Below are 57,671 nucleotides of genomic sequence, written 5' to 3'. Positions count from 1 at the left end.
CAAATCCGCCGTATCGTTCGTTCTGATCACGATTTCGTATTGGCTTGCCTATCGCTTCGCCAACTACAGAATTTTCTAGAAAGGGGCAACCGGCATGCATATTATTTCGCCGTCCCGCAGGGTTTTTCAACTGTTTAACTATCTGTTCCTGATCGCCCTCGGCCTGCTGTGCCTGATGCCTTTCGTCAATATCATCGCGGTCTCGTTCAGCGAGAGCTCCGCCGTCGTAGCGGGCAAAGTCACGTTCTGGCCGGTCGGGTTCACGCTGAAGTCCTATCAATACATTCTTAACAATGCGGTGTTCCTCCGCACGTTCGGCAACACGCTGGTGCGGGTGATCGGCGGCACGCTCCTCAATATGCTGCTCACGATCATGGTCGCGTATCCGTTGTCCAAGGACGTGGCGAAGCTGCGCGCGCGAACGGTGTACGTCTGGATCTTCGTGTTCACGATCCTGTTCAACGGCGGTCTGATTACATGGTACATGACCATCAAAATGTTCGGTCTCATCGACAGCCCGCTCGCGTTGATCCTGCCCGGCGCCGTCCCGGTGTTTAACGTGATTCTGCTGCTCAATTTCTTCCGTAATTTGCCCAAGGAGCTCGAAGAATCGTCCTTCATCGACGGTGCCGGCCATTGGACGACGATGTGGCGCATCTACGTGCCGATCTCGATGCCCGCGCTCGCGACGGTGCTGCTGTTCACGATGGTGACGCATTGGAACTCGTGGTTCGACGGCATGCTTCTGATGAACCGGGTGGAGCACTATCCGCTCTCGAGTTATTTGCAGACTGTCGTCATTCAGATGGACTTCTCGCACGTGAAGCAGGAGGACGTGCAGATGATGGGCGAAATCTCGAACCGGACGAGCAAGGCGGCCCAGATCGTGGTCGGCGCGCTGCCGATCCTGCTCGTATATCCGTTCCTGCAGCGTTTCTTCGTGAAGGGCATCGTGCTCGGAAGCGTCAAGGAATAACGCAGACGAATCGTTTCGCGGAAGGCGCCGGCTCCGGCCGGTCCAGGGAACGGCTCGCAAGCATACCCATTCGAGGAGAGTGAAACAAGATGACAAACAAGCGAATTCGCCATAGCGCCGACGGGCTGGAGCTGATCGTCGAGATTACGGAAGCGGGAGAAGTCAAGTTGCTTTACTTTGGCGTTCCCGAATATGCAGGGCAAGAACTCGACGCCAAGTCGTACGCGAACAGGCGGCTTGTCGAAGTGCAATGCACCGGTGAAGATACATTCATCCATCACGGGCTGAAGCATGCCGGCACGATGCCCGGCGGCCGCCTCGTCTACCGGTCTCACCGGACGGAGGAATCGGCGGGCGGTTCCTCGCTGGCGATCGAACAGCATGACCCGGTCACAGGCCTGACCGCCGTCAGCCATTTTCAATTCTACGGCGGACTGCCGCTGGCCCGCGTGCGGACGGAGCTGCGTAACGACGGCGGCAGGGAGCTGCCGCTGGAGTATGTCTCTACGTTCGCATACGGCGGCGCGGCAGGCGAAGGCGAACGTCTGTGGGATGACAAAATGCGAATTCATATCGCGCACAATACATGGTGCGGCGAAGTCCAGTGGAAGGAGAACTCGCTGCCGGACCTCGGGCTGTTCCGGGCGTTCCACCATTCCGTCAACCGATTGAACGTTTGCTCCATCGGCACATGGTCGTCCGCCGAGAAATTACCGATTGCCGTGTTGGAAAATACCGAAACGAATACGAGTTTGTTCTGGCAGATCGAGCATAACGGCTCATGGCAGTGGGAAGTCGGCGATGCGGAGGTGCATCAGCTCTGCGTCCGGCTCAGCGGCCCGACCGATGCCGAGACGCAGTGGTTCAAGCGGCTGCAGCCCGGAGAGACGTTCGTCTCCGTGCCTGCCGCGGTCGGTGCCGTGCGCGGCGGCTTGACCGAAGCGGCGAACAGCCTGACGGCTTATCTTCGGACCGTACGCCGCCGGAATGAGGATAACCGGAAGCTGCCGGTTATCTTCAATGATTTCATGCATTGCCTGTGGGGCGACCCGACCACGGAGAAGCTGAAGCCGGTCGTAGATGCGGCCGCCGAAGCGGGCTGCGAAATCTTCTGCATCGATGCCGGCTGGTACGAGGACAGCCTCGGCGAATGGCTGCCGTCGACGAGCCGTTTCGAAGAGGGTCTTGGCGCCATGATCGGATATATTCGCTCCAGAGGCATGGTGCCCGGTTTATGGCTCGAGCTGGAGTCCGTGGACAAGGCAAGCCCGCTCGTAGGCAAAGTGCCGCAGGAATGGTTCTTCAGCCGCCGCGGCCGGCCGGTTCTGGACATGGGGCGATATCAGCTGGACTTCCGCCATCCGGACGTCGTCAAGCACGCCGACGAGACGGTCGACCGGCTGATTCGCGATTTCGGCATCGGGTATTTCAAGTTCGATTACAATCAGAACTCGGGCATCGGCACCGACCGCGGCGCAGACAGCTTCGGCGACGGTCTGCTCGAACACAACCGCGCCTACCTGCGCTGGGTCGACCGGTTGTTCGCGCGGCATCCGGAGCTGGTCGTGGAATCGTGCGCGAGCGGCGGCATGCGCATGGACTACGCGACTTTGTCGAGGTTCAGCGTACAGTCCGTCAGCGACCAGATGGATTACCGGCTGATGGGGCTTATCGCCGCGGCGAGCCCGTCCGTCGTCCCTCCGGAGCAAGCGGGCATCTGGTCGTATCCGCTTGCCGGCTCGGACGACGAGGCCGTCATCTTCAATATGGTGAACGTCATTCCGTTCCGCGTCTTCCTGGGCGGACAGCTGCCTCAGGTGAGCGGCCGCGGCCGTGAGCTCGTCCGCGAAGCGATCGCGTTCTACAAGTCGATTCGCGAAGAGCTGCCCGGCGCGGTCGCTTCCTGGCCGCTGGGTCTGCCGACGTTCGCCAGCCGCTATACTTGCCTGCTGCTGGAGACGGACAACCGCTATCTGCTTGCGGTATGGCGCCTGGACGACGAGCGGAGCCGGATCGATATTCCGCTGTCGCTGCCGGACGCGGCGGATTATGACAAGCACGATTTCAGCTGTGCTTATCCCGCTGCGGATACGGACGCAGTAACGGATTGGGACGCTGTATCGGGCACGCTGTGCGTCTCGCTGCCGCAGCGCGATTCGGCGCGGTTAATCATGCTTCGGAAGCGGCCGCAGCAGTCCTCGGACGCGATCTGAACGTGAATAACACGCGGGTAGAGCGAGCAGAGAGCGAACTGAGAGCGAACAGAGTGTAGAGTGTGCTCAGAGAGCGAATAGAAAGTAGGATGCGAAGTACACGCCAATCGAGCACGAATCAATGGCGACGATCCGCGATTCGTTTGCGAATAGACCTTAACGAACAAGCCCTTGCGACGCAGGGGCTTATTCGTTGTCGCCATTTGATCGGGATCCCTCTTTCATCTCGGCTCCAGGCAAGGTAAACTGGAAATGCAAGCGCTAATTTCGAGAGTCGCAAGAGCGCTGGGTTCAACGACGAGGGGGGCGAGTAGGGATGGAAGTTATGTTGGCACAGGCCGGGCGGCCGTCGGTCCGCGTGGCCACGAGCAAGGATTACATGACGATTCTGTTCGGCATCTGGCTCATCGGGGGCATATTCATCGACGGCTTCGCGCATAATCACGGCGTCGTGGAGACGTTCTTCACCCCATGGCATGCCATCTTGTATTCAGGGTATCTTGCGTCGGCGGCTTGGATGGGCTGGCTGCTGTTCCAGTCGAAGAAGGCTACCGGGCTGTCCTGGACGAAGGCGGCACCGGTCGGATATGGCCTTGGACTTATCGGCGTCGTTATTTTCCTCATCGGCGGACTCGGCGACATGTACTGGCACACGGTATTCGGCATCGAGAAAGATATTGCGGCCCTTCTCAGTCCGACGCATCTGATCCTGCTGCTCGGCGGGCTGCTGATCCTGTCAAGCCCGTTCCGCGCCGGCTGGTATAACGAGAAGCTCGCGAAGCCGGATTGGCGCGCGTTCACGCCGGCATTCCTGTCGCTCGTCGTGACGACGGGCGCCGTCAGCTTCTTCCTGATGTACGCCTGGATCTTCCGCTACAACCTGCCGGCCAAGTCGACGATGCTCTGGTACGATTACCAGTTCGGCGGAGGCGGCTTGCTGGATGAAATGAACAAAACGCGCGGCCTGGTCTTTATTCTGATCGACACGCTCGTGTACATGTTCCCCGTGTTCCTGCTCATGAAGCGCTGGACGCTTCCGGCAGGTACGATGACGGCGCTGTTTACGCTCGTCTCGGTCATGATGAACGTGCTGGACGGCTTCCAGAACTACCCGTCGATCTTCGTCGCGCTCGGGGCCGGCCTGGTGGGCGATATTCTATATCGGGCGCTGCGGGCGGGGGAAGGTCGCGTCATGGCCGAACGGGTCATTGCGGCCGCGGTGCCGATCGCGCTTTGGAGTTTCTACTTCGCGTGGATGGCGATCTCCGACGGCATCGGCTGGGAGCAGGAGTTTTGGGCCGGTTCGATCGTCGAAGCGACGCTGTTATCGATGGGGCTGCATCTGCTTGCCTCGCAGAAGCAGCCGGCAAGGGGCTGAGGCGGCCATGGGTTTCGTGGCAAGCTCCCGCCGAAGCGCGGCCGGACTGCTGGCGCTGCTGGCATTGTCGGTCCTGCCGGCACTGCTGACCGGCTGCGGAAGCGGCACGATGAGCAGCGTGGAAGCGAACCCGCCGACCAGGGGCCTGCTGCATTATTTGCAGCAGGCCGGCCAGATGGGCAACGTCACCGATCGGGGATACGTTGTATCGGTGGAGGCTGAAGGCGGCCAACCGGCGGCAGGCAGCGAAACGTCGTTAACGCTGCAGGTGCTTGATCCGTCCGGCCGGCCGGTCGGCGACTTCGCGGACGACATGACGAAGCGGCTGCATTTCATCGTCGTCAGCAAAGACTTGTCCGCGTTCCAGCATCTGCATCCCGAGTATGAGGGGCAGGGGAAGTTCCGGGTGAAGCTGACGTTTCCGCAGGGCGGACCGTTCCTGCTCGTCTCGGAATTCATGCCGGACGGCAAAGGCTTGACCGTGCACCGGCAATGGATGGACGTAAGCGGACCGGAGCAGGCGGCGCAAGCCCTTGTGGCGGTGAATGTCCCGCAGGGCGGCTCACGGGAAGGCTCCAAGGAGAGCGCCAAAGAAGGCACGCCGAACGACATGCTGAACGGTTCGCCGAACGGCACGTCGAGCGAATTGCCGAAAGAATCGCCGTACGTAACCGTGAACGGCCTTGAGATCCGGCTGACGGCCATGCCGCAGCTGAATGAGCTGAAAGCGGGCGAGATGGCGATGCTGGCGTTCACGCTGCGGAAGGCGGGGACGGGCGAGCGGATCGCGCTGGAGCCGTACTTGGGCACGTCCGGCCATTGCGTGGTGCTGGACGAGAAGGCGGAGCAGTACGTGCACGTGCATGCGGCCGAGGAGATGAGCACCGCTTCCAGCGTCATGTTTCACGCGGAATTCCCGAAGGCTGGCCTATATAAGCTGTGGGCGCAGTTCCAATACGAAGGCCAGGTCGTCACGGCGCCGTTCGTGCTCCGGGTCGCTTGATGCGGAGTGCGTACTTGGTGCTTGGTGCTGTTGAGTCATATGTGCGGCAAGAGGTGTGCGCGGTACCAACTCATAGCTCGAAATCTGCCGATTCCGCGTCAAGAGGTGTACGTGGTACGACTCTATACTCGAATGCGGCCGATTCCGCCGCAAGAAGTGTACGAGGTACAACTCTACACTTCGCTCCGTGCTCCGGATTTTCTTGGCGCCGGCTGCACGGAGCACAGCATCCCATCCTAGATGCACAACAAAGAACTCCCTTCTAAATTATCGAAGGGAGTTCAGGCTGCCCGTGAAAGTTCGACGCCGCATATGTCGCATGCTGCATACGCATATGCCGCATGTATGGAAAGGAAAGAATCCCTCCCTCTATGACTAAGCGGACAGAGCTTCCGTTATTTTGGCGAAATCGGGCCATTGGGGCAGCGCACGGACACAGGATACGTTAATGTCCCCGAATGACACCGAAAACAGGCTAATCAGCCGCTTTAACGGATCTCCTGTCCGCGAGCACACGAAAAAACGCGATAAAGAGGCAGATAACGGATCTCCTGTCCGCTTCCTTGCATCGACCGACGGACGCACCGTGAACCAGCCGTCATGAGGCCGGCTGGTTCGAAGCGGTACCAGCAGTTCGTACTACGCCGGCGAAGCGCCAACAGGATCCGTTCGTGCTCCGGGGCGCGGTCTGCCGCGAGCCTGCTCGAAGCAGCGTATATTGCACATTAACTCATTAATTTGAAGGGTACTACATGACGTAGCACCACCATCCTCGGGCTGTCGAGAAAATCTCGACAGCCGTTTCGTTGTCCGATTAATTTAATACGACACCGCGTTAATATGGGTACAAAGAACTCCCTTCGAACAATCGAAGGGAGCTCTTTGTTTCATCGTTTCGGCAGCGCCGCCAAACGACGGCTCAGCCGAGGGCAAGCCGCGACTGCCAGTCAACACTGCTCCGTTAAGGCGTTACGCTGCGGAGCACGGTCATGCTGCCGCTCAGCTCGTAGCCGCCGAGATTGGCCGGAAGCAGGAAGCATTCGCCGGCTTTCACGTCCTGCTTGCCGCCATCCCAAGCGAGCGAGCCGGCGCCTTCGGCAATGACGAGAATGACGAACGATTCGGACGTCGTGGACAGCTTCCACGGCGCGCGCACGAGGCCTTTCTCGACGACGAAGTACGGCGATTCCGCGATGACGAGCCATTCGTTGCCGCCGATGCCGTCCGTCTTCATGCGGCTCGCGCCGGCGCCTTCGTAGGCGGTGACGTTGAGGGAATCCTCGACGTGCAGCTCGCGCAGCTTGCCGTCCAGGCCCGGACGGTTATAGTCGAATACCCGGTACGTCGTGTCGGAGTTCTGTTGGATTTCGGCAACGACAACGCCGGCGCACAGCGCGTGAACGGTACCGGCCGGAATATAGAACGCATCGCCGGCTTCGACGGGCACTTCCTGCAGGCAGTCCATGACGCGGCCTTCCTCGATCGCGGCCGCAAGCGCCGGACGGTCGACGCCGTCTTTCAGGCCGTAGATGATTTTCGCGCCCGGCTTAGCGGCCAGTATGTACCACATTTCGGTTTTGCCCAGCTCGCCTTTCGGCAGGCGCTCGTACGAATCCGTCGGATGGACTTGGATGGACAGGTCGTCGTTGCAATCGAGCAGCTTGATCAGCAGCGGGAAACGGCCGTTCTCGACATAGCCCTTCGTGCCGAAGAACTCGCGTCCGAAGCGCTCGCGGATCTCGTCGAGGCCGAGGCCGGCCAGCTCGCCGTTCATGACCTTCGTCGTGCCGTTCGGATGATCGCCGATCATCCAGCCTTCGCCGATGGCTCCTTCCGGCAGCTCCAGGCCGAATTGCTCCAACGCGCGGCCGCCCCAAATGCGTTCCTTCATCTCGGGTTTGAATTGCAGCGGATATGCTTGTGTCACAGTGGTTCTCTCCTTGTATCGAAATGGATTCTCTCTCTTGAACAATATGGCTTGCGCAGCCAAAGGGGATTACTGCTTCTTGCCGGGCTGGAACATCTCCAAGAACTCGCCGTCCGGGCCTTCGAAGAAGAAATAGCGGGCGCCATTCGGCAGCGTCGTAATTTCGGTATCGCGCATCTTCACGTTCGGAAGGGCGGACAAGCGCGCGAATTCCTCTTCGATATCGTCCACGGTGAAAGCCGTGTGATGCGTTCTGCCTTCGACCGCGAGCTCCCCCGGGTAATTCTGGATCAGCTCGATCTCGGTCTCTTCGCCGTCGGACCCTGTCAGGAAGGCCATGAGGATGAAGCCGTTCGAGTGGGGCAGCGTGTACAGATGCTTCAATCCCACTACCTCGGTATAGAATGCGATCGACTTCTCGATGTCGCTGACCATAATGCCTACGTGCTCCAATTTACGAACTGCCATGAATGATTCCTCCTCAAATTAGTGGTTTGGCCGCGGCCGATTTCTTCTCGATTGCAATCAAATAAGGCGCTTCCGGTTTCTGAACCAGGCGATAGAGCATCGCTTGTCCTTCGACCTGCGGAAGGGCGGATGCCCAGGCCGCGACCGCTTCCGCTTCTTCAAGCCCGCCGGGGTGGCCGGGATAGAGAACGGCGGTAACGATGCCGCCGGGCCGCAGCAGCGTCATGGCAAGCTTCAGCGCGGCGATCGTGGAAGCGGGCTCCGTGATGACGGCCTGGTCCCTATTCGCGCCCGGCAAGTAGCCGAGGTTGAACATGACGGCGTCGATCATGCCCCGATGGGCATCGGACACATGCTTGTCCATCTCCGCGTGGCTGGCATGGACAAGCCGAAGCGGCCCGCCGTTTGCTGCTTCCCGGCCGCCGCGCTGCGGCGCTCGGCCAACTTCCGAAGCCGCTGCCCCGGGCTCGGCCGCATTCCGCGTTTCGCCGACGCCCGGAGCCTCGCCGTCCGTCAGGCTGGCATTCCGACGCCATCCGGCACCGCCAAGCTCCAGCGCGGCAAGACGCGCCCGCGTCCGCTCCAGCGCAGCCTCCTGAATGTCGAACGCGTACACCGCGCCGCGCGGGCCGACAAGCCCGGCCAGAAACTGCGTGTCCACGCCGTTGCCGCAGGTGGCGTCGATGACGGCTCCGCCGGGCGCGGCCCGTTCTTTCACGAGCCGCTGCGCCATGCCAAGCACGCTGAGAAAGCCCATTTACCGTCCCTCCCAGAGGCGGCCTTGCCACGTATTGCGGCTGGTCAGCTCATGGTCGATGGCATTAAGCACTTCCCATTTCTTCAGGCTCCACATCGGCCCGATCAGCAAATTCCGGGGCGCGTCGCCGGTCAGCCGGTGAACGATCATGTCCGGCGGCAGCAGCTCCAGCGTGTCGACGATGAGCTTCACGTATTCGTCCTGATCGAGGAAGCGCAGCAGGCCGGCTTCATATTGCTTGACCATCGGCGTCTTGCGCATGAGATGCAGCAGATGGATCTTGATGCCCTGCACGTCCATCGCGGCGACGGCCCGGCCGGTAGCCATCATCATCTCGTGCGTTTCTTGCGGAAGGCCGTAAATAATATGAGCGCAGACGCGAATGCCGCGTGCCCGCAGCCGCTTGACGGCATCCTCGTAGCATGCCGTGTCGTGCGCCCGGTTAATGAGGACGGAAGTCGATTCGTGAATCGTCTGCAGTCCCATCTCCACCCACAGGTAAGTGCGCTCGTTCAGCTCCGCCAAATAATCGACGACATCGTCCGGCAAGCAGTCGGGCCGCGTGGCGATCGACAAGCCGACGACGCCGGGCTGCGCGAGAATCGCTTCATAATATTCGCGAAGCTCTTCAACCGGCGCATACGTGTTCGTATAGGCCTGGAAATAGCCGATGTACTGCGCTTCGGGCCATTTCTGATGCTGAAGGTCGCGGATCGTATTGAACTGGGTAATCAGATCGTCCCGCCGGCTGCCGGCAAAATCGCCGGAGCCCCGCGCGCTGCAGAACGTGCAGCCGCCGGCCGCGATGGACCCGTCCCGGTTCGGACAGGTAAAGCCCGCATCGAGCATTACCTTGAAAACTTTGCCTCCGAATTGCTCGCGCATTTCGTAATTCCAGGTGTGAAATCGTTTGTCGTTCCACAGAATAGGAGTAAGGGAGGCGGCGTCGGACTTACTTTGAACATGCATTGCAGCTGCAGCTCCTCAAGGATGCATGGGCGGACAGTACCCTTGGATGCGATAGTGAAATCCCATCGGGCACGGCCAGCCTTGCTTCGATAATTCCATTGTCGGTCATCGCGATCATGCCGCGGTCGCCGCGCAAGAATAAGTGAAGTAACGATTGTTCCGGCACGGACGAAGTCCGCCGTTTCTTCAAGATCCTGCGGACACTTACAATCATAACGAAATTTCGCGCAAAACGCTATGAGGCCGCAGCTTGAAGTTCGATCGGAACGCACGGGAATTGTCGTACAAGCACGGAAAAGAGATGGTAAATGAAAGCGATTTATTTTAAATTAGGGCTTGCTAAACCTAACATGAGCTGTTATATTGAAAGAGCGACATATCAACGAATACACCACTTTTACCACCTTCCAACTACTTCTCATGCCAGGTTGATTTATTGGAAATCCGCGTGACTATTTCAGTGAGGTGATGGAGAATGGATAAGCAATTGAAAATTCCGCAAGGCGACGAGAAAGTGACGGTTGAATTAACGAGAAAAGAATTGATGTCCCTGGCTGGCATCCGTTTCCACGATAACCATAAAATCGAAGTTTCCGCGCGCAAGAAGCTGCATGAAATTCTGGAATCGCAGGAGAGCACGCCGAGTCAGCTGCTGAACTAAGCGTTTCTCCGCCTATACCGAAGCCGACGGCCTGCTCGCCGCCGGCTTTTTATTTGCCCCTCCGCTTTACAACGGGTGCGAAATTCGGGCACAATAAGGACTAGCTTACGAGACGTGGAGGAATGAACGCACTATGCGCCTTAGAGGAAGAAAAGGAATTTTGGAAAGCATCGAGGCCCAGCCGGAGCTGGTCGTGTTGGATGCGGCGCCGCACAAGGGACGCTGGCGCGAGTTTTTCGGCAACGACAATCCGATCTACATCGAGCTGGGCATGGGGAAAGGCAAATTCATCAGCGACATGAGCGTGCGGAACCCGCATATCAACTTTATCGGGGTGGACATGTACGATGAGTTGATCCGCCGCGCGAGCGAGAAGGCCCGCCAGGCCTGGGAGACGGCGCACGGCACGTCGCAGCCGCCGAATCTGGCGCTGCTGCGCGCCAATATCGAAGGCATCGAGAATATGTTCGCGCCGAACGAGGTGCAGCGGATTCATTTGAATTTCAGCGATCCGTGGCCGAAGGCCAAGCATGCGCGCCGCCGCCTGACCCATTCGCGGTTCGTGGAGAAATATATCGAAATTCTGAATGATCTGGGCGAAATTCATTTCAAGACGGACTCGCAGTCGCTGTTCGAATTCTCGCTCAACAGCTTCGCCGATATGGAGCTGATGATGCGCAATATCTCGCTTCATCTGCATAAGGACGAGCTTCGCGACGATCTCGTGCTGACGGAGTACGAAAGCAAATTCGTCGAGCGCGGCAACAATATCCACCGCGTTGAAGTCGTCATCGGCGAACGGGCGGTCGCTGCCCACCGGGCCGCGAAAATGGCCGCTCAGAAGAAAGACCAGGCCGAGGAGACGAGCACCGAAGTCAGCGAGCCAAGCGCGGCGCCGACCATGACGTCGGAAGGATAGTGCAAGCCGAGGTACATGCGCGACCAAGCGACCGAACCGCCGATTAGCAGCGCGACGGGGGCTAGCATCGGCAGCAATGCCGGATCGGCAAGCAGCCAAGGGATAAGCCAAGCGAATACAGCCGTTGTGTGACCGGATGGAAACGACGAGTCGCACAGCGGTTTTTTGCACGTATGCACCGCTTCGAGCGCTTGATAGGGGCGCAGCCGGCGAAATTTGCGCTTGACGACGGCGACCGGAAGATGGCTGACGGCGACGGCGGCGAGCGCCTGCCAGCCGGCCGTGCTCCACGCGCCGGATGCGGCAAGCGCGGAGAATAAAGAAGAGAGCAGCGTAAACGACGCGCCTCCCATATGGGTAATCGTACCTAACCAGCGGCTGAGCCACCGGTTCAAGCCTTGATGCGACGGTCTGCGGTTCGCCCAGAAGAATACCCGCTGTTCCTGCGTTAACGCCCAGAAAACCATGTTAACCATAGCGATCCCCTCCGGTAAGCGATTGTTCTCCTTCCCCAGCATAAGCCGCGAATGTTACCGCGGCATCAACGGCCTGCAAAGCCAGTATGAATTCTTCATCATCCCTTCACGATGCCTTGATATAACGGTAATACGCTTCCTTTACACTATCGTCAAATACCGGTCCGCGCGCCATATAATCGGGTATCGTTCACAAGCGCTGCAAAGGCCGAAATGACGGAGGCGATTTCATATGCGGCTTGCTTTGTTCACGGATACGTTTGCACCGGATGTCAACGGGGTTGCGCGCACCTTGGAACGATGGACGGACTATTTGCGTGCCCAAGATATCCCCTGCCTTGTGTTTGCCCCCGATCCGGCGGTCTCGCTGTCCCGTGAAGCTTCGCCGTTCATCGAGCGTTTCGCCAGCCTTCCCTTCTTCTTATACCCGGAGTGCCGTCTGGCGCTGCCGAATCCGATTCACGTGCGCCGTGCGCTGGACGCGTTCAAGCCGACGATGATCCATGTGGCCACGCCGTTTAATATGGGATTATTCGGCATTCATTACGCCAAAAAGCATCGCATTCCGCTGGTCGCTTCCTATCACACGCATTTTGATCGCTACTTGGCGTTTTACAATATCCAATGGATGGTTAAGATGTTATGGAGGTATATCAACTGGTTCCATGCGGATTGCCGGTCTATATTCGTACCCTCCAAATCGACGCTTCTGGAGCTGAAGGAACGGGGGTGGGACGAGAGGCGGCTTGACGTCTGGACGCGCGGCGTCGACACGAAGAGCTACCATCCGAACGTTGACAGGAAGCAGCTGCTGGCCAAGCGCGGCCTGGACCGCAGCCGTTACATCGTGTTTTACGCGGGCAGGCTTGCCCCTGAGAAGAACGCGGACATCGCGATATCGGCGTTTGCAAAGTTTCGGCGCGATGTCTGTCAGGAAGCATCGCTCGTCATTGCGGGCGACGGTCCATCCATGGAGGGACTCAAGCAGCAGGCGCTTAAAGAAGGCATCGACGCGCATTTCCTTGGCTTCACCGGCCTGCCCGAATTGCAGCAGTGGTACGCCGCGGCCGACGTATTCCTGTTTCCTTCGCCGACCGAGACGTTCGGCAACGTCGTGCTGGAAGCGATGGCTTGCGGCACGCCCGTTATTTGCGCGGACACCGGCGGCGTCGTGGATACCGTTCGGCATGAATGGAGCGGCCTCCGCTGCGAGCCCGGCAACGCCGATGCGTTCGCGGACGCGCTGGCGCGGCTGTACCGCGACGAAGGCATGCGGAACAGGTTCATGGCACGCGGCCTCGCGCACGGCATGCGGCAGTCCTGGGATGCGATTTTCGACGAGCTGCTGGCAAAGTTCCAAGCGGCGTCCAGCCCGAAAATAAGTTCATCAATTCGCCACATAAGGGGTTGAACCGCTGAAACTTAACGGTTTGCAGGTACGTTATTGTAAATGAAACATGTTTTAAACGTAAATGGTTGAAAATAAGGGCGAAACGGAAGAAATCGACGCATCGGTTCCCTGCGTCTCCAATGCAAGCGCTTTTCTTCGCTTTCTTAAGCGCATAGCGCCGATTTCCACTTTTGACAAAAGGTCGTCCGGTATGGAAAATCAGTAAGGCCGCGGTTCACACACATACAGACGCCGCGCCGCAAAACAAAAACTAGAGAAAATATAACAAAATTGGGGTCTCAAGGGGGCAGTAAAAAGTAATGATCAACACCATCATCATTATGTTTCAAATCTTTTTGGCTTTCATCGGGGTGTATCAATTCGTCATTTCCTTGTTCGGTATCGCAAGGAAGCGCAGATCCGCCCAGCATAAGCCGCAAAAGTCGTTTGCCGTCCTGGTCGCCGCTCACAATGAGGCGCAAGTGGTTGGAGCGCTCGTCGAGAACCTGAAGAACCTGGATTATCCGAAAGAACTTTACGATATTTTCGTCATTTGCGATAACTGCACGGACAACACGGCCGACATCGCGCGCGGTTACGGCGTTCATGCGTGCGAGCGCAAGAACCCGCATCTTCGCGGGAAGGGCCACGCCATCGAGTGGATGCTGAAGGAACTGTGGGCGATGCCGCGCCAGTACGACGCCATCGTCATGTTCGACGCCGACAACCTTGTGGGCAACGACTTCCTGCTCCATATGAACAACGATCTGTGCGAAGGCCACAAAGTCATTCAAGGCTACCTGGATACGAAGAATCCGACGGATTCCTGGGTTACGGCTTCCTATGCGATCACGTACTGGTACTGCAACCGGTTGTGGCAGCTGTCCCGCCGCAACCTGAACATGGCCAACTACCTTGGCGGCACGGGCATGTGCTTCGACACCGAACTGATGAAGGAAATGGGCTGGGGCGCGACAAGCCTCGTCGAAGACCTGGAGTTCTCCATGCGCTGCGTGAAGCGCGGCATTCATCCGGTGCTGAACTACGACGCGAAGGTATACGACGAGAAGCCGCTCACGTTCAAGGCGTCGGCCCGCCAGCGCCTGCGCTGGATGCAGGGCCACTTCACCGTCGCGCGCAGCTATTTCTTCCCGCTGCTGTGGCAGAGCATCAAGGAGCGCAGCTTCGTGAAGTTCGACGCCGCGCTGTACTCGATCTCGGTGTACAACACGTTCCTCGGATTCCTGGTGACGGCGCTGCTGTACGTGGATAACCTGATTCCGGCCGACAACGTGTTCGCGTCGATTTACTACTACCTGCCGTGGTGGGCGGCAGCCGTGGCCATTACGGCGACGGTCGTCATGTTCCCGCTCGTCATGGCGCTCGAAGGCATCAAGTCGTGGAAGATGTACGCGCATTTGCTCTCGATGGTGTTCTTCCAGCTCTCGTGGCTGCCGATCACGTTCTACGCGTTCTTCACGCAGAACAACAAGCAATGGAGCCACACGCAGCATACGCGCGTCCTGCGGCTTGAAGAGGTGCAGAGCAAGCAGGTTTAGCTTGCGGCTGCTGGGTTGTCCGAATAGGCGTTGACATCGCTGGTTCGGATATGCTATATTATTTCGGTAACGTGTATTGAACATTGTGAACGTCAGGTTTACGCACAAGCAGAGGCGCCCGCTTCTCACCTATCGGCTGAGGCTGAATGGTTTGCGAACGATGATTAAGAACAGGCTGGCAGTTAGCGCTGCATGCGAAGCCTTTTATCTTGGTTATTGGTATGCGGGTCCCGAGCGGACCCGCATTTTTGCTTTTGCTGGGAAGATCAGATCAGGGATAAGCGCAGCATTCGTTCTTTCTGATCTTTTTGAAAATATAAGCGTTTATAAGCTTTCGGTTTATAAACTAAACTTATATTTCTCCGGAATGAAACGCGCCGCGCCGCCATAAGACGGCGACAGCCGGTTTCACCTTGGAGAAGGCGACTTCTCGATTCATAAACTTTGGAGGTGGCAGGTTATTAGCAGGGAACATCAAATCAACGATGAGATTCGTGCCAGGGAAGTACGTTTGGTAGGCGCCGAAGGCGAACAGATCGGCATTAAGCCTTTCCGCGAAGCGCTCCAGATGGCTATCGATTTGAACATGGACCTCGTCAACGTTGCACCGACTGCGAAACCGCCGGTGTGCCGGATCATGGACTATGGCAAATTCCGTTATGAGCAGCAGAAGAAAGAGAAGGAAGCCCGCAAGAACCAGAAAATCGTCGACACGAAGGAAGTTTGGTTCCGTGCGAACATCGATGAGAACGACTACCAGACGAAATACCGCAATGTCGTGAAGTTTCTGGGCGAAGGCGATAAAGTGAAATGCTCCGTCCGTTTCCGCGGACGCGAAATCACGCATGCTTCCGTCGGCCAGAAGATTCTGGACCGGCTTGCAAACGAAGTAGCCGACTTGTGCGTCATGGAGCGCGTGCCGAAGCTTGAAGGCCGCAGCATGATCATGATCTTGGCTCCTAAACCATCTTAAACCCAACATTCTTCGAGGAGGAACACCAAATGCCGAAAATGAAAACGCACAGCAGCTTGAAAGACCGCTTCAAAATTACGGGTACAGGTAAAGTAATGCGTTATAAAGCATACAAAAACCACTTGCTGTCGGGCAAATCCGCTCGTCAGAAGCGCGTTCTGGCTACGAACCCGGTTATGGCCGCAGGCGACGTCAAGCGTCTGGCTCAAGGTCTCGCAAACATCAAAGGTTAATTAATATTCTGAACTAATTACTCGGGAGGTTCTACTCATGGCAAGAGTTAAAGGCGGATTCGTCCGCGCACGTCGTCGTAAGAGAATTCTAAAACTGGCGAAAGGCTACTTCGGTTCCAAACACCGCCTGTTTAAAACAGCTAAAGAGCAAGTGATGAAATCCTTGCTGTACGCATACCGCGACCGTCGCCAACACAAGCGCGACATCCGCAAACTGTGGATCGTTCGTATCAATGCGGCAGCTCGTCAAAACGGCCTGTCCTACAGCAAATTCATGTTCGGCCTGAAGCAAGCCGGCGTTGAAGTCAACCGCAAAGTGCTGGCTGACCTCGCCGTGAACGACATCAACTCGTTCAACGCGATCGCGAGCCTGGCAAAACAAAAAATCAACGCGTAAGCAGCGCTTGATTGCTTATATAGATGAGAGAAGCGTCCTCCCGTGCGGGAGGGCGCTTCTTTTCTGCGCGCTGGCGCGTACCCTGCCGGCGGGTCCCCGCTGCCGCTGGATACTTTCGGTTTGGAATCGTACAATAGAATGAAAGCACCGATATGTTTGGATGTTTATGAATGGATCGCTGGGAAAGGTGGTTTTCTACAATGAATGTCCGCATCAATCAAATGCATGCTTACATGGACGACAACGGTGTCGACGCGGTATTGGTCACCGAGCCGAAGCATGTGTATTACTTGACGGGGTTCGCATCGAATCCGCATGAACGGTTTCTCGGCTTGCTGCTGCCTCGCGGAGACGAGGCGATCCTGCTCGTGCCCGCGCTCGATCTCGAGGCGGCGCAAGCGGCGGCCGGCGCGTCGGTTGCGAAGATCCATACCCACTCGGACACGGACGACGCCTATGCGGTGCTGCGCAGCCTCATGCCGGCCGGCGTCCGGGTGCTCGGGATCGAGAAGGAGCAGCTCAGCGTTCGCCGGTTCGAGGCGCTGAGCGAGGCGGTCGGCGCCGAATCCTATGTCGACATCGGCTTGCCGCTTCGCGACATGCGCGTGGTCAAATCGCCCGAGGAAGCGGAGCTCATGCGGAACGCGGTCCGCATCGTCGAAGACGTGCTGCGCGCAGGCATCGCCTTGGTGAAGCCGGGCGTCACGGAGATCGAGCTCGTCGCGGAGCTGGAATACCGGATGAGAAAGCTGGGCGCGCAAGGCCCGTCGTTCGATACGCTCGTGCTGGCCGGAGCGAATTCCGCGCTGCCCCATGGCATGCCGGGACGAACGGCCGTACGAGAGGGCGAATTGCTGCTCTTCGACCTGGGCGTATTCGCCGGAGGGTACGCGTCCGACATCACGCGGACGTTCGCCGTCGGCGACGTTACGGACGAGATGAAACGCATGTACGCCGCCGTGCTGGACGGCAACCTGCGGGCGATCGAAGCCGTCCGGCCGGGCGCCGCGCTCGCCAGCCTGGACCGCGCGGCGCGCGATTCGATTACGGCGGCCGGTTACGGCCCGCAGTTCAATCACCGGCTCGGGCACGGGCTCGGCCTCGATATTCACGAGTATCCGTCGGTACACGGGAATAACGCGGAGCTGCTCCGGGAGGGCATGACGTTCACGATCGAGCCGGGCGTCTACGTTCCGGGCGTGGGCGGCGTGCGCATCGAGGACGATGTGCTCGTGACCGCGAACGGCGTCGAGGTGCTGACGCGGTTCCCGAAAGAGCTGACCGTGATCGGCTAGCGGTCCGGGAGCGGCTGTGGGCGAATGCGACACGGGCAAGCGATTCGGATCGGGCATGCGCGCGAATAGGAATGACGACAACCCATGCCGGGCGGCATGGGTTTTTGGAATTGGTGTATTGTCTCATGGACATCGGTACAATCATATTCTTTTGCTAGCGAATAGAGTATAGGACAATGCCGTTTTACCTTTCGAGGCAAATGTCAGGCACATGCGTTTGCTATACAAGGCGAACGAAGCAATGAGTTCAACCCACAAGGAGGAAATCCTATGCCACGCGTTACAAAAGAACAAGCGCAGAAGCTGGTCGGCAAAACCATCTATGCGGTGCGCAAGGACGGTTCGGTCGTGACGGGCAAGCTCGTTCGGATGCACCACAATCAATTGCAGCTGGTCCCTGTCGTGAAAGGCAAAGAAGTCCAGACGAGAGCGATCATTCCGCTCGTCCTGTTCGACTTGCTGGCGATCGGCTTGTTCGCCAGCCCCGGCTTCGGGTTCGGCGGCTTCGGCCCCGGCTTCGGCCCTGGTTTCGGTCCCGGCTTCGGTCCTGGCTTCGGCCCCGGTGTCGGTCCCGGCTTCGGCCCGGGCTTCGACGGCGGCTGCTGCCAGCCCGGCCCGGGCGCCGGCTTCGCCAACACGCCGTTCTTCTAAGTCCTACACGAGCGGTTTCAGCATTTCGTAGCAGCGCAGATCCGAATAATAGCGGACGGTCTGAAAGCCCAGCCTGGCATAGAGCCGCTGGGCTCTCGGATTTCCGTGGTCGACGAACAGCCTGGCGACCTTAACGCCCTTCTCCCTGCCTTGCTTCTCGGCATGGCTCATGAGCGTCGTGCCGATCTGCTTGCCGCGGTGATCGGGGTGGACGACCAGCAGATCGTAGAGGAGCGTATCGTCGCGGATATAGTAATGAATATAGCCGAGAGGCTGGCTTCGCCTGGTCCGGGAATAGACGAGCGAGACGCCGTCGTTCATTCGTTTGGGCAGCTCGCGTATCGTTTGGGCGTCCCTGGGCGACGCTGTATAGGAGAGAGGGATCAGCTCTTGCTTGATCAGGCGGATGATTTCCGTGTCGTCCGTTCGCGCCCGGCGTGCTCGAATCATGGGGCATCCCGCTTTCTTGGTCGAATGGTGTTATATTCTATGTCGCAATTGCGGGCCGTGCGCGTGCTGCCGGAAGGCATACATAAGTTTTTCTCGGAATGCTCATCCTTCTTCTTGACGTATGGATTTCCAACGCATATAATAAGCGATAAGCCAAGGAGAACCGGCTGTCGCCATCCTTTTGGCGATGCACCGTACAATCCTTAATAATGTGATCGGCTATGAAGAGGACGAAGTGTTAAGGGCCCTTTTGCTCCAGAGAGCGTGCGGAACTGCTGAAACCGACGCCAAAATCCCTTTTCAACGAGCTCACCTCGGAGCTGTTTTCCTGAAAAGTCTCGCCAGCCGGCGAAGCGCATTAGGGAAAATCGTTAGGCACACGTTAATGTGCCAAGGTAAGAATCGACCGAATAACGTCGTTCTTAACCTTATGAGGTTATGCGCCGCGAGGCGCATGGCAAACTGGGTGGTACCACGGAAGATCAACCTTTCGTCCCTTGAACGCGATGTGTGTTCGGGACGGAAGGTTTTTTTGTTTTTAAGAAGGGAGGACGACTTAATGGTCGCTCAACATGCAACGTTAAGGTCAAAAGAGGAAATCAAAGAAAGACTGAGAAAACCGGAGGTCATCACGGGCTCAGAAATTTTGCTTCGCAGCTTGGTGCTGGAGGACGTCGATTGCGTGTTCGGCTATCCGGGCGGAGCAGTATTGTACATCTACGACGCCATGCATGGCTTTTCGGATTTTCAGCATCTGCTGACCCGTCACGAGCAAGGCGCCATTCATGCGGCGGACGGCTATTCGCGGGCAAGCGGTAAAGTCGGCGTATGTATCGCAACATCGGGACCGGGTGCGACGAACCTGGTCACGGGCATCGCGACTGCGTATATGGATTCGGTGCCGCTGGTCGTCATCACCGGTAACGTAGCGACGACGCTGATCGGCACGGATGCGTTCCAGGAAGCGGACATTACGGGCATTACGATGCCGATTACGAAGCACAGCTATCTCGTGCGCAAAGCGGCGGACCTGCCGCGCATTATCCACGAGGCGTTCCATATCGCGAATACGGGCCGCAAGGGTCCTGTCCTGATCGACATTCCGAAGGACGTATCCGCGGAGCTCACGATGTTCGAACCGGTGACGGAAGTAAGCATCCGCGGCTACAATCCGACGGTGCAGCCGAACAAGCTGCAAGTCGACAAAATGCTCAAAGCGATCGAAGAAGCGGAACGACCGATCGTTCTCGCGGGCGGCGGCGTCGTATACTCCGGCGGTCACGAGGAGCTGCACGAATTTATTATCAAATCGGGCATCCCGATCACGACGACGCTGCTCGGCCTCGGCGCTTTCCCAAGCGGCGAGGAGCTGTGGCTCGGCATGCCGGGCATGCACGGCACGTACACGGCGAACATGTCGATTCAATCGGCCGATCTGCTCATCAACATCGGCGCGCGTTTCGACGACCGCGTGACGGGCAAGCTGAAAGGCTTCGCGCCGCATGCCAAGATCGTCCACATCGATATCGACCCGGCGGAGATCGGCAAAAACGTGCCGACGGACATTCCGATCGTAGGCGACGTGAAGACGGTGCTGCAAATCGCCAACAAAGACGTTCGTTATGCGGCGAAAGCCGACGCGTGGCGGGAGCAGCTGGCAGCCTCCAAGAAGGAGAAGCCGTTCCGCTACACGGACAGCGAAGACGAGCTGAAGCCGCAGTGGGTAATCGAGATGCTGTACGAGGAAACGAACGGCGAGGCGATCGTTACGACGGACGTCGGCCAGCACCAGATGTGGGCCGCGCAGTTCTATAAGTTCAACAAGCCGCGCTCATGGGTCACTTCCGGCGGCCTCGGCACGATGGGCTTCGGGTTCCCTTCGGCGATCGGCGCGCAAATGGCGAACCCCGACCGGCTCGTCATCTCCATCAACGGCGACGGCGGCATGCAGATGTGCGCGCAGGAGCTGGCGATCTGCGCCATCAACAACATCCCGGTCAAGGTTGTCATCATCAACAACCAGGTGCTCGGCATGGTTCGTCAATGGCAGGAACTGATCTACGACAATCGTTACAGCCACATCGATCTGTCCGGCAGTCCGGATTTCGTGAAGCTGGCGGAAGCGTACGGCGTAAGAGGATTCCGCGCGAAGACGAAGGAAGAAGCGCGCGCGGCATGGGCGGAAGCGATGAACCATCCGGGGCCGGCCGTCGTGGAATTCGTCGTTCGCAAGGGCGAGAACGTGTATCCGATGGTTACGCAAGGTTCCACGATCGATCAAATGTTAATGGGGGATGCGGAATGAAAAGACATACGATAGCCGTTCTCGTCAATGACCAGCCCGGCGTCCTCCAGCGTGTATCCGGCTTGTTCGGACGCCGCGGCTTCAATATCGAAAGCATCACCGTCGGGACAAGCGAGGAAGCCGGCTTGTCCCGGATGGTCATCGTGACCACGGGCGACGACAACACGCTGGAACAAGTCATCAAGCAATTGTACAAGCTCATCGACGTCATCAAAGTCATCGATCTCAGCGCCAATCCGATGGTTGCGCGCGAGCTGGCGCTCATTAAAGTCAACGCGGAGCCAGCCGCTCGCCCTGAAATCATGGGCGTCGTCGAAACGTTCCGGGCCGCCGTCGTCGATATCGGCACGCATTCGCTGATGGTTCAGGTTGTCGGCGATACCGAGAAAATCGACGCGATGGTCGAGCTCATGAAGCCGTACGGCATCCGCGAGCTGTCCCGCACGGGCGTCACGGCCATGACGCGCGGCAACGCGAAGTAAGGCAGTGATTCCGTCCGACATCGTCATGCAGCAGTAAAAGGCAAGTGGCGGTATCGGCAAGCAAGCGTGAACGCATGAATGAAGCACCGCTTTTGAGCGGGGGTTAGAGCGCGGCAGACGACGTTTTGACGGCAAGCCGGTGTACCGGATTTCCGGGCTTATGGCCGAGCCTTGGCGGGTCCCGCCTGTAACACCCGCTCAAAAGGGTTAAATTAAAGGAGGCATTATCTACAATGGCAGTTAAATTGTATTACGAAAAAGATGCAGACCAAAGCGTTCTGCAAGGCAAAACAATCGCAGTCATCGGTTATGGTTCCCAAGGTCACGCCCAAGCGCAAAACCTGCGCGACAGCGGTCTGAAAGTCATCATCGGCCTTCGCGCCGGCAAATCCGCCGAGAAAGCGAAAAACGACGGCTTCGAAGTACTGTCCGTCGGCGAAGCGGTTAAACTGGCTGACGTGGTACAAATCCTGATGCCGGACGAGACGCAAGCCCGCGTGTACAAAGAAGAAATCGAACCGAACCTGAAGCAAGGCGCGGCGCTGATGTTCTCCCACGGCTTCAACGTTCACTTCGGCCAAATCAAGGCGCGCAAAGACAACGACGTATTGCTCGTTGCTCCTAAATCGCCAGGTCACATGGTTCGCCGTACGTACGTCGAAGGCTTCGGCGTTCCCGGTCTGATCGCGATCGAGCAAGACGCGACGGGCAACGCGCAAGCAATCGGCCTGGCTTATGCCAAAGGCATCGGCTGCACGCGCGCAGGGGTTATCGAAACGTCGTTCAAAGAAGAGACGGAAACCGACCTGTTCGGCGAGCAAGCCGTACTTTGCGGCGGCGCTTCCGCGCTCGTTAAAGCAGGCTTCGAAACGCTGGTCGAAGCAGGCTACGCGCCGGAGATGGCTTACTTCGAGTGCTTGCACGAGCTGAAGCTGATCGTCGACCTGATGTACGAAGGCGGCCTGGCTACGATGCGCGACTCCATCTCCAACACGGCTGAATACGGCGACTACGTAACGGGTCCTCGTATCGTGACGGACGAAACGAAGAAAGCGATGAAAGCTGTCCTTACCGATATTCAACAAGGCAAGTTCGCACGCGACTTCATCTTGGAGAACCAATCCAACAATGCATTCATGACGGCTACTCGCCGCAACGAAGCTGCTCACCCGATCGAAGTGGTCGGCGGCCAGCTGCGTGAACTGATGCACTGGATCAAGAAGTAAGCTGCCCTTTATCGGCGGAACGGCCCCTGCGTCCTATGGACGTTAGGGGCCGTTTTTTTGTTAGTGCAAGGAACAAGAATGTTCGCGGGCTGATTAGAGACAAATCAATGTACGAAGGTTAAGGCGATGGTGATGCCCTGCAGACGGTATGGATCCACGATCGTTGCTGCAGTTCGGATTTCTTTGAAATGCATGAGTCACGATCGACATGGATTTGCGTTCAGCAGCCGCCATCGCGACACCCTCGATTATGGGCAAGCCCTTGGAATTGCTTCCCATTTGAAGCTTTTCGCCTTAGCAACGGGCGATCCCTCGGAATTTCTTCCCGAGGGACAGCAGACTTGCAACGATCCTCACACACTGCATTTCCAAGAGGGGAGCTATCCTTTCGTCGGCGTTCGCACAACCACATCTTAAGAAAACTCTCGTTTATTGTAAAGTTTTCCGTTCCTCATGACAGGCTCTTTGCAAAGCTACTGTAGTACGAGGAGGGTAAAGTTGCCCGAACAGCAACTTTACCGGCATTATTGCCGATCCGTGGCGGGAAAAGTTGCTCGAACAGCAACTTTACCTGCATTATTGCCGGCCAGAGGCGGGAAAAGTTGCTCGAACAGCAACTTTACCGGCATTATTGCCGGTCCGTGGAGGGAAAAGTTGCTCGAACAGCAACTTTACCGGCATTATTGCCGGTCCGTGGAGGGAAAAGTTGCCCGAACAGCAACTTTACCGACATTATTGCCGGTCCGTGGCGGGAAAAGTTGCCCGAACAGCAACTTTACCTGCATTATTGCCGGTCCGTGGAGGGAAAAGTTGCCCGAACAGCAACTTTACCGACATTTTAGTCGGTCTGACGCGAATAAAGTTGTTCGTATAGCAACTTTTCGACTTTTCGTCATTCTGAGGCAAGTGTGTAAGGTTCTTTGCAAGGCTACTGCCCCGAAATTCCTTCCCGAAGGAATCTTTTCGCCTCGGTAACGGGCGATTCCCCCGAAAATCCTTCCCGAAGGAAGCTTTTCGCCTCGGTTACGAGCGCTCCCTCTTAACTCTTCGCGAAATCGGCCAAGCTGCCGAACGGAAGAAATTCGCAACCATCGCCGCTTCCCGACGATGAAAAAGCTATCGAGTCAGGAATTTCAAAGCAGCCTGTCATTCGGCTTGGCGGTACAGGGTAAAGTTTGCCTTCGGCACCGGCTCGCATGCGTAATGCGCGCCGCCCGCAATTCCCGCCCCGGTCCTGGTTGGCCGTGGTATACTAAAGAAAATCCGACAATTGGACCAATTGTCGACAGGGGAGCCGCTGGAATGCTGTTTGCGTGGATCGTGCTATGGGTGGCTTCTGGACTATTGCTCATCGCCAACCGGCGGGCTTCGGCGGTGCGCTGGCTGAGCCTGGTCGCTTTTTGCGGCGGGACGGGGGCGCTTGCTTCCGTGCTGGAGGGATGGATCGCCGGCATGCTCTGGAACGGAAATATCGACGCCGCAGGGGAAGGGACGCTTCGCATCGTGCAGCGCGCCTGCTCGTTGTGCAGCTATTACGGGCTGCCCTACGGCTTCCTGTGCTTCGGTGCTTCGTATAACCGGGATCTGCTGCCGGGCGGCGTCTACCGGTGGATCCCCGTTGCGGCGCTTGTGCCGCCGCTCGGCATGCTGCTGCTTCCGCTGGCGGAGGACTACCCGGTTCATTACGGGCTGCTTGCCGTCTGGGCGCTGCCCTATTGCGCGGCCGGGATCGTGCTGCTGGCAGCCAAGCGCTTCATGCATCCGGCGGAGCGCCGCGCGCATGCCTTGCTGCTGCTTGCCGTGCTGCCGGCCGTGCTCGTCGCGCTGACGATGAATTATGCGCTGCCGCTGTTCGGCTTGTACCGCCTGTGGGTGTATAACGTGTGGCCGATCGCTTTTGCATTCGTCATCTTCCTTTTCTCGCTGTTTAATTTCGGCTTCCTGGGGGTGCAGCTGCTGATCGAGAAGCGCCAGCTCGACTATTCCTTGCGGGCGATCACGAGCGGAACCGCCATGCTGAACCATGCCATCAAGAACGACATCGGCAAAATCAAACTGTTCGCCGACAAAATGGCGCGCGAAGCGGGAGAGCGGACGGAGCTTCGTACGGATTTGAACGTCGTTCACACTGCGGCGCTTCATATCGAAACGATGATTCGCAGCGTTCATGAACGGACGCAAGAGCTTCGGCTTCAGCCGCAGGAGGCATCGCTTGCCCCATTGGTGAGGAGCCAGCTGGCGGCGATTGCCGCCCAGGCGGCCGACAAGCGGATCGCGATTCGGGAGCAGCTGGATGAGGAGGCGTCGGCCTTGACCGATCCCGAACAGACGAAAGAAGCGATTCATAACGTGCTGCAGAACGCGATCGACGCGATGCCGGACGGCGGCCAATTGACCGTGTCCGTCCTTGCCGGCAGGCATGGCGGCACGATCGAAATCCGCGATACGGGAACGGGGATCGCCAAGGCGCATCTGCGCAAAGTGACGGAGCCGTTCTTCACGACCAAGAGCGGCAAAGCGATGAATTTCGGGCTCGGACTGGCGTATTGCTATCAGCTCATGAGCCGTCAGGGCGGGGAGCTTCGCATCAGCAGCGAGCCGGGAGCAGGCACGACGGTGCGGTTCCATTTTCGAAAGTTAACCAAGCGCAGCTTGCGCAAGCTATAAGGAGGCAGAGGATGGAAGCTCAACCGAGGCAGCTTATTCGCATACTGCTTGTCGAGGACGATCCGGATTGGCGCCGGGGGCTGGCGTCTTACCTGGGCGGAGAGCCGGACTTGCTCGTGGCCGGAGACACGGACGATCCGGCGGCCGTGCTCCCGCTTGCTGCCGCATGCAGGCCTGATGTCGTCCTGCTCGACATTATGATGGCCGACAGCCCGGAAGGGCTGAAGCTTGCCGGCGAGCTGTGCGCCGCGACGCAAGCCCGCGTTATCATGCTCACGTCCATGGAGGACAAGGTGTTCGTCGCGGAAGCGTTCAAGGCCGGCGCGGTCAACTACCTCGTGAAATCGGATTACGCTTCCATTCCGGCAGCGATCCGGCAGGCGGCCGCGGACCGATCCGCGATCGACGCTTACGCGGCCAGGCAGATGCTGGAGGAGTTCCGCCGGTTGAAGAAGCTGGAGCGCGACTACGAGAACGACCGGTTCAAGCGCATGCTGACGCCTTCGGAAGTGCAGCTGCTGGCCATGATTCACGAAGGCTACAGCCAGACGCAGATCGCCGAGAAGTCCTTCCTGTCGCTCCGCACCGTGAAAAATCACGTGGGCAATATATTGCGCAAAATCGGTGGGAAGAGCAGCAAGGAAGCGGCGCAGAAAGCGAAGAACCACGATTTGTTTTGACGGCCCTGTCCGTTCGTCCTGTTTGCACCGTTCCGCCGTCATGCCCGGCATGACCGAGCCGCCCGGCAAGACCGGCACGCCGCATGCCGCCGGCATGTCCGGCAAGTCCAGATCGCTGCATGCGGCCGGCAGGACCGGCACGCCGCATGCCGCCGGTATGTCCGACAAATTCGGACCGCTGCATGCGACCGACAAGACCGGCACGCTGCAAGCGGCCGGCATGAAGGCAACGGCAAGACCGGACACGCCGCTTCCGGCAAGACCGTCTCTCCACGTACGGCGGCGCATCCGCTATGCAATCGCAGTGTCAAGCGCATTCAGCGCAGCCGGCGCCGTTCAGCGCGGCCAGGGAACCGACGCAGCCGGCGCCGTTCAGCGCGGCCAGGGAACCGACGCAGCCGGTGCCGTTCAGCGCGGCCAGGGAACCGACGCAGCCGGCGCCGTTCAGCGCGTCCAGGCAACCGGCGCAGCCGGAACGCCCCCCGGAGGTACCAGAGAAAGTTGGTACTTATGGAGGCAGCCGGAGCCCCCTACAATGTGAAGTAAGGAGCACATCCTAATACTTCATCCCAAACGGGGGGTACCGGTTATGAACGATTTATGGAAGAGACACTGGACGACGCTCATCGGCGTCTTATTCCTGCTGGCGGCGCTCGCCACCTTGTTCAAGTACACGATCGATCAAGGCCTGATCACGCTGCCGATGAAATTGGGAATCGGGCTGCTGGCAGGAGGGGCTGCCGTCGCGGCGGGGCTGAATGCCGTCCGCCGTCCCGAAGCGGCCCGCAGCCGTCTCGGAGAGATTGCGACGGGACTTGGCGCGGCGATCTGGTACACGACCGGCATGTACGCCGGCGTATATGAAGCGGTCTGGGAGCCGCTGACCGTATTCATCGTCATGACGGCGATGACCGCCGCATTGACGGCATTTGCATACAGGCGCAATTTCCGCCTTCTGCTCGGTCTCGGTCTCGGCGGCGCGCTGCTTGCGCCGTTCGTTCTGCAGCCGGAAGCGGATCATGTCTTCCCGCTCTTCCTGTATCTGCTGGTCGTCAATGCCGCGTACTTCGCCATCGGCATCGCGAAATCATGGCTGGAGCCGAGAATCGGCGCATTCGCCGCCACATGGATCTTGTACGCCGTGTATTATATGAACTTCTCGCATCCGGACAGCGGCTGGCTGACGAAGCCGGCCGGTTACGCGCTGGCGGCGTTCGCCTTCTACGCACTGGCGTTCTTCGCCGCCGCCTGGCGGGAGAAATGCGGGTTCGCGGGCTGGAATATGACGGCAGGCTTCGCGAATACGGTCATCTTCTGCCTATGGGCGCCCGCGCTGCTCGGCAGCGGGCATGCCGTGACGATGCTTTTGCTGGCGGTCGGCATGCTGTATATGGCGATGAGCGCGGCGGTCGCGCGTATTGGGAAGCACCGCAAGCAAGGCAATCAGGCTCGAACGGCCGTCTATTCGCATCTGCTGTTCGGAGCGTTCATGTTCCTGATCGGTCTCGCCGAGCTCGGCGGCGGATCGGAGTACCGCCCCGTTATCGGCGCGTGCGTCTGGTCGGTCGTTGCCGCGCTGGCCGCGGCCGTCGGCATGAAGGTGCGCTCCGATCTCATGAAGGCGGCCGCATCGCTGATCTGGCTGTTCACGGTCATCTACTGGTTCGCGACCGCCTGGGACGTACCGCCAATCAACTGGTTTGACGTGTACGTGCCGTTCTTGAACGGCGGAGCGGCAGCATGGATGCTGCTCGCGGCGATCGGGTTCGGTTTCGCGAGAACCATTCGGTTCGACCGCATACGTCCCGAGTCGGACAATATCGTCATCGGCCACATCTATGCCCTGCTCTCGCATCTGATCGTGGGCGGACTGCTGACGGTCCAGATCATGAACGCCAGCGACGCTTACGTCTGGGCGGACGGTCCGATGCTTATGCTGTCCGTTACATGGGGCGTCTACGCGCTGCTGCTGTTCGCATGGGGCGGGTACAGCAGAGGGCGGCTGTTCCGCTGGTTCGGCTCCGCCGTGCTTGCCGTCGTTGCCGCGAAGACGCTGCTGTTCGATCTGTCCGGCGAGGATACGCTCTACAAAATCATCGCCTTCGCCGCGCTCGGCTTGATCTGCTTCGGCATCACGCTGATCGATCGGCGCTGGCGGAACCGCGAACAGAATAGCGCCGGAGCGGATTCCGGAGGCGCCGCCGTGACGAGTCCGGGCGAGCGGACCGACGACGCGAATTCGCCGGAACGACAGGCTGCATCGGCGACTCCGGCGAGTGCCGCGGAGGAGGATCCGGCGAACGGAGCTACGCCATAGCGCTTTACCTGATATCCCAGCCATTATAAGCCGTTTATCGTCATCTTATATATGAAGCCTATAAAAGTCATAGCTTTCATATCTTTGTCTTTATGGCGTTCTTGTGGTACAACTATGGTTAGACTGAGAATCATAATCAAAGGACGCAAGATCGAGTCCTGCATAAAGGAGAGGCATTATCCATGGCAGACGTGAAGAAAATCGCCGTCATCGCCGGCGACGGCATCGGCCCCGAGGTTGTCGGCGAAGCGCTGAAAGTATTGAAGAAAACGGAAGAATTGTTCGGTTACCAATTCGAGACGGAGCATGGCCTGTTCGGCGGCATCGCGATCGACGAGAAAGGCACGCCGCTTCCGCAAGAAACGCTCGATATCTGCAAGAACGCAGACGCCGTGCTTCTCGGCGCGGTCGGCGGTCCGAAATGGGACAACAATCCGAAGGAGCTTCGTCCCGAAACCGGCTTGCTCGGCATTCGCAAAGCGCTGGGCCTGTTCTCCAACATCCGTCCGGCGAACGTGTTCGACTGCCTGAAAGAGGCGTCCACGCTGAAGCCCGAGGTGCTTGAAGGCACGGACTTGATCGTCGTGCGCGAATTGACGGGCGGCATCTACTTCGGCGAGAAGTTCCGCCGCGAGGGGGCGAACGGCGAAGAAGCCGTCGATACTTGCGTCTACAACGTAGTCGAAGTCGAGCGCATCGCGCGTCAAGGCTTCGAAATCGCGCGCACCCGCCGCAAGAAGCTCGCTTCCGTCGACAAGGCGAACGTGCTGGAAACGTCCCGCTTGTGGCGCGAAGTCGTCAACCGGATCGCCGTCGAGTATCCGGACGTTGAACTCGAGCACGTACTCGTCGACAACTGCGCGATGCAGCTGCTTCGCCGTCCGGCAAGCTTCGACGTTATCGTGACGGAGAACATGTTCGGCGACATCATCAGCGACGAAGCGGCTATGCTTACCGGCTCCATCGGCATGCTCTCGTCCGCTTCCCTTGGCGAAGGCAGCTTCGGCCTGTACGAGCCGGTGCACGGCTCCGCTCCGGACATCGCAGGACAAGGCATCTCCAACCCGATCGCGACGATCCTGTCCGTTGCGCTCATGTTCCGTCTGACGTTCGGCTACGCCGAAGCGGCGCAATGCATCGAGGACGCGGTCAAATCCGTGCTGGACGCAGGTCACCGCACGGGCGATATCGCCGTCGACAAGAGCAAGGCGATCGGTACGACGGCAATGGGCGATCTGATCGTTGCCGCAATGAAGAAATAATTTAGAATAACTACAAATAAGTAATAATTTCAATATTGACTTCGTTCCAAAGAGTTGGTATTATTCTAAACGTAGTCAACATTAGAGGCTTGATTTTCACCCCATATCATTCAAACTTTAGGAGGTTTTTTGCATGGCAGATCGTTTGGTAGGCCGTCCGGCTCCCGATTTCTCGATGGAGACCGTAACTGGCAATGGTCAAGATTTCAGCACGGCAGCTCTTTCCGATTACAAAGGCAAATGGCTCGTCCTTTTCTTCTATCCTTTGGACTTCACATTCGTATGCCCAACGGAAATTACGGCGCTCAGCGCTGCAGCTGAACAGTTCTCGAAACTGGACACCGAAATCCTCGGCGTCAGCGTAGACAGCAAACACAGCCACCGCGCTTGGATCAACACGCCTGTCAACGATAACGGCCTTGGCCAGCTGAGCTTCCCGCTCGCAGCCGACATCACGAAGAAAGTCGCTCGCGACTACGGCGTTCTGATTGAAGAAGAGGGCGTTGCGCTGCGCGGCCTGTTCATCATCAATCCGGAAGGCGAAGTGAAGTACCAAGTCGTTAACCACAACGACGTTGGCCGTTCCGTTGAAGAAACGCTCCGCGTATTGCAAGCTCTGCAATCCGGCGGCCTGTGCCCGATCAACTGGAAACCGGGCGACAAGCACCTGGTTGCAAAATAAGCATCGTTCCACGAACGGCGGAAGCCCGGGGTCTCAAGCAGACCTCGGGCTTTCTTCCTATTTTCCGCGGGTCCTGGAAACATTCGGCGTCGGTCCAAGCCGCGCGCAAGCAGGAATTTTGCCATCTCGGGACGAATAAGTTAAATCATGTTTCAAGATGCGTTCGATTGAGGTAATGCAGTTAAGGAGGGAGTCCGCATGAGCTTTTGCTGCGGTGCCAGCATGATTGGCACGAATGGCACGTTGAAGCATTTTCGTACTCATATTCACAATGTCCCTATTCTGTTCTGTCCGGTATGTCATCGCGTCGAAATCCATTATTTAATCGAGAACGAATACGAAATTCTGGCGGAATACGCGCATGGCGACGGCGCTTCCGAGGTCGACTTCATCGAATACGTCGAGCAGGAAGACAAAGAGCTGTTCGAGAATTGCGTCAATAACGAGAACGAAGATCCGATGGAAGTCGTCAGCAGTCAAATCGACATGGCGCTTGATTTGCTTTGCTTCGCGAAGCAGATCGGCGACGAAAGCTGGCTTGGAGAATTGAAGAAACGGCTCGGCGTGCTGAATCAGCGGCGCAATAAGCTTAAGCAGCGCAGAACCTCTGAAGGATATTGCTAGCGGCAGTGAGCCTCCTGACGAAGGGGGCTTTTTTATTTTGCGCACGGCCTGCATGTTTATGAGAAATTACTAATGTCTACCCCCTCAAAGCCGACCCGTCGACCCGAATACTGTACATGTGAGGTGGAGCTGGTTGTTACTCGTTCTGTTCAAACGAATTTTCGGCGGCAAGCATGATACGTCCGCAGTCACCCCCGAGACCCGAATCGCTCCCGAAGAGATGGTGGAGCGGATTCGCAGCGGCGAAGCGTCGCGAAATGCGTTCATTGACGCTTATCAGCCTTATATCGCCAAGGTGACGAGTCGATTTTGCAAGCGATATATCGATCCTGCCAGCTCGGATGAATTCAGCATCGCGCTGGCCGCTTTTGACGAAGCGATCGGACAATTCTCAAGTCAGGCAGGTAAATCGTTCCTCGGCTTCGCCGAAACGGTCATCCGGCGCAGGCTTATTGACTATGTCCGAAAAGAAAGCAGGCATCACGGTTCCGTGCCCTACAGCGCATTCGATCAGGATGACGAAGAGGAATCGACCGTTAACGCCATCGAAACGAACGAAGCGATGAACCGCTATTCGCTGACGCAGGAGTCGGAAGCGCGCAGGTTCGAAATCGCGGAGTTCGACGGCAGATTGAGAGAATACGGCATTACGTTCGGCGAGCTGCCGGACATTTCGCCGAAGCATTCCGATTCGAGGCAGCTGCTTATCGGAATCAGTCGCCGATTGGCGAACGATCCCGAGCTGTACGATCAATTGGAGACGAAGCAGAAGCTGCCGATCAAGGAGCTCTGCGAAATCATCGGCGTCTCCCGCAAGACCATCGAGCGCAACCGCAAGTATATTATCGCGCTGACGATTTTACATAATGGCGATTTTCCGTATTTGCAGCAATACATAAAGCCCCAGGAGCCGCCTGTACATAAGGAGCTGCCCGCAGTGGAAGGAGTGAGAGCATGAGCCGTGGGATCGTCATGGAAACCGGCAGCAAGCATGTCATCGTATTAACGCCGGATGGTCAATTCCGAAAAGTGCGCACGGCGCTCAAGCCCGAAATCGGCGAAGAATTCGCCTTCCAGGAGCAGCGGCGGCTGCAGCGGCCGCGCAAGCTGTACAGCTTCAGCATCGGCGCCGCGGCGGTTATGCTCTTCCTGTTCGCGCCGTTCATTGCGCAGCGCTTCTCGCATGCTTCTCCCGTCGTCGCTTATGTGACCATGGACGTCAATCCAAGCATCGAGCTCGGCATCGACAAGAACGAACGGGTGGAGGAGCTGCATCCGATCAATACGGACGGCAAGGATGTCACGGAAGGACTGAGCTTCAAAGGGAAGCCGCTTCAGAAGGTCACGGAGGCGATCATGGACCGGATTAGCGCGGGACCATACTTGAACAGCGGCGAAGGCGATGTCGTTATTACGAGCGTGGCCGTCGGCGACAATGTGAAGCCGGCCCAAGAAATCAGCCTTACGGCGCAAATGGACAGCGCAGTCCGCAAGTCGCTCGCGAAGACCGAGAAGGGCCGCAAGCTCGAGGTCGACGTGACGACGCTGTCCGCCCCGAAGGAAGTTCGGGAGGAAGCGAAGCAGGCGGGCATCTCATCCGGCAAAATGGCCTTTTACTTAATGGCCAAAGAGCAGGGCTACCAGATTTCGATCAAGGAGCTGAAGCGCGAGTCCATTCATCAAGCGGCGAAACCGATGGGCGGGGTCGCGGCGGTTATGAACGATCAGCGGGCCAAGGGCTCCAAGCCGCCGGCAGCCGATACGGCGAAACCGCAAACCGTCAAGCCGCAGCCGGTCAATCCGCCCGCCTCGAAGGAAGCGGAGAAGGAAGCGCAGCGGGTGAAGCTGAAGCAGCAGCTTGAAGGATTGGCGAAGAAGGAACAAGCCAAGCGCGGCAATGGGAACGGGAACGACAATCGAAACGGAAACGGCAATGGGAACTGGAACAATAATAAAAAGGCTGAGGATAAGAAGGGGCCAGACCCGAATCAAATCCTCCAGCAAGGCGGCATTATCAACATCGGCAATCATTCCCCGGGCAATATCATGAAAGGCTGGCCTTCAGGCAGCCTGGACCAAAGCCAAGCAAAAGGCAATGGTAATGGCAATGGTAATGGCAAGAGCAAGGGGAATGGCGGCAGCGCCATCGGCAAGAGCAACGGTAAGGGAAACGGGAACGGGAATGGAAAAGGGAGCCCGTACAGTCAAAGCAAGGGCAGCTCGAGCGGTCATAACGCCAGCGGCGCGGGCGGTCAATCGTCCGGAAGCGGCGGCGGTCATGCCCAAGGCGGCAAGAGCGGCGGTCAGCATGACAGCGGCTCTATCGTACGCGGAAGCGGCGCTTCCGGCGGCAATGACAAGCGTGACGATAACCGCGCGAAGCCGGAGTCAAAGCCGTCATCGCAGCAGCAATTGCATACGATTCTCTTCCCTTCCGGCAGCCAAGGCGGCCTTAAGGACGCGGATAATCACTTACAAGGCGGCAAGGACGAAGCGAAAAACGCTTCCGACAGCCGCCATAGCGGCGTTAATCGCGGAGAAGACAAGCAGGCTGCGACCCGCGAAGACCGCGAAGAACGCAATGGACGCGAAGATCGGGACGATCGCGGCACGGGCCGGGACAACGGCGGCAATAAAGCCGGCAGCGCCGGCCAAGGCAATAACGCGGTCAAGGCCGGCAACGGCAATAAAGACAGCCAAAGCAACAAAGATAGCCAAAGCAACAAAGATAACCAAAGCTATAAAGACAGCCAAAGCGATAAAACGAACAAAAGCAATAAAGACAACAAGAGCAGTAAAGACAACGGCAGCGATAATGGCAAGTCCAAGAAAAAGAAGGATTAGCCGGCATTCGAGCTGCACTAAGGACTTTGAGCCTATACCCGGTAAGGCGCTGATATCGCGGCGCCTTTCCTTGCGTTTTTTGTGACATTTGATCGAGTTTATTCGACAGTATCTCCTGTTGACATATTTTAGTGGTTTTTTCTATGATTATTGTAAGCGAACTCAACTCGGAATCTGCACGGAAATATTGAGGGGCGGAGGCGAGCTAACACGTGGAAATGTTCCATATTCAGGAGAAGTCGGATGCGATCTTGGCACGTCAAAGAGGAAGGGAACTCGCCAAAACGATCGGTTTCAGTCTAGTGGATCAAACCGTTATCGCGTATACCGTTTCGGAGCTGGCCTTGAAGCTGATCGCGATCGCGGCTAAGGGACATATGACGATTCGCCCGGTGAGCTTGTTCAAGGGAGACCAAGCTAGCGGAATAGAAGTCAGATTATTCGATCATTTCAAGGGGCCAAGCCGCATTCATCTGCAGTGGACGGAGAAGATGACGGATTCGTTCGAGCTCAGCTACGACCAGGCGCGAGGAACTATGATTGCTTTTCATAAATGGGTTCACGCTCCGCTTCGCGTTCATATACCGATTTGTGCGGCGGGAGAGGAGTAAAACATGCAGGCAATACGCATGCGGTATTTCCCTGCCCTCGCTGAGTACATGCGCAGCGGCAGTGAAGCTTCGCTATTCGAGGCTTCGGAAATCGGCAAGATGCTTCAGGATATCCATCCGGAGGATATTATCGCGGTACACGATGAATCCATGCAAACGCTAGTAGCAAACGTCGATTCGGAAGAAGCGCTGCGGCTGTATAGCCGCTCGTTTATTTTTCTGATCGAACTCATGGTCGCATTCCGGTTCCGGGTGCAGCCGGAGCAAAGCTCGGAGCAGCGCTTCAGCGAGATGCGGGACATGCTGCTCCGCTCCCACCGATCGTTTCGGATGGTCAAGAATAAATACGAGAACGTGCTGCAGCATATGGACAGCGGCATCGCGATTTTCGACGGAGACGGCATGCTGTCCTTCATCAACGTACAGATGGCCAAGCTCCTTGACATTCCCCGCACGACGCTCATCGGCTGCAATATTATCGATATGCTGTCGCACCGGCGGCTTAAGAAGAGCACGAAACGGATCATTCTGCGGCTGTACAAGGAGACGTTCCTCCGGCGAAGCCGATACCTGGAATTCGTGGATGCGAACGGGCGTACGCTGCTCGTAACGGTGACGTATGGCGACCAGCTGGACGGGGATTACCTGTTCAGCGTGAAGGACGTGACGGAATACAAGCAGATCGAACAGTCGGCCTACCAGAACGACAAGCTCGCGATGCTTGGGAAGATCGCAGCCTCGATCGCCCACGAAATCCGCAATCCGCTGACGTCGATCCGCGGTTTCATACAGCTGCTGCAGCCCCACCTCACCCTGCTGGGCAAGGAGGAATATTCGCGCATTATCCTGACGGAAATCGATCGCGCCAACGACATTATCTATGAATTTCTGAATTCCTCGAAGCCTTCCGCGCCGATGACGCAGAAGGTGCGCATCAACAACTTGCTGAAGGAAGTCATTCTCTTGTCGGACAGCGAGGCGCTGATGAAGGGCTGTCAAATCCAATTCGAGACGTACGATGAGGAAATCGCGGTGTCGATCGACGTCAAGCAGGTCAAGCAGGTCGTACTCAACATCGTCCGCAACGCGATGGATGCCATCGGCGAACTGCAGGACGAGCGGGGCGGCAGAATCGACATTATCACGCGGCGGGACGGCCGCGACGCCGAAATTACGATCAGGGACAACGGCCATGGCATGGATCCCGTGACCCAAGCTAAGCTGTTCGACCCGTTCTTCACGACGAAGGCGGCGGGTACGGGCCTCGGGCTGTCGGTCAGCTACCGGATCGTGCGGAATCATGGCGGCAAGATTCGCGTGGCGAGCAACGCCGGCGAAGGAACGGAGTTCAAGATCTATTTGCCATTGGCGGAATAAACGATTAGAATCGGGTTAAGACCCGGCCAGCCTAGCGAGGAACCGGGGAAATCCCGGTTTTTCGCGCTGTTACGGGCGGTTGATTAGAATAGCGAACGGATTGGAGGATGTTCATTCGAATGGGCATTCAATTTACATACGGGCCAGGCGCGAACGATGCGCCGGCCGACGGATTCGATGTCGTCGTGGCGTTCGTTAGCAAGCTGGAGTTGAACGGCGGCGGGCCGTGGATTCACGACGCGCTGGACGAAGCGATGAGGCAGCATGCGGCCAAAGAGCTGTTCAAGGCCGAGCCCAAGGAGACGCTCGTGCTGCCGACGCTCGGCCTGTATCCGGCCGCGCATGTCGTCTACGTCGGCATCGATCCGCCGGAATGCTTGACGACGGACGGATTGCGCGATGCGGCGGCCGCGGCGGCGAAGGCCGCGAAGCGATTGAAGGCGGCTGCGGTGAAGCAGCTGCTGCCGGCATGCCTGTCCGGCTCAGTGCCGGAGGCCGCGGAGGGCACGCAATCGTTGCCTGCGCAAGCGTTTACGTTGAAGCAAGCCGCGCAGGCATTGACGGAAGGGTACCTGCTCGGACTGCACGCGCGCAAGACGGCGAAGCGGGCCGACGCGCGCCGGCAACCGCTTGTCGCGTCCGTCGCCTTCGAGCAGACGGCCGCGTTATCGGACGACGAGGCGGCAGCTGCGGCGGCGGCGGAGTGGGAAGCCGGCATCCGCCGCGGCACCGTATTCGCGGAAGCCGTCATGTATGCCCGGGATCTGACAAACTTGCCGGCCAACGCGCTCGTTCCCGCGCAGCTGGCGGACGAAGCGCAGCGGCTCGCTGCCGGCTGCGGCTTCGACTGCGAGATCATCGACGAGACCGCCGCGGAAGCGCAGGGCATGGGTGGCTTGATCGGCGTCGGCAAGGGGAGCGTCCATCCGCCGCGCATGATCGTCATTCGCTATGAAGGCAATCCGGACGACGCGGACAGATGGGGCATCGTCGGCAAAGGCATCACGTTCGATACCGGCGGCATCTCGCTTAAGAAAGGCCCCGGCATGGAAGAGATGATATCGGACATGGGCGGCGCGGCGGCGGTGCTCGGCCTGGTGAAGATTTTCGGCGAGCTGAAGCCGCGCTGCAACGCCGTCTTCGTCATTCCGACGGCGGAGAATATGCCGTCGGACCGCGCCTACAAGCCCGGCGACGTGCTGACGATGATGAACGGCACGACGGTGGAGATCGTCAACACGGACGCGGAGGGCAGGCTCGTGCTGGCCGACGGGCTCACGACGGCGATCCGCGGCGGCGCGACGAAGCTCATCGACGTCGCGACGCTGACCGGGGCCGTCCTCGTCCTGCTCGGCAGCTTGGCGACGGGCTCGGTGACGAACGACGAAGCGCTGCAGCAGCAGGTCATCGCGGCCTCCAAGCTGGCGGGCGAGCGGATATGGCCTCTGCCGCCGTACGCGGAATTCCGCCGGCAGCTGGACAGCGAGGCGGCGGACATGAAGAACGGCGCCGGCCGCTACGGCGCGGCCAGCATCGGCGGATTGTTCATCGGCGCCTTCGCGGAGGATAAGCCGTGGGTGCACTTGGACATTGCGGGCACGGCCTGGCTGGAGCGGGACCGGTCTTGGGAAGCCAAGGGCGGAACGGGCGTCATGGTGCGGACGCTGGGCGAGCTGCTGGCCGGCGGCCTGGACGGCGCTTGACGGGAAGCGCTGCTTTCTCTGGTAGACAGAAATCGAGATAGAGATAGAGATAGAGATAGAGAATCATAGCGAAATACACGGATAGAGATCGATGCAGACATCCAGAGATACTACGGGGAGCTGGAAGAAGAGGTCATGTTGTCATTTTGGAATCACGTGATGTCGGTGTTTCGCCGCAAACATTTATCCGATCAGCGAAGGGGGCTGCTGACTTCCATTACGGAAGGCATTCCGGCCAATATCATCGCGAACTTGCTGGGCGGGCCCATCCTTACGATCTATGTCGTCTATCTCGGAGGAACGGCGTCGGACGTCGGGCTCGTCGTCGCGATTCCGGCGCTGGCGAACCTCGTGCAGCTCGTCGCCGCCTTCTACATTCAGCGGTTTACGAACAGGCGCCTGCTGCTGGCCGTATTCGCCATCACGCACCGGACGATCTGGATCGCAACGGGACTTATTCCGTTCTTCGTTACGGCGTCGCTTCGGGTCGACGTGTTCATCGGCATGTTCCTGCTGTCTTTCGTCTGCGCTTCAACGAGCTCGGTATTCTGGACGTCGATCATCGCGGACATGGTGCCCGCGCAGGTACGGGGCCGATATTTCGGCATTCGCAATACGATCCATTGGGCGGTGGCGAGCGTATCCCTGCTGATCGGCGGGCAGATTCTCGAGCAGCTGGATGAGCGGACCGGCTTCGTCCTTCTCTATGCCGTAAGCGCGGCATGCACGGTCTGGAACGCGGTCGAGCTGCTGCGGTATCCGAATCTGCCGTTCGAACGGTCGGCCGCGTCAAGCTCCGCCGCGCTGTTCGGTAAACCGCTCCGGGATGTCGTATATATGAAGGCGACGGTATTCATCGCCGCATTCATTCTGCTGCAGAATATCGCCGTGCCGCTGTTCTCGTACGTCATGCTGGAAACGCTGCGGCTGAGCAAGCAATGGATTACCGTCATCACGACGGTTCAAATGGTCGTGACGATGTTCAGCTATTATTACTGGGGCACTATGAACGCGAGATACGCGACCCGCACGCTGCTGCTCTGGACGCTGCCGATTATCGCGGCTTCCTGCGTCCTCTGGGCGGGCATCGCGATCTTGCCGGTCATCCTCGTGCTCGTGATCGTGAACGTCACGCTCGGCGTCGGGCTCGGCGGTTATAATTTGCTCATCTTCAACTTCATTATCGGCGATACGCCGAAATCCGATCGTCCGATGTACGTGGCGGTATTCTCCGCCTTAACAGGCATGACGGGCTTCATCGGTCCGCTGCTCGGCGGATGGATCTACAAGCAGATCGAGGACGGCGCGTACTGGCTGCAGAGCTACGGCGTGTCCGCGTTCATCGGCATCGGCCTGCTCGTGCTCACGGCGGCGGTCGGGCCGTTCGTGCTCAGGGCCGCCCCGGCGATCCCTCCATCGCCGGGGCTGGAAGAGAAGGGCATCGGCAGCTAACCGTCCGGACCAGGCAAGGAGCAAGCGCCGCGCTGCAGCATGCAGCGCGGCGCTTGCTGCGTGAGAACGGCCGGCAATCATGCTATAGTAATGGAATAAACCGATGCGAGAACGAAAGCATAACGGGTGCTTGCCATCCGGGAAGGCGGTGCATATTGGCGATGACTTACGAAGACGTCATGCGGCAGCTGGAAAGCATGGGTTCCGAGCAGACGAAGCGGACGTTCATGAACCACGGCGCGCGGGAGCCGCTCTTCGGCGTGAAGATCGGCGATTTGAAGAAGCTGGTCAAAGCGGTGAAGAAGGATCAGGCGCTTGCGGCCGCGCTCTATGAATCCGGCGTGAGCGACGCGATGTATTTGGCCGGCCTGACGGTCGATCCCGCCTCGCTGCCGCCGGAGCGGCTGCGGGATTGGGCGAACCGCGCGAACTGGTACTTGCTGGCGGAAACGACCGTCGCCGGGCTGGCGGCGGAAAGCCGGTACGGCAGGGAGCTGGCTCTGGAATGGATGGCCTCTCCGCAAGAGCTGGTCGCGGCTTGCGGCTGGAGCACGTATGCGAATTTGCTCTCGATTGCGCCGGACGGGCAGTTGGCTGTCGAGGAGCTGCGCGCCCTGCTGCGCGAAGCGGCCGAACGTATCCACGGGGAACCCCGCGATCGCGTCCGTTACGCCATGAACATGTTCATTATCTCGGCAGGCGGTTACGTGGAGGCGTTGTACGAGGACGCGCTGGCCGCCGCGGCCGCGATCGGCAAAGTGCGCGTCAAGGTCGGCAATACGGCCTGCAAAGTGCCGGTCGCAAGCGATTACATCGCCAAGATGGCCGCGATGGGCAAACGAGGACATAAACGCAAAACCTGCATCTGCTAGGCGATCCATGCGGGCAGTACAGGATTGGAGAAAGAAGGTACATTCGGGAATGAATCATCAGCAGGCTACATATATGATCGGCATCGATATCGGAACGACTAGCACGAAGTCGGTGCTGTTCCGCGAGAACGGGGAGGTCGTTGCAACCGCGCATGAGGGCTATCCGCTCTATACGCCGACGCCGGCAGTCGCGGAGCAGGATCCGGAGCTTATATTCGCGGCGGTCGTCTCGACGGTCAAGCAAGCGGTGGCGGCAGCAGGCATCGAAGCGGGCGCGGTGCTGCTGGCATCGTTCAGCTCGGCCATGCACAGCGTCATTCCGATCGACGCGGCGGACAGGCCGCTTATGCATTGTTTGACGTGGGCGGACAACCGCAGCGAAGGCTGGGCGGCCAAGCTGAAGAACGACATGAACGGCCATGCGCTCTATCGGCGGACGGGAACGCCGATCCATCCGATGTCGCCGATTACGAAGCTGATGTGGCTGCGGCACGACATGCCGGAGCTGTTCAAGCGCGCATGGAAATTCGTATCCATCAAAGAGTTCGTGTTCGGCAAGCTGTTCGGCGAATACGTCATTGACCATTCCATCGCGTCCGCGACCGGGATGTTCAACCTGGAACGGCTGGATTGGGACGCGGAGGCGCTGGACATCGCGGGCGTCGGGCCGGAGCGGCTGTCGGCGCTTGTACCGACGACGCATGTCATGCGCGGCATGAAGCCGGAATACGCGGAGGCGATGGGGCTGCTGCCGGAGACGCCGTTCGTCGTCGGCGCGAGCGACGGCGTCTTGTCCAATCTCGGCGTGAACGCGATCGATCCCGGCGTCGTCGCCGTAACGATCGGCACGAGCGGCGCGGTGCGCACGGTCGTGGACAAGCCCGTGACGGACCCGAAGGGCCGGTACTTCTGCTACGCGCTGACGGCGGACAAATGGGTGATCGGCGGCGCGGTCAATAACGGCGGGGTTATCTTCCGCTGGCTGAAGGACGAGCTTGGCGCCGCCGAGATCGAAGCGGCGCGGCGGCTCGGCCAAGACCCGTACGATTTGCTGACGCAAATCATGGGGCAGGTGCGGCCGGGCTCGGACGGGCTGCTGTTCCATCCGTATTTGACGGGGGAGCGGGCGCCGCTCTGGAACGCCGACGCGCGCGGCTCGTTCTTCGGGCTGACGCTCCACCACGGCCGGGAGCATATGATTCGTGCCGTGCTGGAAGGCATCAATTATAATTTGTACGCCGTGCTGAAGGCGCTGGAGGAGACGACGGGCAAGCCGCGGCGCATTCACGCCACGGGCGGCTTCGCGCGCTCGGAGCTGTGGCGGCAAATGATGGCCGATGTGTTCGACCGGGAGGTCGTCATTCCGGAGAGCTTCGAGAGCTCCTGTCTCGGCGCCGTCGTGCTCGGCCTGGTCGCGCTCGGACGGGCGGATTCGTTCGCCGTCGTCTCGCGGATGGTCGGCGCCACGCTCGCGCATCAGCCGGACGAACAAGCAGCAGCCCTCTATCGAAGGCTGCTGCCGATTTACTTGCGGATCGCGGACAAGCTGGAGGACGAATACGCGGACATCGCGGCGTTCCAGCGCAGCTTGTTCGACTGATTGTTTGCCGCTGCATCCAGCGCTAGCGTTTGCCGATATCGTGATTGATCGCGATCATGCCGATCACCTGCGGCTTATCGATACTGCCGCCGAACCAGACTTCGCCGTTGCCGACCATGACGCCCTGATAGTTGATGAACAGCCGGTCGAACGATTGGTTCGCGACGGCGTCCCGGACCGGCTTCGTCATAATGGCATCGTACTGGTCGACGAATTCGCGGCGCGTCGGGATCAACTCCGACCCGGACGCGCCGTTGACGCGAAGCGGGTACAGGATATAATTCGCGACCTCGGCTTTGTCGCCTTTGGCGATGGCCGTCTTCACGGCATTGAACACCTTCTGGAACTCGCGCGGATCGGTGATGCCGGCGGTTTCGAACGGATTCTCGCCTGCGTTCACCTTGTCGGAGATCGGCGTGCCGGCCTTGACGGCGCGATCTTCCGCGGCGGAGGCGCTTTTGTTATCGGATGCCTTCCCGCAGCCGGAGGCGGCCATCAAAGCGATGGCGATTAGAGCGGCGGATAGCAGCCGCAAGCATAAATGAACGGGGGCGAGCTGCCCGGACGACGATTCTCTCATTCTCATACACCCTTCCTTTACTTCTAGCCTTTCACAATACGGACGAAGCGATACCGGCTAATGTTTCGAGTCGGGTTTATGAAAATAGTGGATGCGCGCCGGGCAGGAACTCGCGGCCGCGATGCTGAAACTAGTAGAAGACCGTCTTGTCCCGGACTATCGCCAGGGGCAGCAAAATCCGTCATGCGCAAAGGAGTGTAGCCGTTGAGCAAGCAGCAGACGTCTTTCGATAAGGCCGGAATCGCCGCGTGGTTCGCCGCATATTCGGATGACATGCACCGGGATCCTTATCCGTTCTACCGGTATTTGCTTGAGCAGGAGCCCGTCCTTCATCTTGAAGAGCGGTGGACGTGGATCGTGTCGCGTTTCGAGGACGTAAGCCGGGTATTGAAGGATCCGCTGTTCGTCCGCGAGTATCGGAACGCGGTGCCCGAGAATCAAGAGATGCCGTCCGTATCGGCGGAATGGAAGCCGGTTGACGGCATGCTGAACAATTGGATGCTGTTCCGCGACGCGCCCGCCCATACCCGGCTGCGCGGACTGGTCAGCCATGCGTTCACGCCGCGAACGATGGAACGGCTGAAGCCGGTCATTCAGGAGATCGCCGATTTCTTGGCGGACGGCATGGCGGAACAATCGCGCCCCGATCTGATCGCTTCGTACGCCTTCACGCTGCCGGTCATCGTCATCGCGGATCTGCTCGGCGTTCCATCCGAAGACCGGGCGCTGTTCAGAAACTGGTCGCATGCGTTCGCCAAAGTGCTGGAAGGCGTCGATCAGTCGCCGCAATACGTGGAACAGACCATCCGGGCGACGAATGAGATTTCCGCGTATTTCAAGGATTTGATCGCGCAGCGGCGCACGTCGCCCCGCGAAGACATGATCAGCGATCTGCTCGCCGCGCAAGAAGAGCAGTCCGACGTCTTGACCGAGCAGGAGATGATCGCGACCTGCGTGCTGCTGCTCGTCGCCGGCCACGAGACGACCGTGAATCTGATCGGCAACGCGGTGCGCCTGCTGCTGTCCGAGCCCGGCGAGCTTGCCCGGCTGTCGGAACGGCCCAAACTTGCGGCGACGGCGGTCGAAGAAGCGCTGCGCTACGAAAGCCCCGTACAGATGACGGGGCGGATCGCGTCCGCCGACGTCGAGATCGGGGGACGAACGATTCGCCGCGGGCAGTTCGTCCAGGTCATGCTCGGAGCGGCGAACCGCGATGCCGCCCAGTTCGCGGAGCCGGACCGGTTCGATATCGCCCGTCAGCCGAACCGCCATCTCGCGTTCGCGACGGGGGCGCATTTCTGTCTCGGCGCGCCGCTTGCGCGCCTGGAGGGCGAGATCGCCCTTCGGACGCTGGCAAGCCGCTTTCCGAACATGCGCCTGACGGACGACAAGCCCGACTGGCAGCCGAATATATTGTTCCGCGGGCACCGGACGCTGCCCGTGCTCCTGTAGCGCTTCGCGCGCATGCGCAAACACGCCGGTCGATCGCGACCGGCGTGTTTCGTCAAGGCAGGTTAGCGGTGGTCAGATGGACGCATCCATCGTTCAGCGCTGCCGTTCGGCGCCGTCGTTCAGCACCGACATTCAGCACCGCCGTTCGGCGTTCAGGCTAGGCGCGGTCGAGGATCGTCCGGTAGGTCGACGCGTCGCAGTTCGCGACGAGCTTCACGAGCAATTCCTTGGCCGCGTCGTAATCGTCGGTATGCAGCACGGAAGCGGACGTATGGATGTAGCGCGCGCAAACGCCGATGACCGTCGACGGAATGCCGCTGCCCTGCGTATGGACGGCGCCGGCGTCGGTACCGCCCGGCGACACGAAATACTGATACGGAATGTTATGGGTGGACGCCGTATCGAGAACGTATTCGACCATGCCGCGGTGGGTGAGCATCGTCGGGTCGTAGATGCGCAGCAGCGCGCCCTGTCCGAGCTGGCCGAACGCCGTCTTGTCGCCGTTCATGTCGTTGGCGGCGCTGGCGTCCATCGCGAAGAACAGATCCGGCTTGATCAGGTTGGCGGCTGTCCGCGCGCCGCGCAGGCCGAGCTCTTCCTGTACCGTCGCGCCGGAATAGAGCACGTTCGGCAGCGGCTTGCCGTGCAGCTCTTTCAGCAGCTCGATGGCGAGGCCGACCCCGTAGCGGTTGTCCCAGGCTTTGGCCATAATCTTCTTCGGATTGGCCAGCGGCGTGAACGGGCAGTACGGTACGGCCTGCTGGCCGATGCGGATGCCGATCTCCTGCGCATGCGCTTTGCTGTCGGCTCCGATGTCGATGTACATGTTCTTCAGGTCGAGCGGCTTGCCGCGCGATGCCTCGTCGAGCAAATGCACCGGCGTCGTGCCGATAATGCCGGCGAGCGGCCCGTTGTCCGTCATGACCTGGATGCGCTGCGCCGGCAGCACTTGGCTGAACCAGCCGCCGAGCGTCTGGAAGCGAAGCATGCCGTTCTCCGTAATGCCGGTAATCAGGAAGCCGACCTCGTCCAAGTGGCCGGCCGCCATGATGACGGGCCCTTCCTCATTCCCGCGCAGCACGCCGAAGATGCTTCCTAGCCGGTCCTGCACGATCTCGCTCGTATATTTCTCCAATTCTCCGCGGACGAATCCACGCAGCTCCCGCTCGAAGCCGGACGCCGCTTGAAAGGCCGTCAACGTGCGGAACAGCTCCATCGTTTCTTGATTCATGATTACATTCCTCGCAATCTTTGAGAAGTCGTTCGGGTTCAAGCCTGTTCCCTTTCATTTTACCGTCTTTGGCGCCCGGGGTAAAATCGCCGCATGCTTCAGGTGAATCCGGCATCCTCTTGCTGGGTTGTATGCAACATTTTGGGAAATCATGCGTACTACAAGCAAAGGAGGCGATGGAATGCTGTCCAGTGCCATTCGCAAATTGCCCGGCTTGCCGCTGCTCGTCGGGCTGCCGGTCGCCGTGGACGGCTTGTCCGCATTAACCGGCATCATGATGAACGGTTTTCACGGCAGTCCGCATCTGACGTTCAAGCTGGCATTCCAGATGGGAATGCCGTCGATCAGCGCCGTCACCGAGCAGCGGTTCATGGCAGGTACGGTGCAATTGAACGCGGACGGGGGATTTCACGCCGGCAGCGTCGCCGCCGCGCTGCTTGCGGCGGTGGCGTTTCTGCTGATTCAAGCGTTCTTCCAGGGCGGCTATATCGGGCTGCTCCGCGAAGCGGCCAGCGAGCGGCCCGTCTCAATGAACGTATTCGGACGATACGGCAGACGGTTCTTCGGAAGGTTCCTGCTGCTCAACCTGCTTGTGCTGGGGCTGATGCTGGTCTTAGGCGGCTTGGCGCTCTTCGTGCTTCAAGGGCTTGGCGCCATCATCAGCGTGATCGCTTTTCTTATTCTCCGCATCTGGTTCGTCTATCTGGAATTTACGCTCGTCGCCCGAAACTGCACGATTCTGGAAGCGTTCCCGCTCGCGCTTCGGTCGTTTCGCAATCGCACCGGAGGGACGTCGGGGCTGATCGTCAAGGCGATCGTGTTGAACGTGCTGTTCGGGCTGCTGATCAATGCGCTGTGGGTGTCGTTCTTCTTCTTCCTGCTTCTGTTTCTGTACGATTATATTTTCGCCGGGATGCAGCTCGCGTTCATGGAAGAATACGAGCGGATCGAAGGTAGCGGCTGAAGACGGGGAGAACTCCGGCCGTTGTCGGCAATCGTAATTAAGCAAGCAATCAAGCAAATAAGCAAATAAGCAAACAAGCAAGCAAGCACAGCCCAGGCGCCTGACGCCAGGCGAATAACTCATCCACGCCTAGAGCGCAATAAAGAACCTTCAACGCATGGAGCGATGAAGGTTCAGACCGTAGAGAAACCCGCGGTTTTCAAAACGTCGGGTTTCTCTTTTTCGTTTCCGGTTCAATTTTAGGGCTTCGGAGGGCGAATTATCCCTCCGAAGCTCCTTTCCAGGTGGAGGGCAAGTTTCTTGTTCTGCACGGCGGCGGTCATCAACGCTTGTTCCATCACGTTGTGCAGCCCCCGCAATCGGCAATAGCGAAACCCATGGAGCTGTTTAGCATCCGCGAAGCTTCGCTCAATCGTTTCTTATCGTTTTCGGTACAGCCTTTTGCCTGACTTACTCAGACGGTTCAAGCGCACCTGCTCCTTACTGTCCTCCCAGATGTGCCGGGTGACGATCTTGCGTTTATTGCGGGATCTTTTGCACTTGTCCAGCATCGGGCAGGATGCACATTGTTGCAGATCCGAGGCATAGTGCCGGTAACCTTCGCGAGCTGTCGTTCGGTAAGGTAGTTCCTGTTGCTGCGGACGGATCGGTTCTTCGACATTGCCGGTGGCTGCTAGGTCGTCTTCATGGGCAACGGAACGGGCACAGAATCCGTTATTGGGTTGAAATCGGCAGGTTTGGGCTGGTGAACGGACACAGGATTCGTTATTGCCTCCGGAGAGCATCGGAAATCTGCCTTTCTGACGAAATAAAGGATCCTATGTCCGCGAGCATTTAAAAAGCCATGAAAACAGGCGAATAGCGGATCTCCTGTCCGGATGCAATGCTTATCGCAGACAGTGCTGCTGCCTATCTCCTTAAGCGATGTGAGCGTGAGCCAAACGGCCAGAGCTGTCTAAAGCTGGGGGAATGGGGATGCGGCCTCCAGTACTACCCGAGGGCAGCCGTTCAGGTTTACGAGCCATTCCGTTTCGTCGAACATGGGTTTCTCTACATGCCGAACCTTCACTGCATAGAGCGATGAAGGTTCGGCGTGCGATAGGAACGCTGCGCGGCTCGAGCGGACAAGCGTTCGAATTAGCGGCTCCGCAGCTTCGAAAGCAATCGGACGATCTCGATGTACAGCCATACGAGCGTCACGATCAGGCCGAAAGCCCCGTACCATTCCATGAACTTCGGCGCTCCGCGGTCGGCGCCTTGCTCGATGAAGTCGAAGTCCAGCACGAGATTGAGCGCCGCAACGACGACGATGACGAGTGAAATGCCGATGCCGGCGAGGCTGTTGTCATGCAGGTAAGGAACCGTGATCCCGAACATGTTCAGCACCATGCTGGCCAGATAGACGAGCGCGATGCCGGCCGTCGCCGCGAATACGCCAAGCTTGAATTTCTCGGACGCGCGGATGACCCGCATCTTGTAGGCGACGAGAAGCGCGAAGAACACGCACATCGTAATCAGGGCCGCCTGCAGGGTGATGCCGCCGTATTTGTTCTCGAAGCTTGCGCTGACCGCGCCCAGGAACGCCCCTTCCAGCGCCGCGTAGACCGGTACCAGGAACGGCGCGGTGCGCGGCGCGAAGCTGATGATCAGCGCGCAGATCAGTCCGCCGATTGCCCCGCCGATCGCGTATGGCGTCACGTCGCCGCCTTTGAAGTACATGCTCCACGTCGCGAACGCCGCCCCCAGCAGCACCGCCAGCGTTATGAACGTCTTGTTGACGGTGCCCTCGATCGTCATCCGCTCCGCGCCGGAGTACGAGCCTTGTCCCGAACGCTCGAACGTCTTGTCGTTCAACGCCGGATTGCCGCTTCTGCCTATCATAACCTCACACCTCATCGTCAGTTTTTAGCCATTATAGCATATGTTCGTCCTTCCTAAACATGTCAACTCCATCGGATTACCCCTGTAAACTGGACGATTACCCTATAGAGACCGCTTTCATCGCCCATTATAGTTAGGTTGAACAAGGCTTCTCACATCAGGGGAAGGAGTGTTGAATTATTGAAATGAAATGGACGCATATTTCGATAGATGCCCGAATGCCCGGCAAGGCGTGGGGCACGGGCGGCATCGGGCTGGGCGATTTCGACGGCGACGGCGACCTGGACGTTATCGTCTCCCGCCGGGAGACGCAGACCGCGTACTGGTACGAGCGCAAGAACGACGAAACCTGGATTCGGCATGTCGTCGGCACGGCGGAATCGCTGGCGGATGCGCTCGGCGGGGTCGCCGTCGACGTGGATCAGGACGGCCATCTCGATTACGTCTCGCATAACGTCTGGTTCAAGAACCCCGGCAACCTTGCGGACAATCCCGACGCGCCTTGGGAGGCTCATCCGTTCGAGGGCGGCGGTCACGATATCATCGCGGCGGATATTAACGGCGACGGCAAGACGGACATCGTCTGCTACGACGGCCGCGTGCTCTCGTGGTTCGATACGTCGAACGGGCTGAAGCGGACGATCATCGCCGACGGGCGCGACGATCATGGCGGCATCGCGCCTTGCGGCGCAGGCGACTTGACCGGAAGCGGCACCCTCGACATCGTGCTGCCCGGCGTCTGGTACGAGAATCCCGGCAACGGCTACGGCGAATGGAAGCGGCATGAATGGCCGCACCGGCCGATCCCGAATGCTTCCTACGGGACAAGCATGCGCACCTGGGTCGTGGATATTAACGGAGACGGCGTGAACGATATCGTTTACTCGGACTGCGACACGGCGTATTCGCACGTATATTGGGCCGAGAACCTGGGCGGCGGCGAGCGGTGGATCGTCCATCAGCTGCCCGACCCTCCGGGGCATCCCGATACGGGCTCGTTCCACTCGCTCGCCGTGGCGGATTTCAACCACGACGGCAAGCTGGAGATCTTTGCCGGCGAGCAGGAGGATCCGGACCGCGGCATGATGGACAGCGGGAAGCTGCCGATGAAGCCGCTCGGACTGAAGGAGCGCGGCATCATCTGGGTCAATGAAGGCGAGGACGGTTTGCCGGCGTTCAAACCGGTCGTCATCAGCGACAACAAGCCGGGCTGGCACGATGCGGTCATCGGGGACGTCAACGGCGACGGCAGCATCGACATCATCAGCAAGGAATGGCATGTGGAAGGGCCGAATTACCATATCGATTACTGGCGGAACGATACGTTGAAGAAGTAACGGACCGCCCGCTGCGCCTGGCCGACGAAGATCAGGCGCAGAATCGGAGCCCAAGCAGGGGCCGGCCGAACGTCGGCGCTCCAAGAAACGGGGGATGGGGAAATGGATCGGAAAGTGGCACTGGTTACCGGTTCGGGAAGAGGCATCGGCAGGGGAATTGCGCTGGCCTTCGCCAGGGCGGGCTATGACGTATGCGTCAATTATAGAAGCAGCGCGGAAGGCGCCGAAGCCGTCGTGAACGACATTCGCGCCATGGGCAGGCGCGCGGAGAAAGTACAGGCGGACATCTCGACGATCGAAGGCGTGGACAAGCTGTACACGGGCTTCCGCGAATTGTTCGACCGTCTGGACGTGTCGGTGCAGAATTCCGGCATTACGCGGATGAAGCCGTTTCTGGAGACGCCCCCGGAACTGTTCGACGAAGTGATGAACACGGATTTGAAAGGGCTTTATTTCTGCGCGCAGCGCGCGGCTAGAATCATGGTGGAGCTGGGAACGAAGGGCACGCTCATCCATATCAGCTCCAACCATGCGGAAGGCACATGGTCGAATTCGACGGTGTACGCCGCGGCGAAGGCGGCGGTCAACAAGCTGTCGAAGAACATGGCGCTCGACCTGGCGCCTCACGGCATCCGCGTCGTCGGCATTGCGCCGGGCTACACGCTGCTGGGCGAGCCGAAGGACGAACGGGTGCGCGGACATATTGCGAAGATCGCGTCCCATATCCCGCTTAACCGGTTTGCGACGACGAACGAGGTCGGAGAAGCGGCGGTGTTCCTCGCCTCCGACAATGCGGGCTACATGACGGGCACGACGGTGTACATGGACGGCGGCGCGCTCCTGCCGGTCTGGGCGGAGAAAGCATAGGCGGGACTTCTCGCCGCGCCCATGAAAGGCAGCAAGCAGCGACGAGCGTCTTATTCGCGTTTCCAGTCGCGACTTACGACTAACGAGTGACAAGTTACGAGGACCATTGACATGAGCCCAGGAGGAGACAATAAGCGATGAAAATCACCGATATGAAGCTGTACCATGTAAAACCCCGTTGGCTGTTTCTGAAGATCGAGACCGATGAAGGCATTAGCGGATGGGGAGAGCCGATCGTCGAAGGCCGCGCGCTGACCGTCGCAACGGCCGTCGAAGAGCTGAAGCGGTACCTGATCGGCGAAGATCCGCTGCGCATCGAGCATCACTGGCAAGTCATGTACAGAGGGTCGTTCTACCGCGGAGGCCCGGTGCTCGTCAGCGCGATCAGCGGCATCGAACAGGCGCTGTGGGATATCAAGGGCAAGTATTACAATATGCCCGTCTATGAAATGCTCGGCGGCAAAGTGCGCGAGAAAATCCGCATGTACAGCCATTGCGGCGGCGCGACGCCAAGCGACATGGGCGCGAACGCGAAGAAGAAGATGGATGCGGGCTTCGGTGCGATCAAGATCGGCGTCGACGCGCCGGTTCGCCAGGTCGACACGCTCGCGTTCGTAGAGAAAGTGACGTCGAATTTCGCGGCTATCCGCGAAGCCTGCGGCAGCGAGCTCGACATCGCGATCGACTTCCACGGCCGCGTGAGCCCGGCGATGTCGATCCGTCTCGCGGCCGCGCTGGAGCCGTACTATCCGATGTTCATCGAAGAGCCGTGCCTGCCGGAGAACGTGGACGCCCTGCTGCGCGTCGCGCAATCGACGAGCATTCCGATCGCCTCCGGCGAGCGGCTATTCACCCGCTGGGGCTTCCGCGAAGCGCTGGAGAAGGGCGCCATCGCCATCGTGCAGCCGGACCTGTGTCATGCCGGAGGCATATTCGAGGGCCGCAAAATCGCGGCTATGGCCGAGACGCATTATGCTTCCATCGCGCCGCATAACCCGCTCGGACCGATCTCGCTCGCTTCCTGCCTGCAGCTGGATGCCTGCACGCCGAACTTCCTCATTCAAGAGCACCCGTCCATGGCGGAGAAATGGGACCTTGGCGAAGGCTACCTGAAGCAGCCGTTCCAGGTCATCGACGGCCATATCGCCGTGCCGCAAGGTCCTGGCCTCGGCATCGAAATCGACGAAGAGATGCTGATCGAGCGCAGCTACGGCGGCGACTGGGATACGCCGCGCCTGGCGTACGAAGACGGCTCCTTCGCGGAGTGGTAATATCCGTCCCTTCGCGTCGAATTCGGGCGAACAAAAATGAAAATACCATTGACGCTCGCGACCGACTGCTTTATGCTCGATAAAGCTGCGTTTCATAGCAGAACGTGTCAGCTATGTTCCGCGTATTGAGCGTGAAAGGAAGGGTATTGCGCAATGGTTCTCCGTTCTATCGGGCTTGGTTTATTCATTATATTCGTTTATTGGCTGTCGTCGCATGCGCCGGGCATGCATATGCTGTTCTTCCCGACGCTGGGCGCCTTCGGGTTTCTGTTCATCACCCGCTCGCCGGGCATGCCCGAGCTTGTCGGCATCGCCGGCGGCGCCGTGCTGTCCTCGGTCGTCGGCACGCTTGCCTACACCGTCAACAACGGCATGGCTTCGTTATTCGTCAGCACGCTCTTCACGATCTGGCTGGTCCGCCGGCTGAAGCTTAACGCGCCGCCGATCGTGGCCGTGTCGCTGATTCCGTTCTTCGCGCATCCCGAGCTGCCATGGGTCGCCCCGTTATCCGTGGCGTTGTCCCTCGCGGGCCTGGTAGCCGTGCTCGGGTTCGTATACGTCGTGGAACGGGTAATGGCCCGCATGGAAGCGGCCAAGCTGCAGCTTGGCCAAGGCGTCCGGATGGATGTCGATCAATAGACGCTCAACCAACACTCGCATTACTTGCCATACTCGCACACGAAAGAACGCCGCATCGCATGCGGCGTTCTTTCGCGTTATACGCGTTTCAGTTCTCTTCCCCGAAGAACCTCCGCAGCTCGTCCGGCGCTTCGCGGCTTTTGCGCGTGGAGGCATCCATCGTTACGCTCGTCACGAGCGCGTCGGCGCGCACGTTACCGTGCTCGTCGACGATTTCCTGTCGCAGCACATAGCTGGAGCGGCCGATGTCGGCGGGCTGGCAGGTGACCGTTAATAGGTCGCCCTGTCTGCATTCTTGGCGATAATTCACGTTAATGTTCACGGTTACCGTCTGAATGCCCATGTTCCCGAACGTCTCGTATGGCAGCCCGCATTGCTCGTACCACGCTTCGCGGGCCCATTCGAAATATTCCAGGTATTTCGCGTTATTGACATGACCGTTAACGTCGATTTCCGTTGAACGGACGACGATGGGCAGTGAAGCTTTCATTCCGCTCGCTCCTTCATAGCTTAAACTTTTTCGCCTGTTCGCTTATCCTCGTTAAGGTATCCACTTGAATCGCAAATCATGGCGTCGCAGAAAATATCGACCAATTCCGGGTTGAAGCTGATGCCCCTCTGGCTGCGTAAATAATCCACGGCTTGCTCCGCCGGCCACGCGTCCTTGTAGGCGCGCCTGCTCGTCAGCGCGTCGTAGACGTCCACGATCGAAACGATTTGCGCCTCGAAAGGAATCGCGTCATCCTTCAGGCGGCTCGGATACCCGGTGCCGTCCCATTTCTCGTGATGGAAGGCGACGATATCTTTGGCGATCCGCATTTCCTGCTGGAAAAGCTCGTCATCGAGCTCGGTTGAAATTTTATTGAGGATGTCCACGCCGATCAGCGGATGGGTTTCCATAATCGCCCGTTCGTATACGTTCAGCTTGCCAGGCTTGTACAGGATGCCTTCCGGTATGCCCGACTTGCCGATGTCATGCAGAATACAAGCGTTCACGACGCTCTGGATATACTCCTCCGTAAGAATGGACCGGTTCAACGCATTATAGCGGTGTAGCAACGCGGTGGTCAATTCCTGGACGCGGACGAGATGTCCTTCGATATCGGGATCCCTCACTTCGCAGGACAGCGCCAGTACTTTTAAGATCTCGTATTGGATTTTCGACTTTCGGGTTTCCGAGATATACACGCCTTCCTTTAATTGGGCTAAGTCTCTGAAGACGCCGATATAATATTCCTCGCCGCCGGATGCCACGAGCGAGATGGTGATGTTCGAGTACCATAACGCTTTGTTCCGCTTGCGGTTAATAAATACGCCCGACCACGGTTTGCCCTGACCGAGATTCGCTTTCATGTCTTCATACGTCTTCGCGGGCGTTAGTCCGGATTTTAACAAGCCCGCTTTCATGCCTACGATTTCGTCTCTCGTAAATCCGGTGATTCGCTCGTACGTCGCATTCACGTCGATAATCCGATGGCGGATATCGGTAATGATGACGGCATCGGCTAATTGCAGGAAAATGGATAATGTCGTGTCCATGGAGGTACCTCTGTCTTGTAGTAAGTTTCCAAATATTATAAAGTATATTGAGTAGCGGATGAAAGCGGAAATTTATCGCGCGGCCGGTCGGCCGGGCTGTCTGCCCAAGCGAACCATCGGCTTGAGCGGAGAAGCGGGGAATTGCCGCCGTATCGCATACCTTGAAATAGGCAATCATGGATAGAGGCGGCGCGTGGAGCAGATTCATGCATCGCCTCTTTGCTTGAATAGAGGATAGCAAGCGCCGCCGGCCTTGCTTGACGTTAACGATGAGAAAGGGGCAATCACGATGGATTATCGGATCGAGAAGGATTCCATGGGCGAAATCAAAGTCGACGCGAACCGGCTGTGGGGGGCGCAGACCGAGCGGAGCCTGCATAATTTCAAGATCGGCACGGAGAAAATGCCGCGCGAGCTCATTCATGCCTTCGCGTATTTGAAGAAGGCGGCGGCAACCGTCAACGGCGGGCTGGGCAAGCTGGACGAGGCGAAGGCGAAGGCGATCGCTTCGGCGGCGGACGAGATCCTCGCGGGCCGCTGGGACGGGGAATTCCCGCTCGCCGTCTGGCAGACGGGAAGCGGGACCCAATCGAACATGAACGCCAACGAAGTGATTGCCCGCCGCGCGGGTCAGCTGTTGGCGGAAGGCGGGGACGGTGCCGGCAGCGTCAAGGTGCATCCGAACGACGACGTCAACCGCTCGCAGAGCTCGAACGACACGTTTCCGACCGCGATGCACATCGCGGCGCTGATCGCCGTCGAGGACAACGTGCTGCCCGCCATCGCCCGGCTCAGAACGACGCTGGCGCAGAAGAGCGCGGCATTCTCCGACGTCATCAAGATCGGCCGCACGCATCTGCAGGACGCGACGCCGCTTACGCTCGGCCAGGAGATCAGCGGCTGGGTCCGCATGCTGGAGAAGGCCGAGAAGAACATCGGCGCGGCCCGCGAGGAGCTGCGCGAGCTGGCCATCGGAGGGACGGCCGTCGGCACGGGGCTGAACGCGCCGCCGGGATTCGGGGAGAAGGTCGCGGAGGCGATCGGCGGCATGACGGGCAAGCGCTTCGTCAGCGCGCCGAACAAGTTCCAGGCGCTGACGAGCCACGACGAGCTCGTCTTCGTGCACGGCGCGTTCAAGGCGCTGGCCGCGGACCTGATGAAGATCGCCAACGACGTGCGCTGGCTGGCGAGCGGGCCGCGGTGCGGCATCGGCGAAATCCGGATCCCCGAGAACGAGCCCGGCAGCTCCATTATGCCCGGCAAGGTGAACCCGACGCAGTGCGAGGCGATGACGATGGTCGTCTGCCAAGTGATGGGCAACGACGCCGCGATCGGCTTCGCGGCGAGCCAGGGCAATTTCGAGCTCAACGTGTTCAAGCCGGTCATCATCCACAACTTCCTGCAGTCCGCGCGTCTGCTGAGCGACGCGATGCGTTCGTTCGACGAGCATTGCGCCGTCGGCATCGAACCGAACCGCGAGGCGATCGCGAAGCATCTGAACGAATCGCTGATGCTCGTGACGGCGCTCAACCCGCATATCGGGTACGAGAACGCCGCATCGATCGCGAAGACGGCGCATAAAGAAGGGTTGACCTTGCGCGAAGCCGCCGTTCGCAGCGGGCTTATCACGGCGGAGAAATTCGACGAGGTCGTGCGCGCGGACGCGATGATCTAATGACTTGCGTTGGCGCGGATACGCTTTAAAGCGACAAAATTTTTTTTGCGTTCATGGCAGTTTTCAAGTATGATGATTAAAACAGTATGGGTTAAAGGAGTACATGCACATGAGCGCAAAGAACAACAATCACTGCAAAATCGTTGACTGTACGATCCGCGACGGCGGGCTCGTCAATAACTGGGATTTCAGCGTCGAGTTCGTTCAACACCTGTACAAAACGTTGAACGAAGCCGGCGTCGATTATATGGAGATCGGCTACAAAAACTCCCCTAAACTGCTGAAAGGCGCGGAATCTGCCGGTCCATGGCGCTTCCTGGACGACGATTTCCTGCGCAAGGTCATTCCGCAGAAGCTGAATACGAAACTGTCCGCGCTCGTCGACATCGGCCGCGTGGACGAGAACGATATCCTGCCGCGCGAAGAGAGCCTGCTGGACCTGATCCGCGTAGCCTGCTACATTCAGGACGTCGAGAAGGCGCTTGAGCTCGTGAAAGTATTCCACGACCGCGGCTACGAGACGACGCTGAACATCATGGCGCTCTCCAACGTCATGGAGAACCAGCTGCTCGAGGCGTTCGAGCTGATCGAAGCGAGCGTCGTGGACGTCGTGTACGTCGTCGATTCCTACGGCAGCCTGGATCCCAAAGATTTCGACTACCTGATCAGCAAATTCCAGAAGCATCTGCCGAGCAAGCGCCTTGGCGTGCATACGCATAACAACATGCAGCTGGCGTTCGCGAACACGCTCATGGCCGTCGACAAAGGCGTCGAGCTGCTCGATGCTTCCGTATACGGCATGGGCCGCGCGGCAGGCAATTGCTGCACGGAACTGCTCGTCGCGCACCTGAAGAACACGAAGTACAACGTGCGTCCGGTGCTCGACATGATCGAGAAGTACATGATTCCGCTTCGCGAGAAGGAAGAGTGGGGCTACATCATTCCTTACATGATTACGGGCATGCTCGACGAGCATCCGCGTTCCGCCATGGCGCTGCGCGACACGGCCGACAAGGACAAAGGGGTCGACTTCTACGACAAGCTGACGACGCCTGAAGTGCTGCACAGCAAATAACTCTCGGTCCCGTCAGGAATATACTTATAAATCAAAGCTCCCGGGCCATACGGCTCGGGAGCTTTCACGTTACTTGAAGCTTTGTTACTCTTTTGGAACCGCCGTATGCGGACCGGCATGTACATTTCATCAAATATCAGCTGCTTTGATCGTGGTCAGAGCTTCTTTTGAGAAGTTATTACTCTTCTGGATTCGAATAGCTTGGCGACGAAGGCTTTTCTCGAATATATTTCGTACATGACGAGCGTTCCCAAAATTCGGTTGTTTTCTATCAACGTCCAAAATTCTCCGAAGCTTAGCCACAGTGTCGGGCTCTAACTGATAAGCTTGTTCCTTGTAAAGTCGAACTGCAATCTCGACAAGCTCATCTAATGTATAGTCCTCGAACTCTACGACATTAGGAAAACGGGAAGCAAGCCCCGGATTCGTGTTCAGGAAAGAGTTCATCTCACGATTATATCCGGCTAAGATTACTACAAGGCGATCTCGATAATCTTCCATGCATTTGACTAAGGTATCAATGGCCTCTTGACCAAAGCCGTTAGAGCCACCCGTATCGCTTGCCAACGAGTATGCCTCGTCTATAAATAGAATTCCATCTAAAGCCCGTTCAACCGTTTCTCTTGTCAAAACTGCTGTTTGTCCTACATATTGGGCGACAAGCCCAGACCGATCAGTTTCGACGACTTTCGGAGATTGAATAACACCGAGTTCATAGAACATGCTTCCTATTATTCGTGCAATCGTTGTTTTTCCTGTCCCGGGATTGCCTTTGAAAATCATATGTAAAGTTTGTCCGCTCATCGTCGGAAGCCCAAGTTTTTTTCGTTCATTTTGTATAAGTACTTGAGCATAAAGCGAATGCACGAATTGTTTAACTTGATCAAGTCCTATTATCGATTGCAAACGTTCTTCTATACTTCCAGATTCCTGCATCACTGTTGAAGTATCAGGTCGCAAACTGTCTTTTTCTGGCATTCCGCGCGTTTTTTGATTTAGTTCATTAAAAGCTGATTGCAAGCATTTTAGACGGGATTTCTCGTCTTGCCACCATTTATAATAATCCTTGTCTCCGAACAGCCCCATGATTGAGGATTCTCGATATCTTTTCTCGGCAGAATCCACATCCTTCTCCGCCTTGATTACATCCTGTTCGATTAGCTTCTTAACAATTAAAGCTCGCCGCTTATCCAACACGGAAACACAATCGTTCAACTTAAATCGTGCTAATGAAGAAGTGCTGAACTTTCGAATCTGCGACAATAACTCTGCATATGCATCGTAATCATCAACCGACACCTCCGAAGGGGCTAACCCCGCCTGAAGTATGCTTTTTATTGCATCCCATGACGAACGCCATTTTAAGTCAACCTTATCTAGCTCTTTACCGACGTTGCCAAGCCGATTTCTCCATAAATCGTAGATCGGACGGTAGCTCTTAGAATTCTCAAAGTTCGTTTTCATCGTTTCCATATAAGTTTCATGAGTACTATACCATTTCAGTTTAGTAATGAAATAAGAAAGCCTTTTCTGATCTTTGTTCAATTGTTGGCTAGCATCTTGAGCAGGCTCAATGATAAATGAAAATATACAATAACTAAGATAGTTTTCATCATCTAAGATATTTAAAATTGGCATTAAGGTTTTATGTAATACTTCTTCATGATGTTCATATTCTTTAAAGCTGGTAGATTGAAATAAAGTATTCATTTTAGATATACCGTCATTGAAAAGGTCCTCGATTGACTTCGTTTGATTTAT

52 protein-coding genes and 1 pseudogene (2 of these 53 only partly in view) are annotated in these 57,671 nt (G+C 58.2%); 40 read left to right on the top strand and 13 right to left on the bottom strand.

Annotated features, from left to right (window positions below; translation table 11 throughout):
- The 5 genes from GXP70_RS24030 to GXP70_RS24010 form a co-directional block, all read left to right on the top strand.
- A protein-coding gene (locus GXP70_RS24030) for an ABC transporter permease (protein WP_162359170.1) crosses the window boundary here: on the top strand, positions 1-79 show its end. Its footprint begins 821 nt before the window's first position; the window shows 79 of its 900 coding nt (coding positions 822-900); its start codon lies beyond the left edge, outside the window; it ends in the stop codon at positions 77-79.
- A 15-nt stretch (positions 80-94) separates the two neighbouring features.
- Positions 95-976 (top strand): carbohydrate ABC transporter permease, encoded by an 882-nt coding sequence (locus GXP70_RS24025; protein WP_162359169.1) that lies wholly within the window; start codon positions 95-97, stop codon positions 974-976.
- Positions 977-1,065: 89 nt separating this feature from the next.
- A complete protein-coding gene (locus GXP70_RS24020; RefSeq protein ID WP_162359168.1) occupies positions 1,066-3,189 on the top strand; it encodes a glycoside hydrolase family 36 protein in 2,124 nt (707 codons plus the stop codon).
- Between the two features lie 316 nt (positions 3,190-3,505).
- The gene (locus GXP70_RS24015; protein ID WP_162359167.1) at positions 3,506-4,567 is read left to right on the top strand and encodes a hypothetical protein; all 1,062 of its coding nucleotides are present in this window, start codon (positions 3,506-3,508) and stop codon (positions 4,565-4,567) included.
- 7 nt (positions 4,568-4,574) lie between these two features.
- The gene (locus GXP70_RS24010) at positions 4,575-5,570 is read left to right on the top strand and encodes a hypothetical protein (protein WP_162359166.1); all 996 of its coding nucleotides are present in this window, start codon (positions 4,575-4,577) and stop codon (positions 5,568-5,570) included.
- Positions 5,571-6,531: 961 nt separating this feature from the next.
- On the opposite strand, the gene GXP70_RS24005 is transcribed toward GXP70_RS24010, so the two are convergent.
- From GXP70_RS24005 to GXP70_RS23990, 4 genes are all read right to left on the bottom strand, one after another.
- Complete coding sequence (locus GXP70_RS24005; RefSeq protein WP_162359165.1) at positions 6,532-7,497, bottom strand: type I phosphomannose isomerase catalytic subunit; 966 nt, start codon at positions 7,495-7,497, stop codon at positions 6,532-6,534.
- A gap of 69 nt (positions 7,498-7,566) precedes the next feature.
- Positions 7,567-7,965, bottom strand: a complete 399-nt coding sequence (locus tag GXP70_RS24000) for a VOC family protein (RefSeq protein ID WP_162359164.1) — start codon at positions 7,963-7,965, stop codon at positions 7,567-7,569.
- A 13-nt stretch (positions 7,966-7,978) separates the two neighbouring features.
- Positions 7,979-8,722, bottom strand: a complete 744-nt coding sequence (locus tag GXP70_RS23995; protein ID WP_162359163.1) for a class I SAM-dependent methyltransferase — start codon at positions 8,720-8,722, stop codon at positions 7,979-7,981.
- The gene (locus GXP70_RS23990) at positions 8,723-9,691 is read right to left on the bottom strand and encodes a tRNA modification radical SAM protein MnmL/YtqA (RefSeq protein WP_162359162.1); all 969 of its coding nucleotides are present in this window, start codon (positions 9,689-9,691) and stop codon (positions 8,723-8,725) included.
- A gap of 475 nt (positions 9,692-10,166) precedes the next feature.
- Here GXP70_RS23990 and GXP70_RS23985 point away from each other — a divergent pair, with 475 nt between their 5' ends.
- Complete coding sequence (locus GXP70_RS23985) at positions 10,167-10,352, top strand: hypothetical protein (RefSeq protein WP_162359161.1); 186 nt, start codon at positions 10,167-10,169, stop codon at positions 10,350-10,352.
- 133 nt (positions 10,353-10,485) lie between these two features.
- Positions 10,486-11,271, top strand: coding sequence for a tRNA (guanosine(46)-N7)-methyltransferase TrmB (trmB, locus tag GXP70_RS23980; protein ID WP_162359160.1), 786 nt, complete (start codon positions 10,486-10,488; stop codon positions 11,269-11,271).
- Here the strand turns inward: trmB and GXP70_RS23975 are convergent.
- Complete coding sequence (locus GXP70_RS23975) at positions 11,190-11,747, bottom strand: phosphatase PAP2 family protein (RefSeq protein ID WP_162359159.1); 558 nt, start codon at positions 11,745-11,747, stop codon at positions 11,190-11,192. The genes trmB and GXP70_RS23975 overlap by 82 nt on opposite strands.
- 232 nt (positions 11,748-11,979) lie before the next feature.
- Here GXP70_RS23975 and GXP70_RS23970 point away from each other — a divergent pair, with 232 nt between their 5' ends.
- The 7 genes from GXP70_RS23970 (at position 11,980) to GXP70_RS23940 (ending at position 18,245) form a co-directional block, all read left to right on the top strand.
- Positions 11,980-13,158, top strand: coding sequence for a glycosyltransferase family 4 protein (locus tag GXP70_RS23970; protein WP_162359158.1), 1,179 nt, complete (start codon positions 11,980-11,982; stop codon positions 13,156-13,158).
- A 299-nt stretch (positions 13,159-13,457) separates the two neighbouring features.
- Positions 13,458-14,696, top strand: a complete 1,239-nt coding sequence (locus tag GXP70_RS23965) for a glycosyltransferase family 2 protein (RefSeq protein WP_162359157.1) — start codon at positions 13,458-13,460, stop codon at positions 14,694-14,696.
- 478 nt (positions 14,697-15,174) lie between these two features.
- Complete coding sequence (infC, locus tag GXP70_RS23960) at positions 15,175-15,669, top strand: translation initiation factor IF-3 (protein ID WP_162360654.1); 495 nt, start codon at positions 15,175-15,177, stop codon at positions 15,667-15,669.
- A 29-nt stretch (positions 15,670-15,698) separates the two neighbouring features.
- The gene (rpmI, locus tag GXP70_RS23955; protein ID WP_162359156.1) at positions 15,699-15,902 is read left to right on the top strand and encodes a 50S ribosomal protein L35; all 204 of its coding nucleotides are present in this window, start codon (positions 15,699-15,701) and stop codon (positions 15,900-15,902) included.
- Between the two features lie 37 nt (positions 15,903-15,939).
- A complete protein-coding gene (gene rplT, locus GXP70_RS23950) occupies positions 15,940-16,299 on the top strand; it encodes a 50S ribosomal protein L20 (protein ID WP_162359155.1) in 360 nt (119 codons plus the stop codon).
- Between the two features lie 200 nt (positions 16,300-16,499).
- Positions 16,500-17,594, top strand: coding sequence for a M24 family metallopeptidase (locus GXP70_RS23945; protein WP_162359154.1), 1,095 nt, complete (start codon positions 16,500-16,502; stop codon positions 17,592-17,594).
- A gap of 270 nt (positions 17,595-17,864) precedes the next feature.
- Positions 17,865-18,245 (top strand): hypothetical protein, encoded by a 381-nt coding sequence (locus GXP70_RS23940; RefSeq protein WP_162359153.1) that lies wholly within the window; start codon positions 17,865-17,867, stop codon positions 18,243-18,245.
- Between the two features lie 3 nt (positions 18,246-18,248).
- Here the strand turns inward: GXP70_RS23940 and GXP70_RS23935 are convergent, their stop codons facing one another.
- Positions 18,249-18,695: a GNAT family N-acetyltransferase gene (locus GXP70_RS23935; RefSeq protein ID WP_162359152.1), complete on the bottom strand. Its 447-nt coding sequence runs from the start codon at positions 18,693-18,695 to the stop codon at positions 18,249-18,251.
- Positions 18,696-19,254: 559 nt separating this feature from the next.
- On the opposite strand from GXP70_RS23935, the gene ilvB reads away from it, so the two are divergent.
- The 18 genes from ilvB to gntK all read left to right on the top strand — a co-directional run bounded on the left by ilvB (position 19,255) and on the right by gntK (position 41,399).
- The gene (gene ilvB, locus GXP70_RS23930) at positions 19,255-21,000 is read left to right on the top strand and encodes a biosynthetic-type acetolactate synthase large subunit (protein ID WP_162359151.1); all 1,746 of its coding nucleotides are present in this window, start codon (positions 19,255-19,257) and stop codon (positions 20,998-21,000) included.
- Positions 20,997-21,482 (top strand): acetolactate synthase small subunit, encoded by a 486-nt coding sequence (ilvN, locus tag GXP70_RS23925; protein ID WP_162359150.1) that lies wholly within the window; start codon positions 20,997-20,999, stop codon positions 21,480-21,482. The genes ilvB and ilvN overlap by 4 nt, the downstream gene beginning before the upstream one ends.
- Positions 21,483-21,715: 233 nt before the next feature.
- On the top strand, positions 21,716-22,708 hold the full coding sequence (gene ilvC, locus GXP70_RS23920; protein WP_162359149.1) for a ketol-acid reductoisomerase: 993 nt from the start codon (positions 21,716-21,718) through the stop codon (positions 22,706-22,708).
- 1,302 nt (positions 22,709-24,010) lie between these two features.
- On the top strand, positions 24,011-25,375 hold the full coding sequence (locus GXP70_RS23915) for a sensor histidine kinase (protein ID WP_162359148.1): 1,365 nt from the start codon (positions 24,011-24,013) through the stop codon (positions 25,373-25,375).
- Between the two features lie 11 nt (positions 25,376-25,386).
- A complete protein-coding gene (locus GXP70_RS23910; protein ID WP_162359147.1) occupies positions 25,387-26,055 on the top strand; it encodes a response regulator in 669 nt (222 codons plus the stop codon).
- 49 nt (positions 26,056-26,104) lie between these two features.
- A complete protein-coding gene (locus GXP70_RS23905) occupies positions 26,105-26,596 on the top strand; it encodes a hypothetical protein (RefSeq protein WP_162359146.1) in 492 nt (163 codons plus the stop codon).
- A 48-nt stretch (positions 26,597-26,644) separates the two neighbouring features.
- A complete protein-coding gene (locus GXP70_RS23900; RefSeq protein WP_162359145.1) occupies positions 26,645-28,372 on the top strand; it encodes a DUF2339 domain-containing protein in 1,728 nt (575 codons plus the stop codon).
- Between the two features lie 182 nt (positions 28,373-28,554).
- A complete protein-coding gene (gene leuB, locus GXP70_RS23895) occupies positions 28,555-29,634 on the top strand; it encodes a 3-isopropylmalate dehydrogenase (RefSeq protein WP_162359144.1) in 1,080 nt (359 codons plus the stop codon).
- Between the two features lie 133 nt (positions 29,635-29,767).
- On the top strand, positions 29,768-30,316 hold the full coding sequence (locus tag GXP70_RS23890) for a peroxiredoxin (RefSeq protein WP_162359143.1): 549 nt from the start codon (positions 29,768-29,770) through the stop codon (positions 30,314-30,316).
- Positions 30,317-30,514: 198 nt separating this feature from the next.
- Complete coding sequence (locus tag GXP70_RS23885; protein ID WP_162359142.1) at positions 30,515-30,940, top strand: hypothetical protein; 426 nt, start codon at positions 30,515-30,517, stop codon at positions 30,938-30,940.
- A gap of 133 nt (positions 30,941-31,073) precedes the next feature.
- Positions 31,074-31,898 (top strand): RNA polymerase sigma factor SigI, encoded by an 825-nt coding sequence (gene sigI, locus GXP70_RS23880; protein ID WP_162359141.1) that lies wholly within the window; start codon positions 31,074-31,076, stop codon positions 31,896-31,898.
- Positions 31,895-33,784: an anti-sigma factor domain-containing protein gene (locus tag GXP70_RS23875; protein ID WP_162359140.1), complete on the top strand. Its 1,890-nt coding sequence runs from the start codon at positions 31,895-31,897 to the stop codon at positions 33,782-33,784. The genes sigI and GXP70_RS23875 overlap by 4 nt, the downstream gene beginning before the upstream one ends.
- Positions 33,785-33,996: 212 nt before the next feature.
- The gene (locus tag GXP70_RS23870) at positions 33,997-34,395 is read left to right on the top strand and encodes an ATP-binding protein (RefSeq protein ID WP_162359139.1); all 399 of its coding nucleotides are present in this window, start codon (positions 33,997-33,999) and stop codon (positions 34,393-34,395) included.
- A 3-nt stretch (positions 34,396-34,398) separates the two neighbouring features.
- Positions 34,399-35,772, top strand: coding sequence for an ATP-binding protein (locus GXP70_RS23865; protein ID WP_162359138.1), 1,374 nt, complete (start codon positions 34,399-34,401; stop codon positions 35,770-35,772).
- Positions 35,773-35,891: 119 nt separating this feature from the next.
- Positions 35,892-37,475, top strand: coding sequence for a leucyl aminopeptidase (locus GXP70_RS23860; RefSeq protein ID WP_162359137.1), 1,584 nt, complete (start codon positions 35,892-35,894; stop codon positions 37,473-37,475).
- 135 nt (positions 37,476-37,610) lie between these two features.
- The gene (locus tag GXP70_RS23855; protein WP_162359136.1) at positions 37,611-38,927 is read left to right on the top strand and encodes an MFS transporter; all 1,317 of its coding nucleotides are present in this window, start codon (positions 37,611-37,613) and stop codon (positions 38,925-38,927) included.
- 161 nt (positions 38,928-39,088) lie between these two features.
- A complete protein-coding gene (locus GXP70_RS23850; RefSeq protein ID WP_162360653.1) occupies positions 39,089-39,799 on the top strand; it encodes a DNA alkylation repair protein in 711 nt (236 codons plus the stop codon).
- 49 nt (positions 39,800-39,848) lie between these two features.
- Complete coding sequence (gene gntK / locus GXP70_RS23845; protein WP_162359135.1) at positions 39,849-41,399, top strand: gluconokinase; 1,551 nt, start codon at positions 39,849-39,851, stop codon at positions 41,397-41,399.
- Between the two features lie 22 nt (positions 41,400-41,421).
- Here the strand turns inward: gntK and GXP70_RS23840 are convergent, their stop codons facing one another.
- Complete coding sequence (locus GXP70_RS23840; RefSeq protein ID WP_162359134.1) at positions 41,422-41,979, bottom strand: hypothetical protein; 558 nt, start codon at positions 41,977-41,979, stop codon at positions 41,422-41,424.
- Positions 41,980-42,183: 204 nt separating this feature from the next.
- Here GXP70_RS23840 and GXP70_RS23835 point away from each other — a divergent pair, with 204 nt between their 5' ends.
- Complete coding sequence (locus tag GXP70_RS23835; RefSeq protein ID WP_162359133.1) at positions 42,184-43,431, top strand: cytochrome P450; 1,248 nt, start codon at positions 42,184-42,186, stop codon at positions 43,429-43,431.
- Positions 43,432-43,588: 157 nt separating this feature from the next.
- Here the strand turns inward: GXP70_RS23835 and GXP70_RS23830 are convergent, their stop codons facing one another.
- The gene (locus GXP70_RS23830; RefSeq protein WP_162359132.1) at positions 43,589-44,662 is read right to left on the bottom strand and encodes a M42 family metallopeptidase; all 1,074 of its coding nucleotides are present in this window, start codon (positions 44,660-44,662) and stop codon (positions 43,589-43,591) included.
- Positions 44,663-44,843: 181 nt separating this feature from the next.
- Here GXP70_RS23830 and GXP70_RS23825 point away from each other — a divergent pair, with 181 nt between their 5' ends.
- Positions 44,844-45,626, top strand: coding sequence for a hypothetical protein (locus GXP70_RS23825; protein ID WP_162359131.1), 783 nt, complete (start codon positions 44,844-44,846; stop codon positions 45,624-45,626).
- A 239-nt stretch (positions 45,627-45,865) separates the two neighbouring features.
- Here the strand turns inward: GXP70_RS23825 and GXP70_RS29920 are convergent.
- Both GXP70_RS29920 and GXP70_RS23810 read right to left on the bottom strand, forming a co-directional pair.
- A pseudogene (locus tag GXP70_RS29920) lies at positions 45,866-46,273 on the bottom strand (transposase); the annotation flags it as partial.
- 490 nt (positions 46,274-46,763) lie between these two features.
- Positions 46,764-47,507 carry a Bax inhibitor-1/YccA family protein gene (locus GXP70_RS23810; RefSeq protein WP_162359129.1) on the bottom strand — a complete coding sequence of 248 codons (744 nt, stop codon included), beginning with the start codon at positions 47,505-47,507 and terminating at the stop codon, positions 46,764-46,766.
- Positions 47,508-47,692: 185 nt separating this feature from the next.
- On the opposite strand from GXP70_RS23810, the gene GXP70_RS23805 reads away from it, so the two are divergent.
- The 4 genes from GXP70_RS23805 (at position 47,693) to GXP70_RS23790 (ending at position 51,621) form a co-directional block, all read left to right on the top strand.
- Positions 47,693-48,844, top strand: coding sequence for an FG-GAP repeat domain-containing protein (locus tag GXP70_RS23805; protein WP_162359128.1), 1,152 nt, complete (start codon positions 47,693-47,695; stop codon positions 48,842-48,844).
- A gap of 102 nt (positions 48,845-48,946) precedes the next feature.
- On the top strand, positions 48,947-49,711 hold the full coding sequence (locus GXP70_RS23800) for an SDR family NAD(P)-dependent oxidoreductase (RefSeq protein WP_162359127.1): 765 nt from the start codon (positions 48,947-48,949) through the stop codon (positions 49,709-49,711).
- A 137-nt stretch (positions 49,712-49,848) separates the two neighbouring features.
- Positions 49,849-50,982 carry a galactonate dehydratase gene (dgoD, locus tag GXP70_RS23795; RefSeq protein WP_162359126.1) on the top strand — a complete coding sequence of 378 codons (1,134 nt, stop codon included), beginning with the start codon at positions 49,849-49,851 and terminating at the stop codon, positions 50,980-50,982.
- A 153-nt stretch (positions 50,983-51,135) separates the two neighbouring features.
- Positions 51,136-51,621, top strand: coding sequence for a hypothetical protein (locus tag GXP70_RS23790; protein WP_162359125.1), 486 nt, complete (start codon positions 51,136-51,138; stop codon positions 51,619-51,621).
- 88 nt (positions 51,622-51,709) lie between these two features.
- On the opposite strand, the gene GXP70_RS23785 is transcribed toward GXP70_RS23790, so the two are convergent.
- Together GXP70_RS23785 and GXP70_RS23780 are read right to left on the bottom strand one after the other, a co-directional pair.
- A complete protein-coding gene (locus tag GXP70_RS23785; protein ID WP_162359124.1) occupies positions 51,710-52,111 on the bottom strand; it encodes an acyl-CoA thioesterase in 402 nt (133 codons plus the stop codon).
- A 20-nt stretch (positions 52,112-52,131) separates the two neighbouring features.
- The gene (locus GXP70_RS23780) at positions 52,132-53,160 is read right to left on the bottom strand and encodes an HD-GYP domain-containing protein (protein ID WP_162359123.1); all 1,029 of its coding nucleotides are present in this window, start codon (positions 53,158-53,160) and stop codon (positions 52,132-52,134) included.
- A 289-nt stretch (positions 53,161-53,449) separates the two neighbouring features.
- Between GXP70_RS23780 and fumC the strand changes: the two genes are divergently transcribed.
- Together fumC and GXP70_RS23770 are read left to right on the top strand one after the other, a co-directional pair.
- Positions 53,450-54,835, top strand: coding sequence for a class II fumarate hydratase (gene fumC, locus GXP70_RS23775; protein ID WP_162359122.1), 1,386 nt, complete (start codon positions 53,450-53,452; stop codon positions 54,833-54,835).
- A gap of 109 nt (positions 54,836-54,944) precedes the next feature.
- Positions 54,945-55,910 (top strand): aldolase catalytic domain-containing protein, encoded by a 966-nt coding sequence (locus tag GXP70_RS23770; RefSeq protein ID WP_162359121.1) that lies wholly within the window; start codon positions 54,945-54,947, stop codon positions 55,908-55,910.
- 129 nt (positions 55,911-56,039) lie between these two features.
- On the opposite strand, the gene GXP70_RS23765 is transcribed toward GXP70_RS23770, so the two are convergent.
- Positions 56,040-57,671 carry the 3' portion of an AAA family ATPase gene (locus tag GXP70_RS23765; protein WP_162359120.1) on the bottom strand. 18 nt of this gene lie beyond the right edge of the window, so the window shows 1,632 of its 1,650 coding nt (coding positions 19-1,650); the start codon falls outside the window, past its right edge; it ends in the stop codon at positions 56,040-56,042.

The sequence above is a fragment of the Paenibacillus lycopersici genome, from assembly GCF_010119935.1.
GTDB classification, from domain to species: domain Bacteria; phylum Bacillota; class Bacilli; order Paenibacillales; family Paenibacillaceae; genus Paenibacillus_Z; species Paenibacillus_Z lycopersici.
Note: the sequence above shows the minus strand (reverse complement) of the source record. Positions and strands in the feature narration are given on the sequence as shown.

Bases quoted from the DNA above. Each gene is read 5' to 3' on its own strand.
- ilvB (WP_162359151.1), top strand. From the start codon at position 19,255: ATGGTCGCTCAACATGCAACGTTAAGGTCAAAAGAGGAAATCAAAGAA.
- GXP70_RS24010 (WP_162359166.1), top strand. From the start codon at position 4,575: ATGGGTTTCGTGGCAAGCTCCCGCCGAAGCGCGGCCGGACTGCTGGCG.
- GXP70_RS24015 (WP_162359167.1), top strand. From the start codon at position 3,506: ATGGAAGTTATGTTGGCACAGGCCGGGCGGCCGTCGGTCCGCGTGGCC.
- GXP70_RS23805 (WP_162359128.1), top strand. From the start codon at position 47,693: ATGAAATGGACGCATATTTCGATAGATGCCCGAATGCCCGGCAAGGCG.
- rplT (WP_162359155.1), top strand. From the start codon at position 15,940: ATGGCAAGAGTTAAAGGCGGATTCGTCCGCGCACGTCGTCGTAAGAGA.
- GXP70_RS23855 (WP_162359136.1), top strand. From the start codon at position 37,611: ATGTTGTCATTTTGGAATCACGTGATGTCGGTGTTTCGCCGCAAACAT.
- GXP70_RS23910 (WP_162359147.1), top strand. From the start codon at position 25,387: ATGGAAGCTCAACCGAGGCAGCTTATTCGCATACTGCTTGTCGAGGAC.
- GXP70_RS23905 (WP_162359146.1), top strand. From the start codon at position 26,105: ATGACCGAGCCGCCCGGCAAGACCGGCACGCCGCATGCCGCCGGCATG.
- GXP70_RS23900 (WP_162359145.1), top strand. From the start codon at position 26,645: ATGAACGATTTATGGAAGAGACACTGGACGACGCTCATCGGCGTCTTA.
- GXP70_RS23800 (WP_162359127.1), top strand. From the start codon at position 48,947: ATGGATCGGAAAGTGGCACTGGTTACCGGTTCGGGAAGAGGCATCGGC.
- leuB (WP_162359144.1), top strand. From the start codon at position 28,555: ATGGCAGACGTGAAGAAAATCGCCGTCATCGCCGGCGACGGCATCGGC.
- GXP70_RS23945 (WP_162359154.1), top strand. From the start codon at position 16,500: ATGAATGTCCGCATCAATCAAATGCATGCTTACATGGACGACAACGGT.
- GXP70_RS23885 (WP_162359142.1), top strand. From the start codon at position 30,515: ATGAGCTTTTGCTGCGGTGCCAGCATGATTGGCACGAATGGCACGTTG.
- GXP70_RS23970 (WP_162359158.1), top strand. From the start codon at position 11,980: ATGCGGCTTGCTTTGTTCACGGATACGTTTGCACCGGATGTCAACGGG.
- ilvC (WP_162359149.1), top strand. From the start codon at position 21,716: ATGGCAGTTAAATTGTATTACGAAAAAGATGCAGACCAAAGCGTTCTG.
- GXP70_RS23830 (WP_162359132.1), bottom strand. From the start codon at position 44,662: ATGAATCAAGAAACGATGGAGCTGTTCCGCACGTTGACGGCCTTTCAA.
- GXP70_RS23810 (WP_162359129.1), bottom strand. From the start codon at position 47,507: ATGATAGGCAGAAGCGGCAATCCGGCGTTGAACGACAAGACGTTCGAG.
- GXP70_RS24025 (WP_162359169.1), top strand. From the start codon at position 95: ATGCATATTATTTCGCCGTCCCGCAGGGTTTTTCAACTGTTTAACTAT.
- GXP70_RS23915 (WP_162359148.1), top strand. From the start codon at position 24,011: ATGCTGTTTGCGTGGATCGTGCTATGGGTGGCTTCTGGACTATTGCTC.
- GXP70_RS23860 (WP_162359137.1), top strand. From the start codon at position 35,892: ATGGGCATTCAATTTACATACGGGCCAGGCGCGAACGATGCGCCGGCC.
- GXP70_RS23825 (WP_162359131.1), top strand. From the start codon at position 44,844: ATGCTGTCCAGTGCCATTCGCAAATTGCCCGGCTTGCCGCTGCTCGTC.
- GXP70_RS23865 (WP_162359138.1), top strand. From the start codon at position 34,399: ATGCAGGCAATACGCATGCGGTATTTCCCTGCCCTCGCTGAGTACATG.
- GXP70_RS23790 (WP_162359125.1), top strand. From the start codon at position 51,136: ATGGTTCTCCGTTCTATCGGGCTTGGTTTATTCATTATATTCGTTTAT.
- trmB (WP_162359160.1), top strand. From the start codon at position 10,486: ATGCGCCTTAGAGGAAGAAAAGGAATTTTGGAAAGCATCGAGGCCCAG.
- GXP70_RS24000 (WP_162359164.1), bottom strand. From the start codon at position 7,965: ATGGCAGTTCGTAAATTGGAGCACGTAGGCATTATGGTCAGCGACATC.
- GXP70_RS23780 (WP_162359123.1), bottom strand. From the start codon at position 53,160: ATGGACACGACATTATCCATTTTCCTGCAATTAGCCGATGCCGTCATC.
- GXP70_RS23990 (WP_162359162.1), bottom strand. From the start codon at position 9,691: ATGCATGTTCAAAGTAAGTCCGACGCCGCCTCCCTTACTCCTATTCTG.
- GXP70_RS23840 (WP_162359134.1), bottom strand. From the start codon at position 41,979: ATGAGAGAATCGTCGTCCGGGCAGCTCGCCCCCGTTCATTTATGCTTG.
- GXP70_RS23890 (WP_162359143.1), top strand. From the start codon at position 29,768: ATGGCAGATCGTTTGGTAGGCCGTCCGGCTCCCGATTTCTCGATGGAG.
- ilvN (WP_162359150.1), top strand. From the start codon at position 20,997: ATGAAAAGACATACGATAGCCGTTCTCGTCAATGACCAGCCCGGCGTC.
- gntK (WP_162359135.1), top strand. From the start codon at position 39,849: ATGAATCATCAGCAGGCTACATATATGATCGGCATCGATATCGGAACG.
- GXP70_RS23995 (WP_162359163.1), bottom strand. From the start codon at position 8,722: ATGGGCTTTCTCAGCGTGCTTGGCATGGCGCAGCGGCTCGTGAAAGAA.
- GXP70_RS23975 (WP_162359159.1), bottom strand. From the start codon at position 11,747: ATGGTTAACATGGTTTTCTGGGCGTTAACGCAGGAACAGCGGGTATTC.
- GXP70_RS23935 (WP_162359152.1), bottom strand. From the start codon at position 18,695: ATGATTCGAGCACGCCGGGCGCGAACGGACGACACGGAAATCATCCGC.
- GXP70_RS23785 (WP_162359124.1), bottom strand. From the start codon at position 52,111: ATGAAAGCTTCACTGCCCATCGTCGTCCGTTCAACGGAAATCGACGTT.
- GXP70_RS23770 (WP_162359121.1), top strand. From the start codon at position 54,945: ATGAGCGCAAAGAACAACAATCACTGCAAAATCGTTGACTGTACGATC.
- GXP70_RS23985 (WP_162359161.1), top strand. From the start codon at position 10,167: ATGGATAAGCAATTGAAAATTCCGCAAGGCGACGAGAAAGTGACGGTT.
- GXP70_RS23850 (WP_162360653.1), top strand. From the start codon at position 39,089: ATGACTTACGAAGACGTCATGCGGCAGCTGGAAAGCATGGGTTCCGAG.
- GXP70_RS24020 (WP_162359168.1), top strand. From the start codon at position 1,066: ATGACAAACAAGCGAATTCGCCATAGCGCCGACGGGCTGGAGCTGATC.
- dgoD (WP_162359126.1), top strand. From the start codon at position 49,849: ATGAAAATCACCGATATGAAGCTGTACCATGTAAAACCCCGTTGGCTG.
- GXP70_RS23940 (WP_162359153.1), top strand. From the start codon at position 17,865: ATGCCACGCGTTACAAAAGAACAAGCGCAGAAGCTGGTCGGCAAAACC.
- rpmI (WP_162359156.1), top strand. From the start codon at position 15,699: ATGCCGAAAATGAAAACGCACAGCAGCTTGAAAGACCGCTTCAAAATT.
- GXP70_RS23965 (WP_162359157.1), top strand. From the start codon at position 13,458: ATGATCAACACCATCATCATTATGTTTCAAATCTTTTTGGCTTTCATC.
- GXP70_RS23875 (WP_162359140.1), top strand. From the start codon at position 31,895: ATGAGCCGTGGGATCGTCATGGAAACCGGCAGCAAGCATGTCATCGTA.
- fumC (WP_162359122.1), top strand. From the start codon at position 53,450: ATGGATTATCGGATCGAGAAGGATTCCATGGGCGAAATCAAAGTCGAC.